We start from the raw sequence: 48,205 nt of genomic DNA on the forward strand, positions 1-48,205 counted from the left end.
TCATTTGACTTGTGTTTTTTTGTATTGTTAAAAAGAATGGGAAAGAAGTAATGGAAATACAAACACGTTGCCCAAGAGTTAATCATATTATATAAAAGATGGGTGTATATTTTTCTGTAAATTGTTAAGGATTAGAAGTATAAAATAGGTTCACTTAAATAGGGAGGGAAGATTATGACATTACAAAGTGAAGTTTGTATTGTTTGTGAGACAAAAAGAAAAGAAGGTATATATGTTTATAATAATTTAATATGCCATGAATGTGAAAAGGATATGGTGAATACAGAGACAGATGATCCGAAATATATATATTATTTAAAGCAGCTTCGAAAATTAGAAGTATCATATTTTTAAATAGGCATATGCCTATTATTTTTTTTGTTCTGTATAATAGATAGAGAATGAATAATAAGGAAGAGATGTAGATGAATCAAAATCGTATGCCTTTATATGAGGCGTTAATAGAGTTTAAAGAAAGAGGGCCGTTATCCTTTCATGTTCCTGGTCATAAGAATGGTTTAAACTTCCCTCAGGAGGCAATAAGAGAGTTTAAAGGTATTCTATCTATTGATGTAACTGAATTAGCAGGACTAGATGATTTGCATAGTCCGTTTGAATGTATAGATGAGGCACAACAATTATTGGCTGAAGTTTATAATACAAAGAGAAGTTATTTTTTAATTAATGGTTCAACAGTCGGGAACTTAGCAATGATTTTGTCTTGTTGCGGGGAACATGATATTGTTCTTGTACAAAGAAATTGTCATAAATCAATTATTAATGGTTTAAAACTTGCGGGAGCAAATCCCATTTTTTTAGATCCATGGATTGATGAAGCTTACAACGTACCAGTGGGAGTTCGTAATGAAATTATTAAGAACGCAATTAGAAAGTATCCAAATGCGAAAGCACTTATTTTAACGCATCCTAATTATTATGGTATGGGGATGGATTTAGAGGCAAGCATCGCTTTTGCACATGCACATAAAATCCCTGTTTTGGTAGATGAGGCACATGGGGCACATCTATGTTTGGGAGAACCATTTCCGAAGTCAGCATTAACATATGGTGCAGATATTGTAGTTCATTCTGCACATAAAACATTACCCGCAATGACAATGGGTTCCTATTTACATATAAATAGTCATTTAGTAGACGAAGATAAGGTTACTACTTATTTAAGTATGCTACAATCTAGTAGTCCATCGTATCCAATTATGGCTTCCTTGGATATAGCACGCTTTACAATGGCGCGTATAAAAGAAGAAGGTCACAGTGAAATTGTTGAGTTTTTACGAAGATTTAAGGAACAATTACGTTCTATTCCCCAAATCGCCATTTTAGAATATCCGTTGCAAGATGAGTTAAAGGTCACCGTACAAACTCGTTGTCAGTTATCAGGGTACGAATTACAGTCTGTATTTGAAAAGGTCGGTATATATACAGAGATGGCTGATCCGTACAATGTCCTATTTATTTTACCCTTACAAGTAAATGAGGGATATATGAAGGTTATAGAGATGATCCGAGTAGCATTGCAACATTATGAGGTGAAAGACAAGAGGGAATCTATTCGTTATACTTATAATGGTGAATTCTCTCTTTTACCGTATACGTATAAACAACTAGACGGATATGAAACAAAGATAGTATCTATAGAAGATGCTGTTGGAATGATAGCGGCGGAAATGGTGATTCCGTATCCACCTGGAATTCCATTAATTATGTATGGAGAGAGAATTACTTCAGAGCATAAAGAGCAAATTATGTATTTAGAAAGAGCAGGAGCTCGTTTTCAAGGTAATACGAAATATATGAAAGTGTATGATATAGAAAGTAGGTTTTAGGATGAAGGGATTATTTGTAACAATTGAGGGCCCAGAAGGTTCAGGTAAAACAACGTTAATTAAAAGCTTATTGCCATATTTTGAACAAAAAGCACAAAAGGTAATGGCGACAAGGGAACCAGGCGGTATTGCAATTTCTGAGGACATTAGGACGATTTTACATAAACAAGAATATACGATGATGGAAGCACGTACAGAAGCGCTTCTTTATGCTGCTGCGCGCAGACAACATTTAGTAGAAAAAGTTATGCCAGCACTTAATGAGAACTACCTCGTGTTATGTGATCGTTTTATAGATAGCTCTTTAGCATACCAAGGCTATGCAAGAGGATTGGGTATGGATAAGGTATTTGAAATAAATCGTTTCGCAACAGAGGACTGTATGCCTAGTTTAACAATTTATCTAGACATTGAGCCTGAGGTTGGTTTGGCTCGGATTGAAAAAGATGCAGGACGTGAAGTAAATCGACTAGATATGGAAGATATCTCTTTCCATAAACGTGTGCGCGAAGGGTATTTACAAGTTGTAGAACGTTTCTCGGATCGTATTGTATTGGTAAATGCTGATCAACCGATGGAAAAACTTATAGAAGAAGTTGTTCAGATTATAGAAGATAAATTGTTATAATAGAAGGAAAGAATGAAATAAGTGAGGTATGCATTATGACGAAGACGTGGGAGCAGCTTTCTGCTATACAACCCATCGGTGTAAAAATGTTGATGAATAGCATTGCAAAAGAGCGTATATCCCACGCTTACTTGTTAGAGGGAGGGAAAGGGACAGGAAAGTTTGCGACAGCAATTCAAATGGCAAAGAGTTTCCTCTGTTCTGAGCGGAATGGAGTAGAGCCCTGCCATGTATGTACAAACTGTAAGCGAATTGATTCAGGTAACCACCCTAACTTACATATTGTAAAACCAGACGGATTATCTATTAAGAAGCAGCAAATTCATGATTTACAAGAAGAGTTTTCCAAAACAGGATTAGAGGCAAATAAAAAAATATATATTATTGAGCACGCAGATCGTATGACAGCAAATGCGGCAAATACACTTTTGAAATTTTTAGAAGAACCAAGTAGTGATACAACTGCTATTTTACTTACTGAACAAAGTCATCAAATTTTAAATACGATTTTATCTCGCTGCCAAGTTGTTACGTTTAGACCGTTACCTACGGAATCTTTAATTAGAAGATTACAGGATGAAGGGATTACAGCATCTTTATCGACACTTGCTGCTCAACTTACAAATAGTTTTGATGAAGCTTTAGCTTTATGTAGTGATGAATGGTTTGCACAAGCACGAGCTTTAGTGATAAAATTATGTGAAGCGCTCGAAAAAGATAAAACCTCTATTTTTTTTGTACAAGAAAAATGGGGAAAACACTTTGGAGAGAAAGAACAATTACAGCAAGGTTTAGATATGTTACTCCTTATTTATAAGGATTTATTATATGTTCAACTTGGAGAAGAAGATCGTCTTGTTTTTCATGAGCAGAAAGAGATGTTTGAATCGTTTTCCTATGCTCAGAAGCGCATTGTATCAGCTCTCTTTAATATATTAGAGGCAAAAAATAGAATCAACGCTAATGTAAATGCGCAGCTTGTGTTCGAACAGTTAGTGTTGCGGTTGCAGGAGGGATGACCGTTTTGTATGATGTAGTAGGTGTTCGCTTTAAGAAGGCCGGAAAGGTATATTACTTTGATCCAAACCAGTTCGATATCTCTGAAAATGAGTTTGTCATTGTAGAAACGGTAAGAGGTATTGAATACGGAAAAGTAGTTATTACCAAAAAACAAGTTGATGAAAACGACGTTGTATTACCGCTAAAAAAGGTTATTCGTATTGCAAATGAAAATGATCGTACCATTGTTGAAGAGAACAAACATGCTGCCAAAGAAGCATATCAAGTTTGTCAACAAAAGGTAGTAGAGCATAATCTTGATATGAAACTTGTAGATGTAGAGTATACATTCGATCGTAATAAGATTATTTTCTATTTTACTGCGGATGGTCGGATCGATTTCCGCGAACTAGTGAAGGACTTAGCCGCAATTTTTAGAACAAGAATTGAACTAAGACAAATTGGTGTTCGTGATGAAGCGAAGATGCTAGGTGGTATTGGTCCATGTGGTCGTATGCTTTGTTGTTCTACTTTTTTAGGGGATTTTGAACCTGTATCCATTAAAATGGCAAAGGATCAAAATTTATCATTAAATCCTGCAAAAATCTCTGGTTTATGTGGTCGCTTAATGTGTTGCTTAAAATATGAGAATGATGAATATGAGGCAGCAAAGGAACAACTTCCTGATTTAGATCAACGTATACAAACCCCGCATGGTACTGGCCGTGTTATCGGATTAAATATTTTAGAAAGATTAATTCAAGTGGAACTAGTAGACAAGGAACGGATAGTAGAATATACGTTAGATGAGTTAGTGAATAAAGGGGTCGTTTCGAGTCAAACCACAGATTAATGAGGTGGGTGCTTGTGGAGAAAAAAGATATTTTTGAATCGGTTTCTAGTATGGAAGAGCAAATTGGACATTTATATAAACAGTTGGGAGAGTTAAAACAGCATCTTGCAGAGTTGTTGGAAGAAAACCAACATATAAAAATGGAAAATAACAATTTGCGACACCGTTTTGAAGAAGTGCAGAATAAAGAAAAACAAAAAACTCAAAAACGTAAAGAAGTGAAGCCGAAAACAGATATTGGTGAAGGCTATGACAATTTAGCGAGACTATATCAAGAAGGTTTTCATATTTGCAATCTACATTATGGAAGTGTACGTAAAGAGGGAGATTGTTTGTTCTGTCTTTCATTCTTAAATAAAAAGTGAAATTACCTTTCCAATTATAATTGGAAAGGTAATTTTTTATACATGAAATAGGGTAGGTTAAGGGTAAGAAAAGGAGCAGTATATGAATTTATATGAAGATGAACGTTTAGATTACTTATTAGCACAAGACATGAAGATTATACAAAGCCCATCAGTATTTAATTTTTCTTTAGATGCCGTTTTACTTGCAGATTTTGCATGGGTACCAATTCAAAAGGGGAATTTACTTGATTTGTGTACAGGTAACGCAGTTGTTCCCCTTCTATTAAGTACAAGAACAAAAGGAAATATTACTGGTGTGGAAATTCAAGAACGCTTATATGATATGGGAGTAAGAAGTGTTCAATACAATGGGTTGGAAGAAAGAATTCACCTCATACATGGAGATTTGAAAGATATGCCAGAGAAACTTGGGCGTCATCAATATGATGTTGTTACATGTAATCCACCATATTTTCAAACACCTCAAACTTCAGAGAAAAATATGAATGAACATTTAGCGATAGCTCGTCATGAAATTATGTGTACATTAGAAGATGTTGTATCTGCAAGTAGTCAGTTAGTAAAACAAGGTGGGAAAGTAGCGTTTGTACATCGTCCAGGGCGATTACTAGACATTGTCACATTAATGCGTAAATATAAAATTGAACCAAAGCGTGTGCAATTTGTTTATCCTAAGGTTGGAAAAGAAGCAAATACATTGTTAATTGAAGGAATTAAGGATGGAAATGCAGATTTGAAAATTTTACCGCCTCTCGTTGTATATGAGAACAATAACGAATATACAAAGGAGCTACGTTCAATTTTATATGGAGAAGAATAAGCACTTTTTTTATGTGGTAGAGTGCTCTGATGGAAGTTATTATGCTGGATATACAAACCATATAGAAAAGAGAATTCAGACTCATAATAGCGGCAAAGGGGCTAAGTATACACGCGTCAGGCTTCCTGTCGTTTTAAAATATGTAGAGACCCACGATGATAAGCGTACAGCTATGCAAGCGGAGTATTACTTTAAGCAATTAACGAGAAAACAAAAAGAGGCATATATGCAAAAAGGAGAACGCTATGTGGCAACAAAAAAGCTTTCAACAAAATGAAAAGGGAGTTTTATATTTAGTACCAACTCCTATTGGAAATCTAGAAGATATGACATTTCGTGCAATCCGAATTTTAAAAGAAGTTGATTTAATTGCTGCTGAAGATACGAGACAAACGAAAAAACTTTGTAATTATTTTGAAATTGAAACACCTGTCACGAGTTATCATGAGCACAATAAAGAAGTAAGTGGGAAGAAACTATTAGAGAAATTAGAGGATGGAAAGAATGTAGCACTTGTTAGTGACGCTGGTATGCCGTGTATTTCTGATCCAGGTTACGATATTGTCGTTGAGGCAGTAGCTGAGCAATATCATGTAATTCCGCTTCCTGGAGCAAATGCAGCCCTTACAGCATTAATTGCATCCGGTCTTGAAACAAAGCAGTTTTATTTCTATGGTTTCTTGCAGAGAAACAAAAAGGAACGGAAGATGGAGTTAGAAAAGCTTCGTTATGTACAAACTACAATGATGTTTTATGAAGCACCTCATCGTTTAGATGATACTTTAATTTCGATGCAGGAAGTGTTGGGAAATAGAGAGATTGTATTATGTCGAGAGTTAACGAAAAAATTTGAGGAATTTATTCGAGGAACAATCGAAGAAGCAATTGAGTGGACGAAGCAAAATGAAGTACGTGGTGAATTTTGTATTTTAGTAGCTGGTTCAACAGAAGAACCTGCTCCAGAAGAACAATGGTGGGAATCTCTTTCGGTATATGATCATATTGAATATTATATAAATGAAAAAAGTATGAATTCAAAAGAAGCGATTAAAACAGTCGCTAAAGATCGAGATTTGTCGAAAAGAGATGTATATCAAATCTATCATGTCGATAAAAAATAAGCTTCTCATAATTGAGAAGCTTATTTTGCTGTTTCGATATAATCTTGAAGTTCGTTTAAGATTTGCTCAGCGCCTTCTTTGCTTAAGATGATTTTACCTTCAGCTAAAGAAAGGTTACCGTCAGATACTTCACCAGTTACTTGGCAAGTCATGTTTGGTTTATATTTCTTTAAGATGATTTTTTCGTCATCAACATAGATTTCAAGAGCGTCCTTTTCTGCAATACCTAAAGTACGACGTAATTCGATTGGAATTACTACACGACCTAATTCATCAACTTTACGAACAATACCAGTAGATTTCATAATTTTTTTCCTCCTAAATAAATAGTTTATAAGTTTCGAGTCTATTTTTAGATTCGTCATTTTTCGACAAAATACCCTATGGACATATGATACCAATCATTTACATTTCCGTCAATTCTTAAATTCTATATTTTTTAAAAAGATTTATAGATTTCTTATTTCTTATATATAATAGATTGAGAGGAAATTCCACAATTATTTACATTATTTTCTGAAAAAATAATAAATTCAAAGTGGATATTGTATATTTTTTTGAAATATGAGCAATAGATGATAAAGATATCGAGCATTAAGACCTAAATTGAAAATTAGGTTGGCGTAAAGAAGATAAGTTAGATTTGGGCTGCTCGTAAAAGCCCAATTAACGTGGGCTAATAATTAGTGGGGAGGAACAAAAACCCTACTGATTAAAGTTTCACTTTATATATGAGTTTTTGATATACTGTTTATAAATACATATGAGGTTATTCGGGAGGTCCAAAACAATGACAGAGGAAAATAAGTCCTTTTATATTACTACCCCAATTTATTATCCAAGTGGAAAATTACACATTGGACATGCTTATACGACAGTAGCAGGAGATGCGATGGCACGATATAAGCGTATGCAAGGTTATAATGTGCATTATTTAACAGGAACTGATGAGCATGGACAGAAGATCCAAAAGAAAGCAGAAGAGTTAAATATTACGCCACAGGCATATGTTGATAACATTGTTGCAGGAATTAAAGAGCTTTGGGAGAAGATGGATATTTCTTATGATGATTTTATTCGTACAACTGAAGATCGTCATAAAGATGTTGTCGAAAAAATCTTTAAACAATTAGTAGATCAAGGTGACATTTATCTTGATGAATATGAAGGTTGGTATTCTGTACAAGATGAGACGTTCTATACAGAGCATCAATTAGTAGATCCAATTATGGAAGGCGACAAAGTAGTTGGAGGAAAAAGCCCAGATAGTGGTCATGATGTAGAACTTGTTCGTGAAGAATCTTATTTCTTTAGAATGGGTAAATATGTCGACAGACTATTAAAGTTCTATGAAGATAATCCACATTTCATTCAGCCGGAGTCTCGTAAAAATGAAATGATTAATAATTTTATTAAACCAGGATTAGAAGATTTAGCAGTTTCTCGTACTTCATTTGACTGGGGAGTTCGTGTTCCTGGTAACCCAAAACACGTTATTTATGTATGGGTTGACGCATTATCTAACTATATTACGGCGTTAGGTTATGGAACAGCAAATGAAGAGAAATATAAAAAATTCTGGCCTGCAGATGTGCATTTAGTTGGGAAAGAAATTGTTCGTTTCCATACAATTTATTGGCCGATAATTTTAATGGCATTAGATTTACCTCTTCCGAAGAAAGTCTTTGCTCATGGCTGGATTTTAATGAAGGATGGAAAGATGAGTAAGTCAAAAGGAAACGTAGTAGATCCAGTTACATTAATCGATCGTTACGGATTAGATGCATTACGTTATTACCTACTTCGTGAAGTTCCATTTGGATCTGATGGCGTATTTACACCAGAAGGATTTGTGGAGCGTATTAATTTCGACTTAGCAAATGACTTAGGTAATTTATTAAATCGTACAGTAGCTATGATTGATAAGTACTTTAACGGAGAAATCCCTGCATTTAAAGCAAATGTGACGGAATTTGATGAAACGTTAGTAGCGTTTGCACAAGATACTTTGAAAAAAGTAGAAGAAGCAATGGAGAATATGGAGTTCTCTGTAGCGTTAGGATCTATTTGGCAACTAGTTAGTCGTACGAATAAATATATTGATGAAACACAACCATGGGTATTAGCAAAAGATGAGAATGATCGTGAAAAGTTAGCCTCTGTAATGGCTCATTTAGCAGAAGTACTTCGTCAAACAGGTATTATGCTTATGCCATTCTTAACAGTAGCACCAAGCAAGATGTTTGCTCAGCTTGGCCTTACTGATGAAGCTCATAAATCTTGGGAAAGTCTCTCTACAATTGGCTGCATTCCAGCTGGAACAAAAGTAGAAAAAGGAAACCCAATTTTCCCTCGTTTAGAAATGGAAGTGGAAGTAGAGTACATTAAAGAACAAATGAAAAGCTCTGCTCCTAAAGTAGAAGAGAAAAAAGAAGAAGAACCGAAGGCAGAAGAAATTACAATTGATGATTTCTTTAAAGTAGAATTACGCGTAGCTGAAGTACTATCTGCTGAACCTGTGAAAAAAGCAGACAAGCTGTTAAAAATTCAACTAGACTTAGGTACAGAAAAGCGTCAAGTTGTTTCTGGAATTGCAAAATTCTATTCGCCGGAAGACTTAAAAGGTAAAAAGGTTATTTGTGTAACAAACTTAAAACCTGTAAAATTACGCGGTGAATTATCGCAAGGTATGATTTTAGCGGGTGAAGAGAATGGCGTATTGTCATTAGCATCAATTGACCAAAATCTACCAAATGGTACAAAAATCAAGTAATTAAGACAAGAAATGAGATGTTTCACGTGTAACATGTGTGAAGCGTCTTTTTTCTTTTTACACTCTCTATTTTTGCATTAAGATTGTAGTATTGTTATCGTTAAGTCATTAAAGAACTTATTTTTGTAGAATAAACTTGATTTCAATATAAAAGGAGTTATGTATTATGTTGTTTGATACACATTCACATTTGAATGCAGAGCAATTCGAAGGAGATTTGCAAGAGGTTATTGCCCGAATGAAAGAAGCGGGAGTTACTTATACAGTTGTTGTTGGTTTTGATGAAGTAACGATAAAAAAGGCGATGGAATTAGCTGAAGCCTATGATTTTATTTACGCTGCGGTTGGGTGGCACCCAGTTGATGCAATCGACATGACAGAAGAACATTTAGCTTGGTTAGAAGAACTTGCTTCTCATCCTAAAGTCGTTGCACTTGGAGAAATGGGCTTAGATTATCACTGGGATAAGTCTCCAAAAGAAATACAGAAAGAAGTATTCCGTAAACAAATTGCATTAGCGAAAAAAGTAAAATTGCCGATTATTATACATAACCGCGATGCAACTCAAGATATTGTTGATATTCTAGAAGAAGAGAATGCAGCTGAAGTAGGAGGCATTATGCATTGCTTTAGCGGCAGCGTAGAGGTAGCAGAGCGATGTGTTGATATGAACTTTTTAATTTCGTTAGGTGGACCAGTTACATTTAAAAACGCTAAGAAGCCGAAAGAGGTTGCTACGGAGATTCCATTAGAGAAATTGTTAATAGAGACGGATTGTCCGTATTTAACACCGCACCCATTTCGAGGGAAACGAAATGAACCGAGTTATGTAAAACTCGTAGCAGAAGAAATTGCGAATTTAAAAGGAATTTCTTATGAGGAAGTAGCAGAAATGACAACTAAAAATGCAAAAGTTTTATTTGGTGTTGAATAAAAAAGAATGGGGAAACCTGTTCTTTTTTATTTTGAGAAAAACTAGTAGAAGTGATGAAGAAAATAAATGTGAATGATGAAGTGTTACAATAAGGACAGAGAACAAAGATTTTTCTATTCTATTTTTTAAAATATAAGAATGGGGAAAATAATAATGGAAAAGTCGTCATTTTTTTGTTTTACTAAGTAGAGACGAAATGAGTGTGGAGGCAAGCATGAAAATAAAAGAGATTATCGTTGTAGAAGGTAAAGATGATACAGTTGCGATTAAGCGTGCTGTTGATGCGGATACAATTGAAACGAACGGTTCAGCAATCGGTGATCATGTTATTGAGCAAGTTAAATTAGCGCAGCAAAAAAGGGGAGTTATTATTTTCACAGATCCGGATTATCCTGGAGAGCGTATTCGAAAAATTATTTCTGACAAGGTTCCTGGCTGTAAGCATGCCTTTTTACCGAAGGAAGAAGCGCTTGCTAAAAGGAAAAAGGGTGTTGGAATCGAACACGCTTCTAATGAGTCGATTCGCCGCGCTCTAGAGAATATACATGAAGAAATGGAAGCTTACACAAGTGAAATTAGTTGGAGTGATTTAGTCGATGCAGGCTTAGTGGGCGGAGAAATGGCAAAGAGCCGCAGAGAAAGAATGGGTAAGCTATTAAAGATTGGTTATACAAATGCAAAACAGTTACATAAACGATTACAGATGTTTCAAGTTTCAAAGGAATCATTTGCAGAAGCTTATAAGCAAGTAATACAGGAGGAAAAAAGATGAAGGATATCGCAACGCCAAATCGTACAAAAGACATTGTTGAAAAGTATGGATTTTCATTCAAAAAAAGTTTAGGACAAAACTTTTTAATTGATACAAATGTATTAAATCGTATTGTCGATCATGCAGAAATTGGTTCAGAAAGTGGTGCAATTGAAATTGGACCAGGTATTGGTGCATTAACAGAGCAATTAGCAAAGCGTGCTAAAAAAGTAGTGGCTTTTGAAATTGATCAAAGACTATTACCAATTTTAGATGAGACGTTAGCGCCATATGGTAACGTTACAGTTATTAATAAAGACGTACTAAAAGCAGATGTACATGAAGTATTTAATGAGCAATTTGAAGAAGGGCAAGATGTAATGGTAGTAGCTAACTTACCATACTATATTACAACGCCAATTTTATTTAAATTGCTTGAAGAAAAGTTACCAGTTCGTGGATTTGTTGTTATGATGCAAAAAGAAGTTGGAGATCGTTTAGCTGCTAAACCTGGAACGAAAGAGTATGGTTCTTTATCGATTGCCATTCAGTATTATACAGAGGTTGAAACAGTTATGACTGTACCGCGCACAGTGTTTGTACCACAGCCAAACGTTGATTCTGCAATTATCCGCCTTCTAAAGCGTCCTAAACCGGTTGTAGAGGTGACAGATGAAACGTTCTTCTTTGAAGTAGTACGAGCAAGTTTCGCACAGCGCCGTAAAACTTTAATGAATAATTTATCAAATAATTTAAATGGTTTCCCGAAAGATAAGGAGTTATTGGATCGAATTTTAACAGAAGTAGGAATTGATCCAAAGCGAAGAGGCGAAACGCTATCTATTGAAGAGTTTGCAACATTAAGTAATGCATTAGTTCTTCATAAATTATCATAAGAATATGAAAGGGACAGTTCAACTTGAACTGTCCCTTTTGTCACCTTTCTCTCTCTAAATTCATACTTTAAAAACAGGTAAGATGGCCTAATGAGTTTGGAGGTAGGAGAATGGTTTTACATGTTGGAGAATTAGTGGAACGATATTCTCATAAGAGGGATATTCTTTTTCGTATTATAGAAATAAAAGGTGAGATAGCTATATTGTTTGGAGAGGAAATTAGACTGGTGGCGGATGCGCCACTTGAAGATTTAATTAGTATAGATCAAAGAGAACATAAAAAAAGGGTGAAGCGTGAGAAAGAAACAATGGAGCGCACGTATCGTTTGTTTCAACAAGATTATGTACTGATGAAACAAAGGCATGAACATACTTCAACTGGTGGATACACAAGTGAGGTGAATTATTTTCAAATGCCGGGACGTGTATTGCATATAGATGGAGACCCTTTATATTTGCGCAAGTGCTTAGACTTATATAACAAAATTGGCGTTCCTGTTCAAGGTATTCATTGTAAAGAAACGGAGATGCATGAAAAAGTAGTAGACTTAATAGATCACTTTCGCCCAGACATTCTCGTTATTACAGGGCATGATGCATATACAAAATCAAAAGGAGTGAAGGGAGATTTAGCGGCATATAGGCATTCAAGGCATTTTGTACAGGCTGTTCGTGAAGTGCGAAAAAAATATCCATCACTGGATCAACTTGTTATTTTTGCTGGGGCATGTCAATCACATTTTGAGGCACTAATTCGTGCAGGGGCCAATTTCGCTAGTTCACCATCTAGAATTAATATTCATGCACTAGATCCTGTATATGTAGTTGGTAAAATTAGTTTTACTTCATTTATGGAGAGAGTCAATGTATGGGATGTCGTACGTAATACAATTACTGGTGAAAAGGGACTAGGTGGAATTGAAACGAGAGGGATTTTACGAACGGGATTACCTTTTCAACATTACGAAGAGTAAGCAGGATACATATGTATCTTGCTTTTTTGTATGGAAGGATTTAAATGAATTTGGATAAAAAGAGGTAAGAACGTACAGACTACGTAATGAGACTTTTACAATATAGTATTTCTTCTATCTATTCAAACGCAGGATGATATTAGCTGTGAATCGCGGTTAATAATTAGGATAGATATATCGTGCTTTAAGTGTTCAATCTAAATTACAGCGAGGTGTAGCGAAGTATATGTCAAAACGTTTAGATGAAATTAAAAGCGAATTAGATCACCATCTTGGACAACGACTTATGTTAAAAGCAAATAGTGGAAGAAGAAAAACTGTGGAGCAATCAGGTGTACTAGCAGAAACATACCGTTCCGTTTTTGTTGTACAATTGGATCAACAAGAAGATGCGTTGCAACGTGTATCTTATAGTTATGCAGATGTTTTAACAGAGACAGTAGAGTTAACATTTTATGGAGACCCTCATAATGAGGTCATTTTATAATCTGTATATCATTACATATATTCCCATAAATGAAAAGCTATATTATTTTGCATACTAACTATACCGTAGCAAAATAAGGAGGGACTCTGCATTGAGTAGACGAAGAGGTGTCATGTCAAACCAATTTAAAGAAGAGCTAGCAAAAGAGCTTGGCTTTTATGATGTTGTTCAGAAAGAAGGATGGGGCGGAATTCGTGCGAAAGATGCTGGTAACATGGTGAAACGTGCTATAGAAATTGCAGAACAGCAATTAATGAAACGAAACCAGTAGTTGTAAGATACTTTCTATGCTACGGTAGCCGAGGAGACATTCCTCGGCTTTTTGTACTCTAAAAGGTGCCATCATTTTACATAAGTAGTTTCATTCTGAATGCTTTTCGTTATAATTAGGGAAGTGTCATCGTCTTACTATAAATTTATGGTAAAATAAACGATAAAAGATTGAGTACATAGAGTGGGTGAATAGATTGAAGCTACTAGTGAAAGCACCAGCAAAGATTAATCTGTCGTTAGATGTACTGGGAAAAAGACAAGACGGATATCATGAAGTGAAAATGATTATGACAACCATTGATTTAGCAGATCGTCTAGAACTAACGGAATTAGCAGAAGACCGTATTGAAATTTTATCCCATAATCGGTATGTCCCAGACGACCAACGAAATTTAGCTTATCAGGCAGCGAAATTATTAAAAGAGAAGTTTAATGTAAAAAAAGGTGTATCTATTACTATTGAAAAAACGATTCCAGTAGCAGCTGGATTAGCAGGTGGAAGTAGTGATGCAGCAGCGACATTACGTGGTCTTAATAAATTATGGAATTTAGGGCTTACAATTGATGAGTTAGCAGAGCTTGGCGCAGAAATTGGATCAGATGTATCGTTCTGTGTATACGGAGGCACAGCAATTGCCACTGGAAGAGGAGAGAAAATTGAGCATATAAAGACTCCGCCTTCTTGTTGGGTTATTTTAGCGAAACCACATATAGGTGTATCTACTGCTGATGTGTATGGAAATTTAAAGTTAAATCGAGTTACACATCCAAATGTAGATAAAATGGTTGATGTCATAAATTCTGGTGATTATAAAGGAATTTGTGATACTGTTGGTAACGTTTTAGAAGATGTAACATTTGGAATGCATCCTGAAGTTGCCCGTATTAAATCACAGATGAAGCGATTTGGAGCGGATGCTGTATTAATGAGTGGAAGTGGTCCAACTGTATTCGGACTTGTACACCATGATTCACGAATGCATCGCATTTATAACGGATTAAAAGGATTTTGTGAACAAGTCTATGCGGTACGTTTATTAGGAGAGCGAGAAACGCTTGAATAAAGACGTATAATACGTTATGATTTGTTTAGAATATTCGTGATTTGAGGTGAGAGTATGAAAATTAGAAGAAGTACAAGGTTAGTCGATATGACTTATTACTTGCTACAAAACCCTCGTCAGCTAGTATCTCTCACTTTTTTTGCTGAAAGGTATCAATCGGCTAAGTCTTCCATTAGTGAAGATTTAGTTATTATTAAGCAAACGTTTGAACAACAAGGGGTCGGCACATTGCAAACGATACCAGGAGCAGCAGGAGGAGTGAAATATATACCGTATATAAGTGAAGAAGAGGCAGATCTAATTATTGATGAGCTTTGTGGCTTATTTGAAAACCCAGATCGTATTTTGCCTGGCGGTTACTTATACATGACAGATTTATTGAGTAATCCTCGCCATATTAATGGCGCAGGTCGTTTGTTTGCTTCTGTTTTTGCTAGGCAACCAATTGATGCAGTTATGACGGTGGCAACGAAAGGGATTCCACTTGCTTATGCAGTGGCAAATTACTTAGATGTACCAGTTGTAATTGCAAGGAAAGATAATAAGGTAACAGAAGGTCCGACTGTTAGTATTAACTATGTGTCGGGTTCTTCTAAACGAATTCAAACAATGACGTTAGCAAAACGCAGTCTTCCAGAAGGGTCGAATGTTTTAATTATTGATGACTTCATGAAAGCTGGCGGAACAATTCAAGGTATGATGAGTATGTTAGAAGAGTTCAAGGCTAATGTTGTTGGTATTGGTGTATTAGTAGAATCCACAGATATTGAAGAACGACTAATTAATAATTTTGTATCATTAATTCGTCTATCGGAAGTTGATGTGAAAGAAAAAACGATTCAAGTGGAAAAAGGGAATTATTCTCTTGCGCCATTTGATGAAGGGCTTGTAGAGGCGGAATAAAAGATAGAGCAGATAGCTCTATCTTTTTTTATTTTATTTATAGATTATAAAATAGGTGGACAAACTGCCTTTCGTACACTATTTTTAAAGAGTAAAATAAATAATAAAAGGGTGAAAAGTATGAAAGTTGTTCAAACAAGCAAGGCACCACAAGCAATTGGACCTTATTCACAGGGGATTATTGTAAATAACATGTTCTATAGCTCAGGACAAATTCCATTGACGGCAAATGGGGAGCTTGTAACAGGAGATGTAACAGTACAAACAGAACAAGTATTTCAAAATTTACAAGCGGTATTAGAGGAAGCAGGTGCTTCATTTGATACAGTCGTAAAAACAACAGTATTTTTAAAGGACATGGATGATTTTAATGCTGTGAATGAAGTGTATAGCTCTTATTTCTCTACTCATAAACCAGCTCGATCTTGTGTGCAAGTAGCAAAATTACCGAAAGATGTTTCCGTTGAAATTGAAGTAATCGCCCTAGTTAAGTAACCTTTTGTAAGCGATAACCTCCACTAATCTCTATATTCAACTACTTTAAAAATTTTTATCTTAAAAATTTTTAAAAAATTAAAGGGAAAATAGAAAATTTGTGGAATTTATACAAATATATCGCTTATTTAGAAAAGGGTGGTGAACACAAGATGGAAGTGACTGACGTAAGATTACGCCGCGTAAACACAGAAGGCCGCATGAGAGCAATTGCCTCTATTACTCTAGACCATGAATTTGTTGTTCATGATATTCGTGTAATTGATGGTAATAATGGATTATTTGTAGCAATGCCAAGTAAACGTACTCCAGATGGAGAGTTCCGTGACATTGCACATCCAATTAATTCTGGTACACGCTCTAAAATTCAAGATGCGGTTTTAACAGAGTATCATCGTTTAGGCGAGTTAGAAGAGGTTGAGTTTGAAGAAGCAGGTGCTTCGTAAAATTCGAATGAAAAGGGCTTTTGACAAAAAGCCTTATAATTTTGTAGCAAACTCCTGTAAGCATTTACAGGAGTTTGTTTTTTTTTGCTTTATATTTGGAAACTGCATAATTTATTAACATAAAAAGAAGAAACTACTAATTTTTTCAAAATCATTTTAAATAGTATAGCTTATTTCTTAAAAAAGATACTAAAGAGTAAAACATCTTATAAGAATTATGGTAAAATTTAATAGTTAAAATGTGTTTCTTGAAATATATGATGATTTAGGATAATATCTTTAATGGATAAATAGGTTGCGATGGAGGGTCTATATGTCAAACAGATTTGCAGTGATTCTAGCTGCAGGTAAAGGCACACGTATGAAGTCTAAGCTATACAAAGTGCTGCATCCTGTATGTGGAAAACCTATGGTACAACACGTAGTCGATCAAGTATCTCAATTAGGATTGCAGAAACTTGTAACGGTTGTTGGACATGGTGCTGAAATGGTACAAGAACAGCTAGGGAACGTAAGTGAATTTGCATTACAAGCAGAACAACTTGGTACAGCACATGCTGTAGATCAAGCTGCAAGTGTACTTGCAAATGAAGAAGGAACAACTTTAGTTATTTGTGGTGATACGCCTCTAATAACTGCTGAAACAATGGAAGCATTACTTCAGCAACATAAAGAAGCAGGAGCAATGGCGACGGTGCTAACAGCATACATAGAAGAGCCTGCTGGATATGGCCGTATTGTTCGTAATGAGAATGGTCATGTTGAAAAGATTGTTGAGCATAAAGATGCAAATGAGAAAGAATTAGCTATTAAAGAAATCAATACAGGTACGTATTGTTTTGATAATAAGGCTTTATTTGCTTCACTTTCTAAAGTTTCAAATGATAACGTGCAAGGTGAATATTACCTTCCAGATGTTATTGAGATTTTAAAAAATGAAGGTCATATCGTATCAGCTTATCAAACAGAGCAGTTCGACGAAACGTTAGGTGTTAACGACAGAGTCGCTCTATCGCAAGCGGAAATTATTATGAAAAACCGTATCAACCGAAAGAACATGGTAAACGGTGTTACAATTATTGATCCAAGTAACACTTATATTTCTGCTGATGCAGTTATCGGTAGTGATACAGTTCTTCATCCAGGAACAATTATTGAGGGGAACACTGTAATTGGCTCTGATTGTGAAATTGGACCGCATACAGTAATTCGCGATAGTGAAATTGGAGATCGTACGACAATTCGACAATCTACTGTACATGATAGTAAGCTTGGTACAGAAGTATCGGTTGGTCCATTTGCACATATTCGCCCAGATTCAGTTATTGGAGACGAAGTACGCGTTGGAAACTTCGTGGAAATCAAAAAAACTGTCTTTGGTAATAGAAGTAAAGCTTCACACTTGAGTTATATCGGGGATGCACAAGTTGGAGAAGACGTGAATCTTGGTTGTGGTTCAATTACGGTGAACTATGACGGTAAGAATAAATTCAAAACTGTGATTGGTAATGGGGTATTTATTGGATGTAATTCAAACCTTGTTGCTCCAGTAACAGTTGAAGATGGTGCTTATGTGGCAGCAGGCTCTACAATTACAGAGAATGTTCCATCAAAAGCATTATCGGTAGCACGTGCACGTCAAGTTAACAAAGAAGACTATGTTGATCAATTGCTGAATAAGAAAAAATCATAATGTGGAGGGTTAATCTAGATGTCGACTCAATATCTAAATTCTAATTTGAAAGTATTCTCTTTAAACTCTAATAAGGAACTTGCTGAGCAGATTGCAAAGCATATTGGAGTAGGGCTAGGAAAATGTTCTGTTGATCGTTTTAGTGATGGAGAAGTTCAAATTAACATTGAAGAAAGTATCCGTGGTTGCGATGTATTCATTATTCAATCTACAAGCTTCCCAGTAAACGAACATATCATGGAATTACTTATTATGATTGATGCATTAAAACGTGCATCTGCGAAAACAATTAATATTGTTATTCCTTACTATGGTTATGCGCGTCAAGACCGTAAAGCGCGTTCTCGTGAACCAATTACATCGAAACTTGTAGCAAACTTGCTTGAAACAGCAGGTGCAACTCGTGTAATCACTCTAGATTTACATGCTCCACAAATTCAAGGGTTCTTTGATATCCCAATCGACCACTTAATGGGTGTACCGATTCTTTCAGATTACTTTGAAACAAAAGGTCTTAAAGATATCGTAATCGTGTCTCCTGACCATGGTGGTGTAACTCGTGCAAGAAAAATGGCAGATCGTCTAAAAGCGCCAATCGCTATTATTGATAAGCGTCGTCCTCGCCCGAATGTATCAGAGGTAATGAACATTATCGGTAATATTGAAGGTAAAACAGCGATTTTAATTGATGACATCATTGATACAGCTGGTACAATTACATTAGCAGCAAACGCTCTTGTTGAGAACGGTGCTTCTGAAGTATATGCTTGCTGTACACACCCAGTATTATCTGGTCCAGCAATTGAGCGTATTCAAAATTCAAATATTAAAGAGTTAGTTGTAACGAACTCTATCGTATTACCAGAAGAGAAGAAAATCGACAAAGTACATGAACTTTCAGTTGCTCCATTAATCGGAGAAGCAATCATTCGTGTATACGAAGAAGAATCTGTGAGTGTATTATTCAATTAATTGGATAGAATGAGACGTAACCAAAATTGGTTACGTCTTTTCGTATCGAAAAAAGAAAGTAGTGGTACAAGAATGAAATTGATAGTAGGACTTGGGAACCCAGGTAGAGAATATGAATTAACAAGGCATAATATTGGATTTATGGCCATTGATGAACTTGCGAAGCGTTGGAACATTTCTTTGAATGAACAAAAATTTAAAGGTGTATTTGGTGCAGGGTTTGTTAATGGAGAAAAGGTAATCTTATTAAAGCCGCTAACATACATGAACTTATCTGGGGAAAGTATTCGTCCACTCATGGATTATTATAAAATTGATGTTGAGGACTTCGTTGTTATGTACGACGATTTGGACATTCCTGTAGGTAAATTGCGTCTTCGCATGAAAGGTAGTGCTGGTGGACATAATGGTGTAAAGTCAACGATTTCGCACCTAGGAACACAAGAATTTCAACGTATCCGTATGGGAATCGATCGCCCGAAAAATGGAATGAAGGTAGTCGATTATGTATTAGGACGCTTTACATCTGAAGAGATTCCGGATGTTAACCATTCTATTGAAAAAGCAGCGGATGCATGTGAAGAGTGGCTAAATAAGCCTTTTCTCCAAATCATGAATACTTTCAATAGTTAAAAATGAGATTGGGAATATTTCTCTTTTGTTTTACCCATACTAGTAGTAATTGAATTTTTAGGAGGCTAGTATGGAAGGGTATTATTATTGCAGACACTGCGGAGGTAATGTAGGCTCCATTAACGCAGAAAAAGTATATAGCGACGTTTTATTTCAACTAACAGAGCAAGAAGTAGTAGAAATGATTCATTTTCATGAGAATGGAAATATATATATAAAAACGATTTGTGAATCGTGTCAAGAAACGCTCGCATCTTATCCTGAGTATTATGAGTATGAAAAATTTCTGCAATAAAATGTTGTCGCTTTGGCATGTCCAAAGCATTTTTCTGTTTTCCTTTTCCAAAATATTTGCATAAAATAGAATGACTTGCTCTTTATGTTGAGAGGAGTTTTAAAAATGATAGGTTTATTAGAGCAATTTTATAAAAATGAAGAGATACAATCGGTTATTAATGGATTAGAAGATGGGTTAAAAGAACAACTTATATCAGGGATGGCAACGTCTTCTCGTTCATTATTAATGGCGGCTTTATATAAAAAAACAAAAAAATCACAATTAATCGTGACGCATAACTTATACCAAGCACAAAAAGTACATGAAGATTTAGTGGCGTTACTTGGTGAAAAAGATGTGTGGTTATATCCAGTGAATGAACTGATAGCATCGGAAATTGGAGTTGCAAGTCCAGAATTGAAGGCGCAACGTATAGAAGTGTTAAATCGCTTGGCTGCGGGAGAGAATGGAATCATTGTAGCGCCAGTGGCAGGATTGCGTAGATTTTTACCAATAAAAGAATTGTGGAAGCAAAAGCAAGTTGAAATCAATCTAGGGCAAGAGATTGATTTAGATGCGCTCTTGCATACTTTACATCATATTGGCTATGAACGTAAGTCGATGGTAGAAGCTCCAGGGGAGTTCAGTTTGCGTGGGGGAATATTAGATATTTATCCTTTAACTGAAGAACTACCATTTCGTATTGAATTCTTTGATACAGAAGTCGATTCTATTCGATTATTTGATGTGGATGAACAGCGTTCTCAAGGTAAAAAAGAAAGCGTTAGGTTTGGTCCAGCAACAGAGTTTTTATTTTCACAGGAAGAATTAAAATCAGGAATTCAGCATCTTGAAGAAGGTTTGACTAAGACGATGCAAAAACTTTCTGATGATAAACTAAAGACTACAGTGCTTGAGACGGTAAGTCATGAAATTGAGATGTTGAAAAACGGGCAAAGTATAGAACAGATGTTTAAATACTTATCTATTTTCTATAAAGAACCTGCTAGTCTGATAGATTATTTACCAGAAGACGGTGTTGTAATTTTAGACGAGATTTCCCGTATTCAAGAAACAGCATCGCATCTTGAAACAGAAGAGGCGGAATGGTATATATCACTTCTTGGTGAAGGAACAATTATTCAAGATTTATCTTTCTCTCACCCATTCGAGGGGTTTCTTCATCATAAAAAAAGAAGTTTTGTATATTTAACGTTATTCTTGCGTCATATCGCACACACACATCCGCAAAATATTGTTAATGTAACATGTAAAACAATGCAAGATTTCCATGGACAGATGAATTTGTTAAAAACAGAAATTGATAGATGGAATGAAGGGCATTTTACGACTGTTGTACTTGGAACAGATGATGAACGTGTGAAAAAATTACAACATATTTTAAGTGATTATGATATTGAGGCAGATATTGTAGAAGGTACAGATATTTTATTGCCTGGAAGGTTACAAATTGCTGTAGGTGATTTACATGCAGGTTTTGAAATGCCGATGCAAAAGCTTGTTGTCATTACTGAAAAGGAGCTTTTTCATAAGAAAGTTAAAAAATCACAACGTAAACAAAAGTTATCGAATGCTGAACGTATTAAAAATTATTCGGAATTAAAAGTTGGAGATTATGTAGTTCATGTAAATCATGGTATAGGTAAATTTTTAGGTATTGAGACATTAGAGATTAATGGTGTTCATAAAGATTATTTAAATATTAAATATCAAGGTAATGATAAGCTATACGTTCCAATTGAACAAATTGATCAAGTTCAAAAATATGTAGGATCTGAAGGTAAGGATCCGAAAGTTTATAAATTAGGTGGTAATGATTGGAAGAAGGTTAAAACGAAAGTTGAAAAATCTGTACAAGACATTGCGGATGACCTAATTAAACTATATGCTGAGCGCGAAGCTTCAAAAGGCTATGCATATACGCCAGATACGGCAGAACAACAAGAGTTCGAATCATCTTTCCCGTATCAAGAGACAGAGGATCAGTTACGTTCTATTGACGAGATTAAAAAAAGATATGGAACGCGGACGCCCAATGGATAGGCTCCTTTGTGGTGACGTAGGATATGGAAAGACTGAAGTGGCTATTCGTGCGGCATTTAAAGCAATTATGGATGAAAAACAAGTTGCAATTTTAGTACCGACAACGATTCTTGCGCAGCAACACTATGAAACAATTCGAGAGCGTTTTCAAGATTATCCGATCAATATAGGCTTATTAAGTAGATTCCGTACGAGAAAACAACAAAATGAAACAATTAAGGGCTTAAAGGATGGAACAGTAGATATTGTAATCGGAACACATCGTATTTTATCTAAAGATGTTACGTATAAAGATTTAGGGCTTCTTATTATTGATGAAGAACAAAGATTTGGTGTAACACATAAAGAAAAAATTAAACAATTGAAGGCGAATGTTGACGTATTAACATTAACGGCAACTCCGATTCCGCGGACGCTTCATATGTCTATGCTTGGTGTGCGCGACTTATCTGTTATTGAGACACCACCAGAAAATCGTTTCCCAGTCCAAACGTATGTAGTAGAGTATAATCCAGCATTAATACGAGAGGCGATAGAGCGAGAGCTTGCAAGAGGTGGTCAAGTTTACTTCCTATATAACCGTGTAGAGGATATTGAAAGAAAAGCGGATGAAATTTCGATGTTAGTTCCAGATGCCCGCGTAACGTACGCACATGGGAAAATGAACGAAAGCGAATTAGAGTCTGTTATGCTATCATTTTTAGAAGGACAGCATGATGTTCTTGTAAGTACAACAATTATTGAGACGGGTGTAGATATTCCGAATGTAAATACGTTAATTGTATTTGATGCAGATCGTATGGGATTATCACAGTTGTATCAGCTTCGTGGGCGTGTTGGACGTTCTAATCGTGTTGCATATGCATACTTTGCATATAAACGTGACAAAGTGCTGTCAGAGGTTGCAGAGAAGCGTCTACAAGCAATTAAAGAGTTCACGGAACTTGGATCTGGTTTCAAAATTGCTATGAGAGATTTATCTATTCGTGGAGCAGGTAATTTGTTAGGGGCAGAACAGCATGGATTTATTGATTCTGTCGGATTTGATTTATATTCTCAAATGTTAAAAGATGCAATTGAACAGCGTAGAGGAACAGATGGGGCTGAAAATATAGTTAATGTTGAAATTGACTTAGAGGTAGATGCATATTTACCAGATGCTTATATTTCAGATAGTAAGCAAAAAATTATGATGTATAAACAATTTAGAGGTGTTTCTGCAATTGAGGATATTGAAGAATTGCAGGAAGAAATGATCGATAGATTTGGCGATTATCCACAAGAAGTTGGTTATTTATTACAAATTGCAAATATTAAAGTGTTGGCAATGAAAGAACAAATTGAATTAATTAAGCAGAATAAATTTGAAGTAACATTCCTGTTTTCTGAACAAGCAAGCCAAAATATTGATGGTGGAAAATTATTCATGCTCGGAAATAGTTTTGGACGTATGATCGGTTTAGGAATGGAAGGATCACAATTGAAAATTGTTATGAAAACAAATGGCTTAGAGACATCGAAGTGGTTAACAATTGCTGAAAATTTATTAAAAGGCTTACCAGATGTAAAAAAAGAAGTAATAAATGCCTAAAATAAGATAAAAAAATACAATTCGACGTGCATAGAAGAACTAATGTGTAAAATACTATGTCTAACAGTTGGTGATTTTTACATGAACAGGTAAATTCACCACTTTGATCATCAGTAGAAAGTGAGGCAGCATTAGAATGAAAGCAACTGGAATCGTACGTCGAATTGATGATTTAGGCAGGGTAGTAATCCCGAAGGAAATTCGTAGAACCTTACGTATTCGAGAAGGAGACCCACTAGAAATATTTGTTGATCGCGATGGAGAGGTAATTTTAAAGAAGTATTCTCCAATTAGTGAGCTAGGTGATTTTGCAAAAGAATATGCTGATGCTTTATATGACAGCTTAGGACATAATGTGCTTGTGTGTGATCGAGATTCTATCATCGCAGTATCAGGCGTATCGAAAAAAGAATACTTAAATAAAAGTGTTGGCGATCTAATTGAAAAAACGATGGAAGAACGAAAGTCTGTTATTATGACGGATGAAAGTGATATTTCCATTATTGATGGTGTAACAGAAAAGGTTCATTCTTATACAGTTGGACCGATTGTTGCAAACGGAGATCCGATTGGAGCCGTCATTATTTTCTCGAAAGAAGCCATTATAAGCGAGATCGAGCATAAAGCGGTTAATACTGCTGCCAGTTTCTTAGCGAAACAAATGGAACAGTAAGGGTATATTGATTTTAGAAGTAGCAATCTTTCCTAATTATGATCTTTCTTTTTGAGAAATCAATTATTTGGAGATATATGTATATTGAATGAAGGTAGCACTTTGCTACCTTTTTTCGTTGAATATTTTTAACATGTAGGAACTCATTATTACCCGTGTTGGTAAGGGAGTTTGTTCTTTTCTTTATGATATAATACGAGAGGTGAGAATAGAAAAAGGAGTTTTCTTGTATGGAAGCGAAGAAGTATCAAGCCTTTTGGCGTGGGGCTATTATATTAACGATTGCAAGTTTTGTTACAAAAGTATTAAGCGCTTTTTACCGTATTCCATATCAAAATATAGCGGGGGATATTGGGTTTTATATTTACCAACAAATTTACCCGTTTTATGGATTTTGTTTAATTTTAGCTACTTATGGATTTCCTGTTATCATTTCGAAAATGGTTGCAGAACGACTAGAGCGGGGAAAACAAAAAGAAGCAGAAGAAATTATTTGTGTATCTTTTTGGTTCTTATTAGGAATTGGTTTTATAGGCTTCTTTACATTGTTTTTTGGGGCCGAAACAATTGCGGCAGCTATGGGCGATATACACTTAGATAAGTTACTACGTGTTATTTCATTTTCATTCTTATTGATGCCATTTTTGTCTGTAGCAAGAGGGTATTTTCAAGGATTTAATAATATGATGCCAACGGCTGTTTCGCAAGTAATAGAACAAACAATTCGAGTTTCTATTATTGTGTTTTTATCGCTATTCCTAATTGCTCACGGATTTGATTTATATACAGTTGGTGCAGGGGCTATGTTAGGCTCAATTGCGGGTGGACTTATTGGGATTATTGTACTTATATTGTATATGCGTCAAGATTTTCGTTCTATATTCTTCAAAAGTGCAGCGAGAATTAAGGGTAAAAGGAAGATAGTTAAAATCCTTTTTTGGCAGGGGTTAGCGATTTGTGTTAGTAATTTAGTGCTTATTTTTATACAGATGGCTGATTCAGTGTCCTTTTACAGCTTACTTATTGGTGCGGGAGAACAGGCTGAAAATGCAAAGGTATTAAAGGGTGTTTATGATAGAAGTATTCCGCTAATGCAATTAGGTACTGTTGTGACGACTTCTTTCTCGTTGTCACTTATTCCGATTATTACAGCGGCGAAGGAAAGAGGAGATCTTTCCTTTATTCAAGAAAAGGTAAAGTTAGCAATGAAAATAACATTTGTTATTGGACTTGCAGCAGCTATTGGACTAACTTGTATTATTCAACCTACCAATATTATGTTGTTTGAAAACAGTGATGGATCAGATGTTTTATCTATTTTATCGTTATCTATTTTATTTAGTTCATTGTCAATTACGACAGCTTCTATTTTACAAGGATTAGGGCAAACGTTTAAGCCAGCATTATTTGTTGTATTTGGAGGTTGCTTAAAGTTAGCGTTAAATTATATATTCATGCCTTATTTTGGTGTGAAAGGTGCAGCTTTTGCGACTTTATGTGCGTTAATTATAATCTCTGGATTAAATAGTTTGTTGCTTACGAGAGCTGTATCAGGGTCACTTATCAATAAGCGAAATATGTTAGGGATAGTAATTAGTGGTATTTGTATGGGATTTGTATTAATGGTGTTCACACGTGTGTTACAGATGTCTGGATTAGTAATTAATACGGAACATAGAGGAAGCGCGACGCTTGAAGCGTTGTTAGGTGTAGCCATCGGCGGATTGACATATATGTTTTTTATTTTGAAATTACGTGTATTTACAAAAAAAGAATTAGGAACCGTTATGAAACAAGAGAAAAAAGAAGGTTCATTGAAGAAGAGTGGATAGAGGTGACTGGTTGTGAGTGGAATCATTACTATTTTAGGTTTAGGAGCTGGTGAATTAGATCAGCTAACGATGGGTGTATATCGAAAAATAAAAGAAGCAGACCATCTGTTTGTTAGAACGAAAGAACATCCAGTTATAGAAGAATTGGAGAAAGAAGGCGTACAATATACGTCTTTTGATGCTGTATATGAAGCACATGATACGTTTGAAATTGTATATGAAACAATTGCGAATAAATTGCTAGAACAAGCTGAAGGTACAGAAATTATCTATGCTGTTCCCGGGCATCCACTTGTAGCAGAAAGAACAGTTCAGCTGCTGTTAGAAAAAGGAGAAGTTTCAAATGTTGAAGTGCGAATTGAGGGTGGACAAAGTTTCCTTGATCCTATGTTTGCAAGTCTAAAGATTGATCCGATTGAAGGATTCCAATTACTTGATGCTACATCATTTGAAAGAGGGCAATTAGAACTGCGTCAACATTTAATCTTTTGCCAAGTATATGATGCATTCGTTGCATCTGATGTGAAATTAACATTAATGGAGATGTTACCAGATGATTATGAAGTGTATATCGTAACAGCTGCAGGAACTTCATTTGAACAAGTAAAGAAGGTACCGTTGTACATGTTAGATCATGAAACGGAATTGAATAATTTAACGAGTGTGTACGTGCCGCCAGTTCAGGAGCGTGCGTCCTTGTATCAACAGTTTGATGTTCTTAGAGAAATTATTGCGGAACTTCGTGGTCCAAATGGTTGTCCGTGGGATAAAAAGCAAACACATCAATCATTAAAGAAATATTTAATTGAGGAAGCTTATGAAGTGTTGGAAGCAATCGATGAAGAGGATGATGATCACTTAGTAGAAGAATTAGGTGATATATTATTACAAGTTATGCTTCATGCTCAAATCGGAGAAGATGAAGGTTGGTTCTCTATAGATGATATCATTCGAACTCTATCTGAGAAAATGGTTCGTCGCCATCCGCATGTGTTTGGAAATACGGATGTAAACAGCGCTGATGAAGTGATTGCAAATTGGGAAGAAATTAAAAAACAAGAAAAAGGATTCGTGAAAGAATCTGTTTTAAATGGCGTTCCCAAAAGTTTGCCACAGTTACTACGCGCCTATGAAATTCAGAAGAAAGCTGGTAAGGTTGGATTTGATTGGGTTGATGTGCAACCGATGATAGAGAAAGCTTTGGAAGAATGGCAAGAGTTCCAACAAGAGGTTACAAATATGGATGAGGAAAAGATGCTGGGTGAGTTTGGTGATTTACTATTTGCATTTGTTAATATAGCTCGTCATTACAAAATAGATCCAGAAGAGGCGTTACGTTCAACTAATGAGAAATTTACTGGTCGTTTTTTATACATGGAGGCAAAAGTAGCTGAAATGAATAAAGAGATGAAAGATTTATCATTAGAACAGTTAGATGTTTTATGGGAAGAAGCGAAACAAACAGAGCGTTAATAGGGGGATTTGATATGCGTCTAGATAAGTTTTTAAAAGTATCACGTTTAATTAAAAGAAGAACATTAGCGAAAGAAGTAGCTGATCAAGGAAGAATATCTATTAATGGTCAAGTGGCAAAAGCGAGTTCTGATGTGAAAGTAGCTGATGAATTAACAATTCGTTTTGGTCAAAAAATAGTGACTGTGAAAATAAATGAATTAAAAGAAACAACTAAAAAAGAAGATGCAGCAAATATGTATAGCTTAGTTCGTGAAGAAAAAGTAAAAGCGGAAGAAGGCTTGTTCTAAAATCATTTATCCCCTCATACATTACTATTAGCTAGTAAAAACCTATGGGGGGATTTACGTGAATAATGGTTACTCACCTACGTCTTCTAATCAACAAAATGTTTCTGTAGAGCATGACATTATTATGCGTGGCAGGCGTATAATTGATATTACCGGTGTGAAGCAGGTAGAGAGTTTTGATAGCGAAGAGTTTTTACTAGAGACCGTAATGGGTTTTTTAACGATTCGTGGTCAAAATTTACAAATGAAAAATTTAGATGTGGAAAAAGGTATTGTGTCGATTAAAGGGAAAGTTAATGAGATGCTGTATATTGATGAAAATCAAGGGGAAAAAACTAAAGGTTTCTTTAGTAAGTTGTTTAAATGAGCTTAACAATTCAGTTGTATACAATGCTTTCAATGATTGGAATGGGTGCTTGGATTGGAGCGTCTTTAGATACATATCAACGTTTTTTAAAGCGCCAAGAACGTAAACGTTGGCTTGTATTTATACATGATATATTATTTTGGATTGTCCAAGCATTATTCGTCTTTTATGTATTGCTTCTCGTAAATGAAGCTGAGCTACGTATATATGTGTTTTTGGCATTATTATGTGGTTTTGCGGCATATCAAAGCTTATTGAAGGCACTATACATGAAGCTGTTAAATTTTCTCATCTATATTTTTATGCAAACAACATATTTTTTTGTTCGAATTATACAGCTACTCATGATAAAACCTGTTATTATTATAGCGCAGCTATTTATTGCATTTATATTATTCTTATTTCGTATACTGCTTTCAATTGGACATGTGTTATGGAAAATGGTGATTTGGATATTACTTTTCATATGGAAAGTTTTTTTCTGGCCTGTTCGATTTATTGCTTCGCTCATATGGAAACTTCTCCCTAATCGTGTTAAACTTTTTATAGTGAAACATATAGGGTTCCTGCAATATATAGCAAAATTGAAGGGACATATCTTCCAACTATGGGAGCATATAAAAAAGAAGTTAGGGGGACCTCGGAAATGAGGGAACTGAGACAAAGAACAATCGAAAAACAGAGTCCAAATCCTGTTAAAGAGCATATAATACAAACGGATGAGAACAGGAAGCGACTTTATCGCCGTTTAGCGGTTTTTCTTGTCTTTACTTTTACAATTATTGCGAGTATTAGTGTAACGTTTTATCAACAAAACAGTTCCATTAAAGCAAAAGAAGCAAAAGTTAAGGACATGAAAAAAGAACTGGATTCATTAACGAATAAAGAAAAAAGTCTAAAAGACGAAGTTCAAAAGTTAAATGATGAAGAGTACGTATTAAAGATTGCTAGAAGGGATTATTTCTTCTCTGGTAAAGGGGAGATAATTTTTCCTGTTTCTAAGTAGAGTATGTCTTATTGACACTATATTTTAGGATTATATATAATAAAGTAAAATTTGACTTTTTAACCACTAAGGAGGAGCATTTTTTTTATGTCAATCGAGGTAGGCAGCAAGTTACAGGGTAAAGTAACAGGTATTACAAATTTTGGGGCTTTTGTGGAGCTGCCAGAGGGCTTAACGGGTCTTGTTCATATTAGTGAAGTTGCTGATAACTATGTAAAAGATATTAACGATCACTTAAAAGTGGGCGACCAAGTAGAAGTAAAAGTTATTAATGTTGAAAAAGATGGAAAGATTGGTTTATCTATCAAAAAAGCGAAAGAACGTGAAAAAACAGAAGGAGATCGTCCACGTGGTGAATACCAACGCGGTGGTGATCAACAACGTTCTGGACGTCCACAACGTAATAATCGCTCTTTCAACAGAGATAATCGCGGTGGCGGTAACGACCGAGCTCCGAAGGAAACATTTGAGCAAAAGATGGCACGCTTCTTAAAAGATAGCGAAGATCGTTTAACTTCTTTAAAGCGTAACACAGAGTCTAAACGTGGTGGCCGTGGCGCGCGTCGCGGATAATAAGGACGTTTAGTTTTTAACATATAGAGAGGTACCCAGAGTGATGGCTCAGGGTGCTTTTTTATATGTAAAAAATATTTTCAAAAAAGTTTTTGAGATGTGTTGACTTTAATCAGTATCTGATGTAAGATACTAATTGTCCGTTAAATAAGACGACATGGCGGTGTAGCTCAGCTGGCTAGAGCGTACGGTTCATACCCGTGAGGTCGGGGGTTCGATCCCCTCCGCCGCTATATTTAATTTAACGGCCCGTTGGTCAAGTGGTTAAGACACCGCCCTTTCACGGCGGTAACACGGGTTCGAATCCCGTACGGGTCATCTAAAAAGATCATGCAAATTTGCATGATCTTTTTTTGTTAAATAAATTAAGATATACAACACTTCTACAAAATCACCCTATATTTTCTGAATATTTAATTAAAATATCGAAAATAACTTACATACCCTGTATATCTGTAGAGTTATTTCGAATAAAAAGTCGAACGATTATAAAAGTGAAAACTGTTGTTTTGACAAAAAAACCAACAATCATCTTTTATAATGACAGTAATTAAACTATGCAGGTGGTGTTAAAAATATGCCTAAAGCAGGAAGGAATACTATGAATACAAGTGCATTGGCAATGAATGAGAGTCAGCTTGGTGGAATAAAGTGGACGAGTAAGTTGCGAATGAAATTTGAGCAAGTTTTCTTTAGATGGGGATTTATTATTGTTGTTATTGGTTTTCTTTTGGGACGAGCATATATATTAACAAATATTTTACCGTTTGCACTGCCATTTTTTGCTGCTGTTTATGTTATGAAGCGGGATAAGATGCCGCTAGCATTTTTAGCTCTAATGGGAGGAGCTCTTTCAGTATCGATAGATAATTTGTTTTTTACCTTTGCATCTATCTTTACCTTCTTCATTTATAATATCTTCTTTAGTCGATTTACACGTAAAACTGTTGGACTTGTTCCATTTCAAGTATTTATCTCCGCATTAACCGCACACTTAGTTGTTGTATATTTTGCGCAACAAACTGTCACCATGTACGATTTACTCGTTAGTACCATTGAGGCTGGACTTAGTTTTGTATTAACTATGATATTTTTACAAAGTGTCCCGCTTTTAGTGGAAAGGAAAGGAAAACAACAGGCATTAGAGACGGAAGAAATTGTTTGTTTGATTATATTACTAGCATCTGTTTTAACGGGTACAACAGATTGGTTTGTATATGATGCTTCTATTCAACATATTTTTACAAGGTATTTAGTGCTAGTATTTGCATTTATTGCGGGTGCTGCCACAGGGTCTACAGTGGGGGTTGTAACAGGACTAATATTAAGTTTAGCAAATGTGTCTAGCTTGTCTCAGCTTAGCCTTCTTGCTTTTTCTGGATTGCTTGGTGGATTGTTAAAAGAAGGAAAGCGTTTAGGTGTTAGTTTAGGTTTATTAATTGGGACAAGCTTAATTACATTATATGTAGACAAACAGACAAATATTGTAACAACTTTAATTGAGTCAGGTGTAGCGATTGTTATCTTCTTATTAACACCGAAGCTTGTTTTGGATCGTATTGCTAAATTTATGCCAGGTACACAAGAGCATTCGCAAGATCAACAACAATATTTAAGAAGGATGCGTGATGTTACAGCAAATAAAATCAACCAGTTTGCAAATGTATTTGCTGCTTTATCTAATAGCTTTTCTGTATATGGGTATGTAGAGGAAGAAGATAAAGAGACAGAAGCAGATTTGTTTTTGAGTACAATTACTGCGAAAACATGTCAAACATGCTTTAAAAAGGATCAATGCTGGGTAGTGAATTTTGATAAAACGTACGATTATATGAAACAAATAATGAATGAAACGGAAGAAGGAACCCTGCAACATAATCGTAAATTAGTTCGTGAGTGGGACAAGCATTGTGTGAGAGGGAAAAAAGTGACGGATTTAGTAGCCGGTGAATTAGATCACTTCTATGAGGGACAAAAATTACGAAAACAAATGAAGGAAAATCGTAGAATAGTAGCGGAGCAACTATTAGGTGTATCAAAGGTTATGGAGGATTTTGCTAAGGAGATACAACGAGAGCGTGAAAATCATCAAGTGCAGGAAGAACAGATTATGCAAGCGTTCCGAGATTTTGGTGTTGAAGTAGAGCATGTTGATATTTATTGTTTAGATAGAGGAAGTATTGATATTGAAATGTTAATTCCAGTTGCATCTAATGAACATGGTGAGTGTGAAAAGTTAGTTGCACCGATGCTTTCAGATATCCTTAAAGAAAATATTGTCGTTAAACATGAAGAAAAGTCGTCTTATCCAAATGGCCATAGTTTAATATCATTTGGTTCGGCGAAGACGTATTCTCTTGATACAGGATTGGCTACAGCTGCAAAAGGCGGTGGATTTGTTTCGGGTGACTCTTATGCGATGATGGATTTAAGTGTTGGTAAATATGCACTTGCGATTAGTGATGGTATGGGTAATGGGCAAAGAGCTCATATGGAAAGTAAGGAAACGGTGAAATTATTACAAAAAATACTCCAATCAGGCATTGATGAAGAAATAGCAATTAAGTCTATCAATTCAATTCTTTCTTTGAGAACGACAGAAGAAATGTTTACGACATTAGATTTAGCTATGGTAGATTTGCGGGATGCGAGTGCAAGGTTTTTAAAGATTGGATCGACGCCGAGTTTTGTTAAACGCGCAAATAATATTTTGAAAATTGAAGCAAGTAATTTGCCGATGGGAATCATCGAAGATGTTGAAGTTGATGTGGTGGGTGAACAATTAAAAACGGGCGATATTCTTATTATGATGAGCGATGGGATTTTTGAAGGAGCACAGCATGTGGAGAATCATGAATTGTGGATGAAACGAAAAATTAAAGAATTGCAAACCGAAGACCCGCAAGAAATTGCTGATATCATTATGGAAGAAGTGATTCGCTCTTGTGATGGTTATATAAATGATGATATGACTATTGTAGTGGCAAAAGTGAAGAAAAATATGCCGAAGTGGGCTACGATTCCGATTGTAGGAATGCAGGCGCAGTAAAATGTAAGTGGAATGTTTATCTATAATTTGATTTTAAAAACCTAGGTGAATACCTAGGTTTTTTTGTGGGAAAAGGTAATGTTATTAATTTTGTGAATATACACGGAGGATGTAAGATAAAAATGTAATTTTTGTATATCTTTTTTTTGCACAATGTTTGTAAAAGTTGTACCATTGTAGACAAGGTGACTAAGGTTGCTGTTCTTGTTTAATGAAAGGTGATTACGAAGTTGAAAGATACATTTGTTGAAAAAGTAGATGACTTTGTAAAGCAGCATGATGTATTAAAGAATGATTCAACAATTGTTGTGGGAGTTTCTGGTGGTCCTGACTCGTTAGCGCTTTTATATTATTTATTAGAAAAAAGAGCGGAAAAACAGTTGGAAATTGTAGTTGCTCATGTGGATCATATGTTTAGAGGTGATGAATCTTATGAGGATTTACAGTTTGTGCAGGGCCTTTGTGAAGAACTGGGAATTATTTGTGAAACGATAAGGATTAATGTATCACAATATCAACAGCAATACGGAATGAATGCACAGGTTGCTGCGAGAGAATGCAGATATGCATTTTTGGAAAGAATAATGAAGAAATATGATGCGAGATATGTTGCTCTTGGACATCATGGAGATGATCAAGTCGAGACAATTTTAATGCGTCTTGTAAGAGGGAGTACTCCGAAAGGATATGCAGGAATTGCAGTGAAGCGTCCTTTTCATAATGGATATTTAATTAGGCCGTTACTTGGCGTAACGAAGGAAGAAATTGTTGATTACTGTAATAAGCTAAATTTAATGCCACGTATAGATCCGAGTAATAAAAAGGAAGTATATACAAGGAATCGATTACGTAAATATGTCCTTCCTCATTTGAAAGAAGAAAATCCACAAATGCATGAGAAATTCCAAAAATTTAGCGTGCAGATGCAAGAGGATGAGGCTTATTTGCAGGAATTAGCTTTTGAGAAAATGAATAAAGTAATTACAAAAAAAAGTGATAAACAAATTAGCTTATCAATTCCTGCCTTTGAATCCATGTCTATGCCTTTACAAAGAAGAGGGATTCAACTAATATTAAACTATCTTTATGAATATAAGATTCCATCTTCTCTTTCTTCTATACATATTGACAAGTTGATTGAGTTTTTTAAGCGGACACAACCTTCAGGTTCACTTGATTTTCCGGGTGATTTGAAAATTGTTCGTTCATACGAGGAGTGTAGCTTTAGATTTAAACAAGAAATTGTCTCTCCTTTTTCACAAGATTTATTAGTACCCGGGACCATTACGCTATTGAACGGGGATGAATTTGTAACAGAGGTGAGCGAAGATATACCAAGTAACATGAATGAAACAGTATTTGTTGCTAAGTATAATGATATATCATATCCACTTCGTATTCGTTCTAGAGAAAATGGAGATCGCATGTCAATACAAGGTATGAATGGTACGAAAAAGATAAAAGCTATTTTTATCGAAGCGAAAGTACCGAAAGAAAAAAGAGAAGAATGGCCGGTCGTTTGTGATGCAAGTGGGACTATTATTTGGGTACCCTTGTTGAAACGATCTGCATTTGCAATTTCGAAAGAGATGGCAAAGAAGGATAAATATATGATTATTCACTACAAAAGCAAGGAGTCTTCCGGGAGGATAATGAAATGATGAATCAAGATATCGAAAAAGTATTAATTTCTGAAGAGCAAATACAAGAAAAGGTGCGCGAACTAGGTGCAATTATTGCAGAGGATTATAAAAACACAGTACCTCTTGCAATTGGTGTATTAAAAGGCGCAATGCCATTCATGGCAGATTTATTAAAGAGAACAGATACATATCTTGAAATGGATTTTATGGCTGTATCTAGTTACGGTCACTCTACAGTTTCAACAGGCGAAGTGAAAATTTTAAAAGATCTTGATACTTCTGTAGAAGGTCGCGATATTTTAATCGTCGAAGATATTATTGATAGTGGTCTTACACTAAGCTACTTAGTAGACTTATTCAAATATCGTAAAGCGAAGTCTGTAAAAATTGTTACATTATTAGATAAGCCAACAGGCCGTAAGGTTGATCTGAAAGCGGATTATGTTGGATTTACTGTTCCACATGAATTTGTAGTAGGATATGGATTAGATTATAAAGAGCAATACCGTAATCTTCCTTATGTAGGCGTATTAAAACCAAGCGTTTACTCAAATTAATTAAATATAGGCTTCACAATTGTATAGGAAAGTTTTTCTATGTTACGATTTACTATAGTGTTTATGCCGTGAGAGGAGGTTAGGAATGAATCGTATCTTCCGTAATACCATCTTTTATTTACTGATATTCTTAGTAGTAATTGGAATCGTGAGCTATTTTAATGGTTCGACACAAAAAACGACATCAGTTAGCTACGACAAATTCATTACTAAACTAGAAAGCGGTGAAGTGCGTAATGTGCAACTTCAACCGAAAAATGGTGTATTTGAGGTAAAAGGACAATTTAATAACTCTAGCCAAGGAGAACAATTTGTTACTTATGCACCAAATACTGAGGAATTACAAAAGAAAATTAATGATAAAGCGAAAGGTGCCGAAGTTAAGTATCAACCAGCAGAAGAAACAAGTGCTTGGGTAACATTCTTTACTTCAATCATTCCATTTGTCATCATCTTCATTTTATTCTTCTTCTTATTAAACCAAGCTCAAGGCGGCGGTAGCCGTGTTATGAACTTCGGGAAAAGTAAGGCGAAGTTATATAATGATGAAAAGAAAAAAGTTCGTTTCAGAGATGTTGCTGGTGCGGATGAAGAGAAACAAGAACTTGTTGAGGTAGTTGAATTCTTGAAAGACCCTCGTAAGTTCTCTGAAGTTGGTGCTCGTATTCCAAAGGGTGTCCTATTAGTTGGACCTCCAGGTACAGGTAAAACTTTATTAGCACGTGCTGTTGCAGGTGAGGCTGGCGTTCCATTCTTCTCTATCAGTGGTTCTGACTTCGTAGAGATGTTTGTCGGTGTCGGTGCCTCACGTGTACGTGATTTATTTGAAAATGCAAAGAAAAATGCTCCTTGTATCATTTTCATTGATGAAATTGATGCAGTAGGTCGTCAACGTGGCGCAGGTCTTGGTGGTGGTCATGATGAGCGTGAGCAAACATTGAACCAATTACTTGTTGAAATGGATGGATTCGGTGCAAACGAAGGTATTATTATCATTGCTGCGACAAACCGTCCAGACATTCTTGACCCAGCGTTATTACGTCCAGGTCGTTTTGACCGTCAAATTACAGTAGATCGTCCAGATGTAAATGGCCGTGAAGCTGTACTGAAAGTACATGCGCGTAATAAACCACTTGATGAGCATATTAATTTAAGAGCGATTGCGACTCGTACACCAGGATTCTCTGGTGCGGATCTTGAAAACTTATTAAACGAAGCTGCTTTAGTAGCTGCACGTCAAGATAAGAAGAAAATTGATATGAGTGATATCGATGAAGCGACGGATCGTGTTATTGCAGGTCCAGCTAAGAAAAGTCGTGTTATCTCTGAAAAAGAACGTAATATCGTTGCTTTCCATGAAGCAGGTCATACTGTAATTGGTGTTGTTCTCGATGAAGCAGATGTCGTTCATAAAGTAACAATTGTCCCTCGTGGTCAGGCTGGTGGATATGCGGTAATGCTTCCGAAAGAAGATCGTTACTTCATGACGAAACCAGAGTTACTTGATAAAATCACTGGTTTACTTGGTGGCCGAGTAGCTGAGGAGATTGTATTTGGTGAAGTGAGTACAGGTGCTCATAATGACTTCCAACGTGCGACTGGTATTGCAAGACGTATGGTTACGGAATTTGGTATGAGTGACAAACTTGGACCGATGCAATTTGGTAGCTCGCAAGGTGGTCAAGTGTTCTTAGGAAGAGACTTCCACTCAGAACAAAACTATAGTGATGCGATTGCACATGAAATCGATATGGAAATGCAATCAATTATGAAAGAATGTTATGCTCGTGCAAAACAAATTCTTACTGAAAACCGTGATAAACTAGATATTATCGCACAAACGTTACTTGAAGTAGAAACATTAGATGCAGAGCAAATCAATCATTTATGTGATTACGGCAGATTGCCAGAACGTCCAACATCTTCAGATGATGTGAAAGTAAACATCAACATGAAGAAAGACGATGAAGATAAAGAAGATAAGTAAGAAGTGAAGGAGTGACTATCGTCACTCCTTTTTTGTTTGTTAAAATCTTTGTTAATTACTATTGAGAACTTAGTGGATAAAGTAATTTAAGTAAAACTAGTATTAAAAATTGAAATAGAGAGCAATCTTTTTGTAAAATGATGAGGGTAGGAAAGCTGATTATATAAGTATGTGTGATATGATGTTTTTATAAGTTTTATACATACTGCACAAATATAGATTAAATAAGATAAGTGGTGAGAATATGATTTTTGTATTGGATGTAGGGAACACAAATGCTGTACTAGGTGTGTTTGAAGAGGGGGAACTTCGTCAGCATTGGCGCATGGAAACAGATCGTCATAAGACAGAAGATGAATATGGAATGCTTGTAAAGCAATTGCTTGAGCATGAGGGTCTTTCGTTTGAAGATGTGAAAGGTATTATTGTGTCTTCAGTCGTACCGCCAATTATGTTTGCTTTAGAGCGCATGTGTGAAAAATATTTTAAAATTAAACCGCTTGTAGTAGGGCCTGGGATAAAAACAGGACTAAATATTAAATATGAAAATCCGCGTGAAGTAGGCGCAGACCGAATTGTAAATGCAGTAGCAGGAATCCACTTATATGGAAGTCCGCTCATTATTGTTGATTTTGGTACGGCTACTACATATTGTTATATTAACGAAGAAAAACATTATATGGGTGGAGTTATTACGCCAGGAATTATGATTTCAGCAGAGGCTTTATATAGCAGAGCAGCAAAACTTCCTCGTATCGAAATTACAAAACCAAGCAGTGTTGTTGGGAAAAATACAGTAAGTGCGATGCAATCTGGTATTCTTTATGGTTATGTTGGACAAGTGGAAGGTATTGTTAAGCGTATGAAAGAAGAAGCTAGACAAGAACCTAAAGTTATTGCAACAGGTGGATTGGCAAAATTAATTTCCGAAGAATCGAATGTAATTGATATTGTAGATCCGTTTTTAACGTTAAAAGGTTTGTATATGTTATATGAACGTAATGCAAATTTACAGCATGAGAAAGGTGAATAAATACGTATGAAAGATTATTTAGTAAAAGCGTTAGCATTTGATGGAGAAGTGCGTGCGTATAGTGTGCGTACAACAAATACAGTAAGTGAGGCGCAAAGACGTCATGATACATGGAGAACAGCTTCAGCGGCACTAGGGCGTTCCTTGACTGCGGGTACAATGATGGGCGCAATGTTAAAGGGCGAGCAAAAGTTAACGATTAAGGTAGAAGGTAACGGTCCAATTGGCCCTATCTTAGTAGATGCTCATGCAAATGGAGATGTACGTGGTTATGTAACGAATCCGCATGTTGATTTTGAAGGAACAGAACAAGGGAAGTTACGTGTATATCAAGCGGTAGGTACAGAGGGGTTTGTAACTGTAATTAAAGATATTGGAATGCGTGAGCCGTTTATTGGTCAATCTCCAATCGTTTCAGGAGAATTAGGAGAAGACTTTACGTATTATTTTGCAGTTTCTGAACAAACGCCTTCTTCTGTAGGTGTTGGTGTTCTTGTAAATGGAGATGATAGCATATTAGCGGCAGGTGGATTCATCCTTCAAATTATGCCGGGTGCCCAAGATGAAACGATTTCATTTATTGAAGACCGTTTACAAAAGATTCCACCTGTATCAACGTTGATTGAACAAGGTCTTTCTCCGGAAGAGCTACTATATGCAGTTCTTGGAGAAGATAAAGTAAAAGTATTAGAAACAATGGATGTTCAATTTAATTGCACATGCTCACGCGAGCGTATTGAGAGTGTATTAATTAGTTTAGGTAAAACAGAGTTAGAGCAAGTTCGTGAAGAAGAGGAAGAGACAGAAGTTCACTGTCATTTCTGTAATGAACGATACAAGTTCTCTAAAGAAGATATTACAAATTTAATCGAGAATTTGTAATAAGGGAATTAAGAGGAGCAACCCTCCAAATGAATTGACAAACAGGGAATTTTCTGACAAAATCTAAATATAGATAAAACCAATAAAAATACTCGGTGTTAGGAGTGACAGGAATGCGAGTGGCACAATCAGTTTCAGAATTAATCGGGAAAACGCCGATCGTTAAGTTGAACCGCATCGTAGAATCAGACAGCGCAGATATATACTTAAAATTAGAATTTATGAATCCGGGGAGTAGTGTTAAAGATCGTATCGCATTAGCTATGATTGAAGATGCTGAAAAAAAGGGATTATTAAAAGAGGGCGATACAATCATTGAGCCGACAAGTGGTAACACAGGAATTGGTTTAGCGATGGTAGCGGCTGCTAAAGGATATAATGCAATCTTAGTAATGCCAGAAACAATGAGTATTGAGCGTCGTAATTTATTACGTGCTTACGGTGCGGAATTAGTATTGACTCCAGGGTCTGAAGGAATGGGTGGAGCAATTCGTAAAGCGACTGAATTAGCAAAAGAACATGGCTACTTTATACCACAACAGTTCAAAAACCAATCGAATCCAGAAATTCACCGTTTAACAACAGGTCCAGAAATTATTGAACAAATGGGCGACCAATTAGATGCGTTTATTGCAGGTATTGGTACAGGTGGAACGATTACTGGTGCTGGTGAAGTACTGAAGGAAGCGTATAAAGATATTAAAATTTATGCAGTAGAACCTGCAGATTCACCAGTATTATCTGGTGGGAAGCCAGGTCCACATAAAATCCAAGGAATTGGGGCGGGATTTGTTCCGGAGACGTTGGATGTAGAAGTATATGATGAAATTATTCAAGTGAAAACAGAGCAAGCATTTGAATATGCGAGAAGAGTGGCTAAAGAGGAAGGTATTTTAGTTGGTATCTCTTCAGGCGCAGTTATTTATGCAGCAACAGAAGTTGCGAAAAAGTTAGGTAAAGGGAAAAAGGTACTTGTTATTATCCCAAGTAACGGTGAACGTTATTTAAGTACACCACTTTATCAATTTGAATCCTAATTAAACGCGATTGAAAAAGCATCCTTGAAAAAGGGTGCTTTTTCTTTTGGGATTGGAAATAGGAAAAGAGTGAATGACTAGAAAACTTCATGTAAAATAAGAGGTAGTATAATTAAATTATTTTCACTAGCCTTCGAGTATAATCAATCTCTATATAAATAACTTATGTAGTTTGAGCTGGTTTATCTAAGAGGGTGGGATAAAAGAAGACGGGGTGTTGATATGCAACGAAGAAAATCTTTAGCGCTTTCTATTCCATATCAGTTAGATTTCTTTAAGCAATATAAATTTCTTTCTCAGGGTAAATCGCAACATATTTTGTTAGAAAGCGGCCGTGGCGGTCGTTATAACATTGTAGGGCTGAACCCAGTAGCGGTAATTCGAGGGAAGGATGAAACGTTACATATAAGTGAAAGTGGTAAGGAAACAATAAAACGAGGGAATCCGTTAGATTTAATGCAAGAATATATGGAACAATGGAAGACGGACTATAACCCAGAGTATCCGCCTTTTCAAGGTGGTGCAATTGGCTATTTCAGTTATGACTGTATCCGTTATATTGAAAAGCTGCCTTCTCTTGCGGAAGATGATATTAATATACCTGACATCTTCTTTTTATTATTTGATGACGTATTTGTCTATGATCAAAAAGAACAAGTGTTATGGGTTATTACGCATTATGTAGATAAATATGAAGAGGCGAATGAACGGCTAAATGAGTGGAAGAGTCTTTGGATGACAGAAGCGCCTGAAGTGACCGTGCCTTTTGAAAGTCCTGAAAAGAAAAGTGAAGCAGTTGCTTTTACTGAAGCCAGCTTTATGAAGGCAGTTGAATGTATTCAAGAATATATTGGGGCGGGTGATGTGTTCCAAGTAAACTTGTCGACGAGACAAGAAAGAACGTTACAGACACACCCACTAGAAATTTATACAAGTCTTCGTGAGATTAATCCATCTCCATATATGGGTTACCTGGAGCTTGGGGATTTTCAAATTGTTAGTGGATCGCCAGAGTTGTTAATTAAGAAACAAGGAACTGAAGTAAGTACAAGACCGATTGCTGGAACGAGATCTAGAGGCGCGGATGAGCAAGAGGATGAAGAATTAGCAAGAGAATTAATTGAGAACGAAAAAGAAAGAGCAGAGCATGTAATGCTTGTGGATTTAGAAAGAAATGATTTAGGACGTGTTTGTAAATATGGAACTGTAGAAGTAGATGAATTTATGGTAATTGAGAAATACTCACATGTTATGCATATTGTTTCTAATGTGCGTGGTGAGGTGGAAGAAGATAAGGATGCTTTTGATTTAGTGAAGGCTGTATTCCCTGGGGGAACAATTACTGGTGCCCCAAAAATACGTACGATGGAAATTATTGAGGAATTAGAACCTGTTCGAAGAGGGATTTATACAGGTTCAATCGGTTGGATTGGTTATTCTGGAGATACAGAATTGAATATTGTAATTAGAACACTTCTTGCTAAAGATGGAAAAGCTCATGTACAAGCAGGGGCGGGAATTGTAATTGATTCAAATCCGGAAAATGAATATAAAGAGTCGTTAAAAAAGGCGATTGCTTTATGGCGTGCAAAAGAACGTAGCGAAGAAACGGTTAGGTGAGAGAAATGATATTAATGATTGATAATTATGATTCTTTTACATTTAATTTAGTGCAGTTTCTTGGAGAACTTGGACAAGAGCTCGTTGTTAAACGTAACGATGAAGTGACCATTTCAGATATTGAGAATATGAAACCAGATTTTCTAATGATTTCTCCAGGCCCATGTAGTCCTAATGAAGCTGGGATTAGTATGGAAGCTATTAAATACTTTGCTGGAAAGACTCCGATTTTTGGTGTTTGTCTAGGGCATCAATCTATTGCACAAGTGTTTGGGGGAGAGGTTGTCCGTGCAGAGCGATTAATGCATGGAAAAACCTCGCTTATGCATCATGATGGAAAGACGATTTTTTCGGATATTCCTAATCCGTTTACTGCGACGCGCTATCATTCCCTTATTGTTAAGAAAGAGACGTTACCCGATTGCTTAGAGGTAACATCTTGGACAGAGGAAGGGGAAATTATGGCACTTCGTCATAAGACATTGCCGATAGAGGGTGTGCAATTCCATCCAGAATCTATTATGACTTCTCATGGGAAAGAGCTGTTGCAGAATTTCATTCGTAAATACAGTCCAAGTGCGACATTATGTTAATTTACGTAAATGGTCAGTATGTAGAAGCAAGTGAAGCGAGAATTTCTCCTTATGATCATGGTTATTTATATGGTCTTGGAGTTTTTGAAACGTTTCGTATTTATAATGGTCATCCTTTCTTATTGGATGATCATTATAACCGTTTAATAGAGGCGCTGGATACATTGCAAATTAAATGGACAATGACAAAAAATGATGTGATGCTTATTTTGAAAGATTTACTCGCTAAGAATGAATTGAAGCATGCATATGTACGTTTTAATGTATCAGCGGGTATAGATGAAATAGGATTAAAAACGGAAATGTATGAAGAGCCTTCTGTTATTGTTTTTATAAAACCTTTAACAGCTCCAGGGGATGTAGTGGAAAAAGAAGGTGTTATTCTAAAACAAGTGCGAAATACACCGGAAGGGACATTTCGCCTGAAGTCTCATCACTATTTAAATAATATTTTAGGGAAGCGTGAAATTGGAAATGTTGTGAGTAAGGAAGGTATTTTCCTCACTGAAGCAGGTTATGTTGCAGAGGGCATTGTTTCGAATCTATTTTTTGTGAAAGGTGATGTTTTATATACACCTTCGTTAGAGACAGGGATTTTAAATGGTATCACTCGTGCGTTTATTATAAAGAGTGCTGAAGAATTAAATATAGAAGTAAAGGAAGGTTTCTTTACAAAAGATGAGCTACTTTCAGCGGATGAAGTCTTCGTAACAAACTCCATTCAAGAAATTGTTCCGCTTTATCGTATAGAAGCGCAGGATTTCCCGGGTAAAGTAGGAGTGGTTACAAAAAGTTTAATGTACCTTTATGGAATGCAAAGAGAGAAATTATGGAGCAGAAATGAATTACGAAGAGGAGATGTGTAGTTTGAAGTGGGATTATGATTTGCGCTGCGGCGAATATACATTGAATTTAAATGAAAAAACATTAATTATGGGGATTTTAAATGTAACACCAGATTCGTTTTCTGATGGTGGGAGTTACAACGAGGTAGATGCTGCGGTACGTCACGCAAAAGAAATGCAAGGTCAAGGTGCTCATATTATTGATATTGGTGGCGAATCTACTCGCCCAGGTTTTGCTAAAGTATCAGTAGAAGAAGAAATAAAGCGAGTTGTCCCGATGATTCAAGCAGTTTCAAAAGAAGTAAAATTGCCTATATCTATCGATACATATAAAGCTGAAGTTGCAAAGCAAGCAATTGAGGCTGGTGCTCATATTATTAATGATATTTGGGGAGCGAAGGCGGAGCCAAAAATTGCTGAAGTCGCAGCTCATTATGATGTACCCATCATTTTAATGCATAACCGCGATAATATGAATTATCGTAATTTAATGGCGGATATGATTGCTGATTTGTATGACAGTATTAAAATTGCTAAAAATGCTGGTGTGCCAGATGAGAATATTATTTTAGATCCAGGTATCGGTTTTGCTAAAACACCTGAGCAGAACTTAGAGGCGATGCGTAATTTAGAACAGTTAAATGTGCTAGGTTATCCGGTTCTCTTAGGTACTTCGAGAAAGTCCTTTATTGGGCACGTATTAGATTTGCCAGTGGAGGAACGTCTTGAGGGAACAGGAGCTACCGTTTGTCTTGGTATTGAAAAGGGCTGTGAGTTTGTTCGTGTCCATGATGTGAAAGAAATGGCGCGTATGGCTAAAATGATGGATGCGATGATTGGTAAGGGGGTAAGGTAATTGGATAAAATTTATATCCATGATATGGAGTTTTATGGTTATCATGGTGTGTTTCCAGAGGAGAATAAATTAGGTCAGAGATTTAAAGTTGACTTAACGGTGGAGTTGGATTTAAAGCGTGCAGGGGAAAGTGATGACTTAGAGCATTCGGTCAATTATGGAGAGCTTTTCGAATTATGTAGAAAAGTTGTTGAGGATAGAAAGTATAAGCTTGTGGAGAGTATCGCTGAAAATATTGCTGCAGATATATTAAAACAATATGAAAGTATTTCACGCTGTACAATTAAGGTAATTAAGCCGGATCCACCGATACCGGGTCATTATCGTGCTGTAGCAGTAGAAATTACGAGAGAACGTCCATGAACAATATAGCTTACATTGCATTAGGGTCAAATATTGGAGAGCGTTATACGTATCTAACTGAAGCGATTCAGTTTTTAAATAAAAATCCTTATATTCAGGTTGATGATATTTCATCTGTATATGAAACTGAGCCAGTTGGCTATACTGACCAAAGTTGCTTTTTAAATTTAGTTATAAAAATTTCTACCAATTTATCACCACAAGAGTTATTGAAAGTAACACAAAAAGTAGAAAATGACCTAGGAAGAAAAAGGGAAATTAGGTGGGGGCCGAGGACTATCGACCTTGACATTTTACTTTATAATCAAGAGAATATTGAAGCAGAGAATCTTATTGTTCCGCATCCGCGGATGTTTGAAAGAGCTTTTGTTATCGTTCCGTTGTTAGAGATTAATCAAGACATAAAACAAAACATTTCACGTTCACAAGTAGAAGAAATGAAAAGGCGAGAGGGAGTAACGGTATGGAAGCAGAAAAATGGGGAAGACGCATTCGTGCTTTTCGAAAGCTAAAAGGCTATACACAAGAAGGTTTTGCTAAAGAACTAGGGGTATCTGTATCTGTTTTAGGTGAGGTTGAGAGAGGGAATAGATCGCCTTCTCAAGATTTTGTAGTAGAAGTTGCTAAGGCATTAAATGTTTCGATAGAGGAATTAATGCCAAAGTGATTGTACAGGAAGGAGTAGGTTGATTGTTAAAGATTGCAAATATCGAGATGAAAAATCCGGTTGTACTAGCACCGATGGCGGGAGTGTGTAACTCTGCATTCCGTTTAACAGTAAAAGAATTTGGTGCCGGCTTAGTTTGTGCTGAAATGGTAAGTGATAAGGCAATATTACTTAATAATAAAAGAACATTAGATATGTTATATATCGACGAGAGAGAAAAGCCATTAAGTTTACAAATTTTTGGTGGAGAGAAAGAAACTCTTGTAGATGCTGCGAAATATGTAGATAAATATACGACAGCAGACATAATTGATATTAATATGGGTTGTCCAGTGCCGAAAATCGTTAAATGTGATGCGGGGGCAAGGTGGCTTTTAGATCCGAATAAAATATATGAAATGGTAGCAGCGGTTGTAGATGCTGTTGAAAAGCCGGTTACAGTTAAAATGCGTATCGGTTGGGATGAAGAACATATTTTCGCAATAGAAAATGCTAGGGCTGTTGAGCGTGCTGGTGGCCAAGCTGTGGCGGTTCACGGACGTACACGATTGCAAATGTATGAAGGAAAAGCGGATTGGGATATTATTAAACAAGTAAAACAATCTGTAAATATCCCGGTTATCGGAAATGGTGATGTCGCAACGCCGCAAGATGCAAAGCGTATGCTTGATGAAATTGGTGTAGATGGTGTTATGATTGGTCGTGCGGCTCTTGGAGATCCGTGGATGATTTATCGTACGGTAAAGTATTTGGAGACGGGTGAATTAATGCCGGAACCAACAGTGCGCGAGAAAATTGATGTATGTATGTTACATCTAGATCGTCTTATTGACTTAAAGAACGAAAGTGTCGCTGTAAGAGAGATGAGAAAACATGCAGCTTGGTATTTAAAAGGTGTTCGTGGTAATGCGAGTGTACGTAATGGTATTAATGCTTGTAACACACGGGAAGACCTTGCGAATGTGTTAGGTACATTTGTAGAAGAAGTGGAAGCGAAACAACAAACAATTTACGTTGGTTAATAATGGACATAGGAGATTGACATTCTTCTATACACTTCCTATAATTACGTGAAAGAAAGAAGAGCTGCCAGTTAGTTGCTGGCAGTTTTTCTAGTTGAGTAGAAAATGCTATACTGTATATATTGTAAAATTAAATAGAGCTGGAGTGATATCAATATCATGGATAACATGAACCACGAAGAATTAAACGACCAATTGATTGTTCGTCGTGAAAAGCTACATAATTTACGTGAACAAGGAATTGACCCGTTCGGTAAAAGATTTGAACGCACAAATTCAACAACTGATTTAGTGAGTCTATATGGAGAGTTCTCTAAGGAAGAATTAGAGGAGAAGGAAATCGCTGTTTCTATCGCTGGTCGTATTATGACAAAACGCGGAAAAGGGAAAGCTGGATTTGCACACGTTCAAGATTTACATGGACAAGTTCAAATTTATGTTCGTAAAGATGCTGTTGGAGATGACGAGTACGAATTATTTAAAACAGCAGATTTAGGTGATTTAGTAGGTATTGAAGGTAAAGTGTTCAAAACAAACGTTGGAGAACTTTCAGTAAAAGCAACAGGCTTTACGCTATTAACGAAATCTCTTCGTCCATTACCAGATAAATACCATGGATTAAAAGATGTTGAACAACGCTACCGTCAACGTTACTTAGACTTAATTACAAGTATGGAAAGTCGTGAAACGTTCGTTACTCGTAGTAAAATCATTCGTGAGATGAGAAGATACCTAGATGACAACGGTTATCTTGAAGTGGAAACACCTATGATGCATGCAATTGCAGGTGGAGCTTCTGCGCGTCCTTTCACTACACATCATAATGCGTTAGATATGGAATTATATATGCGTATCGCAATTGAGCTACATTTAAAGCGTCTTATTGTAGGTGGTTTGGAAAAAGTATATGAGATCGGCCGTGTATTCCGTAATGAGGGTGTATCAACTCGTCATAACCCTGAGTTTACGATGATTGAATTATATGAAGCATACGCTGATTATAAAGATATTATGAAGTTAACAGAAGATATGGTTGCTCATATCGCGAAAAAAGTACTGGGTACAACAACAATCCAGTATGGTGATTATGAAATTAATCTAGAACCAGAATGGACACGTCTTCATATGGTAGATGCGATTAAGCAATACTCTGGAGCTGATTTCTGGAATCCGATGAGTGTAGAAGAAGCACGTGAGCTTGCAAAAGAACATAATGTAGAAATTAAAGATACAATGGAAGTTGGTCATATTATAAATGAATTCTTCGAACAAAAAGTAGAAGATAAATTAATCCAACCAACATTTATTTACGGTCATCCGGTAGAAATCTCGCCGCTTGCGAAAAAGAATGATGAAGATCCAAGATTTACAGATCGTTTCGAATTATTTATCGTTGCGCGTGAACATGCAAATGCCTTCACTGAGTTAAATGATCCAATCGATCAAAAAGAACGTTTTGAAGCGCAATTAAAAGAGCGCGAACAAGGTAATGATGAAGCTCATATGATGGATGACGATTATATTGAAGCTCTTGAGTACGGTATGCCTCCTACGGGTGGATTAGGAATCGGTATTGATCGTCTAGTTATGTTATTAACAAATGCACCATCTATTCGTGATGTATTATTATTCCCTGCTATGCGCCATAAACAAGACTAAGCTTTGGAGATTTCTCCAAAGCTTTTTTTATTTGAGCATGAGTTGCGTGGGTATAGTAAATCTTGATAGTGCGAGAAATTATATTTATATAGAAGAAATGTGCTGTTTTTATACTTTTTTACTAAGTTAAAAATTTTATTAGAAAAACTATTGCATTTTAATAATCAAACTGGTATATTTATATTCGTTGCCACGAAAGGTAACAAACAAAACAAACAAAAAACAACTTATTGAAAAAAGTTGTTGACGAAAATATAACGAAATGTTATATTGATAAAGTCGCTTCTGAGCGACGAAGTAGTTCTTTGAAAACTGA

49 protein-coding genes, 2 tRNA genes and 1 pseudogene are annotated in these 48,205 nt (G+C 35.9%); 51 read left to right on the forward strand and 1 reads right to left on the reverse strand.

All coding sequences use genetic code 11. The features are described from left to right. The first annotated feature begins 174 nt into the window (after positions 1 to 174). From DN404_RS23240 to rsmI, 9 genes are all read left to right on the forward strand, one after another. Complete coding sequence (locus DN404_RS23240) at positions 175 to 354, forward strand: sigma factor G inhibitor Gin (protein WP_000175076.1); 180 nt, start codon at positions 175 to 177, stop codon at positions 352 to 354. A 71-nt stretch (positions 355 to 425) separates the two neighbouring features. Continuing rightward, positions 426 to 1,847 (forward strand): aminotransferase class I/II-fold pyridoxal phosphate-dependent enzyme, encoded by a 1,422-nt coding sequence (locus DN404_RS23245; protein WP_006920522.1) that lies wholly within the window; start codon positions 426 to 428, stop codon positions 1,845 to 1,847. 1 nt (position 1,848) lies between these two features. Then, the gene (tmk, locus tag DN404_RS23250; protein ID WP_000677218.1) at positions 1,849 to 2,475 is read left to right on the forward strand and encodes a dTMP kinase; all 627 of its coding nucleotides are present in this window, start codon (positions 1,849 to 1,851) and stop codon (positions 2,473 to 2,475) included. Between the two features lie 35 nt (positions 2,476 to 2,510). Beyond that, positions 2,511 to 3,494, forward strand: coding sequence for a DNA polymerase III subunit delta' (gene holB / locus DN404_RS23255; protein ID WP_000169561.1), 984 nt, complete (start codon positions 2,511 to 2,513; stop codon positions 3,492 to 3,494). Between the two features lie 5 nt (positions 3,495 to 3,499). After that, positions 3,500 to 4,327: a PSP1 domain-containing protein gene (locus DN404_RS23260; protein ID WP_000272429.1), complete on the forward strand. Its 828-nt coding sequence runs from the start codon at positions 3,500 to 3,502 to the stop codon at positions 4,325 to 4,327. Positions 4,328 to 4,341: 14 nt separating this feature from the next. Next, positions 4,342 to 4,692, forward strand: coding sequence for a DNA replication initiation control protein YabA (yabA, locus tag DN404_RS23265; RefSeq protein ID WP_000412063.1), 351 nt, complete (start codon positions 4,342 to 4,344; stop codon positions 4,690 to 4,692). Between the two features lie 82 nt (positions 4,693 to 4,774). Further along, positions 4,775 to 5,515 carry a tRNA1(Val) (adenine(37)-N6)-methyltransferase gene (locus DN404_RS23270; RefSeq protein ID WP_001055366.1) on the forward strand — a complete coding sequence of 247 codons (741 nt, stop codon included), beginning with the start codon at positions 4,775 to 4,777 and terminating at the stop codon, positions 5,513 to 5,515. Further along, positions 5,502 to 5,792: a GIY-YIG nuclease family protein gene (locus DN404_RS23275; protein WP_000414350.1), complete on the forward strand. Its 291-nt coding sequence runs from the start codon at positions 5,502 to 5,504 to the stop codon at positions 5,790 to 5,792. Before DN404_RS23270 ends, DN404_RS23275 begins: the two co-directional genes overlap by 14 nt. Next, positions 5,761 to 6,636 carry a 16S rRNA (cytidine(1402)-2'-O)-methyltransferase gene (rsmI, locus tag DN404_RS23280; protein WP_000267821.1) on the forward strand — a complete coding sequence of 292 codons (876 nt, stop codon included), beginning with the start codon at positions 5,761 to 5,763 and terminating at the stop codon, positions 6,634 to 6,636. Before DN404_RS23275 ends, rsmI begins: the two co-directional genes overlap by 32 nt. 20 nt (positions 6,637 to 6,656) lie before the next feature. Here rsmI and DN404_RS23285 read toward each other — a convergent pair whose 3' ends face one another. Beyond that, a complete protein-coding gene (locus DN404_RS23285) occupies positions 6,657 to 6,941 on the reverse strand; it encodes an AbrB/MazE/SpoVT family DNA-binding domain-containing protein (protein ID WP_000843036.1) in 285 nt (94 codons plus the stop codon). 485 nt (positions 6,942 to 7,426) lie between these two features. On the opposite strand from DN404_RS23285, the gene metG reads away from it, so the two are divergent. The 42 genes and pseudogenes from metG (at position 7,427) to lysS (ending at position 47,889) form a co-directional block, all read left to right on the forward strand. Beyond that, complete coding sequence (gene metG / locus DN404_RS23290; RefSeq protein WP_000134132.1) at positions 7,427 to 9,409, forward strand: methionine--tRNA ligase; 1,983 nt, start codon at positions 7,427 to 7,429, stop codon at positions 9,407 to 9,409. 166 nt (positions 9,410 to 9,575) lie between these two features. Continuing rightward, positions 9,576 to 10,343, forward strand: coding sequence for a TatD family hydrolase (locus DN404_RS23295; RefSeq protein WP_000895851.1), 768 nt, complete (start codon positions 9,576 to 9,578; stop codon positions 10,341 to 10,343). A gap of 214 nt (positions 10,344 to 10,557) precedes the next feature. Continuing rightward, positions 10,558 to 11,115 carry a ribonuclease M5 gene (gene rnmV / locus DN404_RS23300; RefSeq protein WP_000692836.1) on the forward strand — a complete coding sequence of 186 codons (558 nt, stop codon included), beginning with the start codon at positions 10,558 to 10,560 and terminating at the stop codon, positions 11,113 to 11,115. Next, the gene (gene rsmA / locus DN404_RS23305; protein WP_000651548.1) at positions 11,112 to 11,990 is read left to right on the forward strand and encodes a 16S rRNA (adenine(1518)-N(6)/adenine(1519)-N(6))-dimethyltransferase RsmA; all 879 of its coding nucleotides are present in this window, start codon (positions 11,112 to 11,114) and stop codon (positions 11,988 to 11,990) included. The genes rnmV and rsmA overlap by 4 nt, the downstream gene beginning before the upstream one ends. A gap of 110 nt (positions 11,991 to 12,100) precedes the next feature. Continuing rightward, on the forward strand, positions 12,101 to 12,964 hold the full coding sequence (yabG, locus tag DN404_RS23310; RefSeq protein WP_000242868.1) for a sporulation peptidase YabG: 864 nt from the start codon (positions 12,101 to 12,103) through the stop codon (positions 12,962 to 12,964). 226 nt (positions 12,965 to 13,190) lie between these two features. After that, positions 13,191 to 13,451, forward strand: coding sequence for a biofilm formation stimulator Veg (veg, locus tag DN404_RS23315; protein WP_000044347.1), 261 nt, complete (start codon positions 13,191 to 13,193; stop codon positions 13,449 to 13,451). 91 nt (positions 13,452 to 13,542) lie between these two features. After that, positions 13,543 to 13,722 (forward strand): acid-soluble spore protein SspF, encoded by a 180-nt coding sequence (sspF, locus tag DN404_RS23320; RefSeq protein WP_002094215.1) that lies wholly within the window; start codon positions 13,543 to 13,545, stop codon positions 13,720 to 13,722. A gap of 196 nt (positions 13,723 to 13,918) precedes the next feature. Beyond that, positions 13,919 to 14,788 carry a 4-(cytidine 5'-diphospho)-2-C-methyl-D-erythritol kinase gene (ispE, locus tag DN404_RS23325; protein WP_000772104.1) on the forward strand — a complete coding sequence of 290 codons (870 nt, stop codon included), beginning with the start codon at positions 13,919 to 13,921 and terminating at the stop codon, positions 14,786 to 14,788. Positions 14,789 to 14,842: 54 nt separating this feature from the next. Continuing rightward, entirely contained in the window at positions 14,843 to 15,691 is an 849-nt protein-coding gene (gene purR, locus DN404_RS23330) for a pur operon repressor (protein ID WP_000702466.1), read from the forward strand. 120 nt (positions 15,692 to 15,811) lie between these two features. Further along, the gene (locus DN404_RS23335; protein WP_000869815.1) at positions 15,812 to 16,186 is read left to right on the forward strand and encodes a RidA family protein; all 375 of its coding nucleotides are present in this window, start codon (positions 15,812 to 15,814) and stop codon (positions 16,184 to 16,186) included. 152 nt (positions 16,187 to 16,338) lie between these two features. Beyond that, positions 16,339 to 16,632 (forward strand): septation regulator SpoVG, encoded by a 294-nt coding sequence (gene spoVG, locus DN404_RS23340; protein ID WP_000454041.1) that lies wholly within the window; start codon positions 16,339 to 16,341, stop codon positions 16,630 to 16,632. Between the two features lie 313 nt (positions 16,633 to 16,945). Beyond that, entirely contained in the window at positions 16,946 to 18,325 is a 1,380-nt protein-coding gene (gene glmU / locus DN404_RS23345; protein ID WP_000071041.1) for a bifunctional UDP-N-acetylglucosamine diphosphorylase/glucosamine-1-phosphate N-acetyltransferase GlmU, read from the forward strand. A gap of 18 nt (positions 18,326 to 18,343) precedes the next feature. Continuing rightward, complete coding sequence (locus DN404_RS23350; protein WP_000107420.1) at positions 18,344 to 19,297, forward strand: ribose-phosphate diphosphokinase; 954 nt, start codon at positions 18,344 to 18,346, stop codon at positions 19,295 to 19,297. 72 nt (positions 19,298 to 19,369) lie between these two features. Then, positions 19,370 to 19,930 (forward strand): aminoacyl-tRNA hydrolase, encoded by a 561-nt coding sequence (gene pth, locus DN404_RS23355; RefSeq protein WP_000767702.1) that lies wholly within the window; start codon positions 19,370 to 19,372, stop codon positions 19,928 to 19,930. A 70-nt stretch (positions 19,931 to 20,000) separates the two neighbouring features. Continuing rightward, positions 20,001 to 20,225: an anti-sigma-F factor Fin family protein gene (locus tag DN404_RS23360; protein WP_000399438.1), complete on the forward strand. Its 225-nt coding sequence runs from the start codon at positions 20,001 to 20,003 to the stop codon at positions 20,223 to 20,225. A gap of 105 nt (positions 20,226 to 20,330) precedes the next feature. Next, a pseudogene (gene mfd, locus DN404_RS23365) lies at positions 20,331 to 23,862 on the forward strand (transcription-repair coupling factor). Positions 23,863 to 23,998: 136 nt separating this feature from the next. Beyond that, positions 23,999 to 24,535, forward strand: coding sequence for a stage V sporulation protein T (gene spoVT / locus DN404_RS23370; RefSeq protein ID WP_000648302.1), 537 nt, complete (start codon positions 23,999 to 24,001; stop codon positions 24,533 to 24,535). A gap of 230 nt (positions 24,536 to 24,765) precedes the next feature. After that, positions 24,766 to 26,367 (forward strand): putative polysaccharide biosynthesis protein, encoded by a 1,602-nt coding sequence (locus DN404_RS23375; protein ID WP_000387579.1) that lies wholly within the window; start codon positions 24,766 to 24,768, stop codon positions 26,365 to 26,367. 12 nt (positions 26,368 to 26,379) lie between these two features. Next, positions 26,380 to 27,840 (forward strand): bifunctional methyltransferase/pyrophosphohydrolase YabN, encoded by a 1,461-nt coding sequence (gene yabN, locus DN404_RS23380; RefSeq protein WP_000014239.1) that lies wholly within the window; start codon positions 26,380 to 26,382, stop codon positions 27,838 to 27,840. 14 nt (positions 27,841 to 27,854) lie between these two features. Further along, positions 27,855 to 28,130: an RNA-binding S4 domain-containing protein gene (locus DN404_RS23385; protein WP_001234876.1), complete on the forward strand. Its 276-nt coding sequence runs from the start codon at positions 27,855 to 27,857 to the stop codon at positions 28,128 to 28,130. Between the two features lie 58 nt (positions 28,131 to 28,188). Continuing rightward, entirely contained in the window at positions 28,189 to 28,497 is a 309-nt protein-coding gene (gene yabP / locus DN404_RS23390) for a sporulation protein YabP (RefSeq protein WP_001059104.1), read from the forward strand. Further along, positions 28,494 to 29,147, forward strand: a complete 654-nt coding sequence (gene yabQ / locus DN404_RS23395; RefSeq protein WP_000059772.1) for a spore cortex biosynthesis protein YabQ — start codon at positions 28,494 to 28,496, stop codon at positions 29,145 to 29,147. The genes yabP and yabQ overlap by 4 nt, the downstream gene beginning before the upstream one ends. Next, positions 29,144 to 29,503, forward strand: a complete 360-nt coding sequence (gene divIC / locus DN404_RS23400; RefSeq protein WP_001208739.1) for a cell division protein DivIC — start codon at positions 29,144 to 29,146, stop codon at positions 29,501 to 29,503. Before yabQ ends, divIC begins: the two co-directional genes overlap by 4 nt. A gap of 87 nt (positions 29,504 to 29,590) precedes the next feature. Continuing rightward, complete coding sequence (locus DN404_RS23405) at positions 29,591 to 30,076, forward strand: S1 domain-containing RNA-binding protein (RefSeq protein WP_000021451.1); 486 nt, start codon at positions 29,591 to 29,593, stop codon at positions 30,074 to 30,076. 159 nt (positions 30,077 to 30,235) lie between these two features. Next, a tRNA-Met gene (locus DN404_RS23410) sits at positions 30,236 to 30,309 on the forward strand. 13 nt (positions 30,310 to 30,322) lie between these two features. After that, positions 30,323 to 30,394 (forward strand) — tRNA-Glu (locus DN404_RS23415). Positions 30,395 to 30,653: 259 nt separating this feature from the next. Further along, on the forward strand, positions 30,654 to 33,125 hold the full coding sequence (gene spoIIE / locus DN404_RS23420) for a stage II sporulation protein E (protein ID WP_001123552.1): 2,472 nt from the start codon (positions 30,654 to 30,656) through the stop codon (positions 33,123 to 33,125). A gap of 230 nt (positions 33,126 to 33,355) precedes the next feature. Further along, complete coding sequence (gene tilS / locus DN404_RS23425; protein WP_000655463.1) at positions 33,356 to 34,786, forward strand: tRNA lysidine(34) synthetase TilS; 1,431 nt, start codon at positions 33,356 to 33,358, stop codon at positions 34,784 to 34,786. Further along, the gene (hpt, locus tag DN404_RS23430) at positions 34,783 to 35,325 is read left to right on the forward strand and encodes a hypoxanthine phosphoribosyltransferase (protein ID WP_000981842.1); all 543 of its coding nucleotides are present in this window, start codon (positions 34,783 to 34,785) and stop codon (positions 35,323 to 35,325) included. The genes tilS and hpt overlap by 4 nt, the downstream gene beginning before the upstream one ends. An 85-nt stretch (positions 35,326 to 35,410) precedes the next feature. Then, positions 35,411 to 37,312 carry an ATP-dependent zinc metalloprotease FtsH gene (gene ftsH, locus DN404_RS23435; protein WP_001079667.1) on the forward strand — a complete coding sequence of 634 codons (1,902 nt, stop codon included), beginning with the start codon at positions 35,411 to 35,413 and terminating at the stop codon, positions 37,310 to 37,312. A 244-nt stretch (positions 37,313 to 37,556) separates the two neighbouring features. Further along, positions 37,557 to 38,345: a type III pantothenate kinase gene (locus DN404_RS23440; protein ID WP_000578368.1), complete on the forward strand. Its 789-nt coding sequence runs from the start codon at positions 37,557 to 37,559 to the stop codon at positions 38,343 to 38,345. Positions 38,346 to 38,351: 6 nt separating this feature from the next. Then, positions 38,352 to 39,227: a redox-regulated molecular chaperone HslO gene (gene hslO, locus DN404_RS23445; protein ID WP_000656372.1), complete on the forward strand. Its 876-nt coding sequence runs from the start codon at positions 38,352 to 38,354 to the stop codon at positions 39,225 to 39,227. 113 nt (positions 39,228 to 39,340) lie between these two features. Beyond that, complete coding sequence (cysK, locus tag DN404_RS23450) at positions 39,341 to 40,264, forward strand: cysteine synthase A (RefSeq protein WP_149215515.1); 924 nt, start codon at positions 39,341 to 39,343, stop codon at positions 40,262 to 40,264. A 222-nt stretch (positions 40,265 to 40,486) separates the two neighbouring features. Further along, a complete protein-coding gene (pabB, locus tag DN404_RS23455; RefSeq protein ID WP_001189722.1) occupies positions 40,487 to 41,884 on the forward strand; it encodes an aminodeoxychorismate synthase component I in 1,398 nt (465 codons plus the stop codon). A gap of 5 nt (positions 41,885 to 41,889) precedes the next feature. Continuing rightward, a complete protein-coding gene (pabA, locus tag DN404_RS23460) occupies positions 41,890 to 42,477 on the forward strand; it encodes an aminodeoxychorismate/anthranilate synthase component II (RefSeq protein ID WP_000602290.1) in 588 nt (195 codons plus the stop codon). Beyond that, positions 42,471 to 43,343 (forward strand): aminodeoxychorismate lyase, encoded by an 873-nt coding sequence (gene pabC, locus DN404_RS23465; RefSeq protein WP_149215516.1) that lies wholly within the window; start codon positions 42,471 to 42,473, stop codon positions 43,341 to 43,343. Before pabA ends, pabC begins: the two co-directional genes overlap by 7 nt. Beyond that, positions 43,318 to 44,178 carry a dihydropteroate synthase gene (gene folP, locus DN404_RS23470; protein WP_002164656.1) on the forward strand — a complete coding sequence of 287 codons (861 nt, stop codon included), beginning with the start codon at positions 43,318 to 43,320 and terminating at the stop codon, positions 44,176 to 44,178. The genes pabC and folP overlap by 26 nt, the downstream gene beginning before the upstream one ends. Further along, the gene (folB, locus tag DN404_RS23475) at positions 44,179 to 44,541 is read left to right on the forward strand and encodes a dihydroneopterin aldolase (RefSeq protein WP_000358062.1); all 363 of its coding nucleotides are present in this window, start codon (positions 44,179 to 44,181) and stop codon (positions 44,539 to 44,541) included. It abuts the gene before it with no gap. Next, complete coding sequence (folK, locus tag DN404_RS23480; RefSeq protein ID WP_001059450.1) at positions 44,538 to 45,053, forward strand: 2-amino-4-hydroxy-6-hydroxymethyldihydropteridine diphosphokinase; 516 nt, start codon at positions 44,538 to 44,540, stop codon at positions 45,051 to 45,053. Before folB ends, folK begins: the two co-directional genes overlap by 4 nt. Then, on the forward strand, positions 45,005 to 45,208 hold the full coding sequence (locus DN404_RS23485; RefSeq protein ID WP_000387031.1) for a helix-turn-helix domain-containing protein: 204 nt from the start codon (positions 45,005 to 45,007) through the stop codon (positions 45,206 to 45,208). Before folK ends, DN404_RS23485 begins: the two co-directional genes overlap by 49 nt. Positions 45,209 to 45,231: 23 nt before the next feature. After that, a complete protein-coding gene (gene dusB, locus DN404_RS23490) occupies positions 45,232 to 46,230 on the forward strand; it encodes a tRNA dihydrouridine synthase DusB (protein WP_149215517.1) in 999 nt (332 codons plus the stop codon). A 159-nt stretch (positions 46,231 to 46,389) separates the two neighbouring features. Beyond that, positions 46,390 to 47,889, forward strand: a complete 1,500-nt coding sequence (lysS, locus tag DN404_RS23495) for a lysine--tRNA ligase (protein WP_000369668.1) — start codon at positions 46,390 to 46,392, stop codon at positions 47,887 to 47,889. Positions 47,890 to 48,205: the final 316 nt, after the last annotated feature.

The organism is Bacillus sp. TE8-1 (genome assembly GCF_008368855.1).
GTDB classification, from domain to species: Bacteria; Bacillota; Bacilli; order Bacillales; family Bacillaceae_G; genus Bacillus_A; species Bacillus_A cereus.

Bases quoted from the DNA above. Each gene is read 5' to 3' on its own strand.
- DN404_RS23240 (WP_000175076.1), top strand. From the start codon at position 175: ATGACATTACAAAGTGAAGTTTGTATTGTTTGTGAGACAAAAAGAAAA.
- DN404_RS23245 (WP_006920522.1), top strand. From the start codon at position 426: ATGAATCAAAATCGTATGCCTTTATATGAGGCGTTAATAGAGTTTAAA.
- tmk (WP_000677218.1), top strand. From the start codon at position 1,849: ATGAAGGGATTATTTGTAACAATTGAGGGCCCAGAAGGTTCAGGTAAA.
- holB (WP_000169561.1), top strand. From the start codon at position 2,511: ATGACGAAGACGTGGGAGCAGCTTTCTGCTATACAACCCATCGGTGTA.
- DN404_RS23270 (WP_001055366.1), top strand. From the start codon at position 4,775: ATGAATTTATATGAAGATGAACGTTTAGATTACTTATTAGCACAAGAC.
- DN404_RS23275 (WP_000414350.1), top strand. From the start codon at position 5,502: ATGGAGAAGAATAAGCACTTTTTTTATGTGGTAGAGTGCTCTGATGGA.
- rsmI (WP_000267821.1), top strand. From the start codon at position 5,761: ATGTGGCAACAAAAAAGCTTTCAACAAAATGAAAAGGGAGTTTTATAT.
- DN404_RS23285 (WP_000843036.1), bottom strand. From the start codon at position 6,941: ATGAAATCTACTGGTATTGTTCGTAAAGTTGATGAATTAGGTCGTGTA.
- metG (WP_000134132.1), top strand. From the start codon at position 7,427: ATGACAGAGGAAAATAAGTCCTTTTATATTACTACCCCAATTTATTAT.
- DN404_RS23295 (WP_000895851.1), top strand. From the start codon at position 9,576: ATGTTGTTTGATACACATTCACATTTGAATGCAGAGCAATTCGAAGGA.
- rnmV (WP_000692836.1), top strand. From the start codon at position 10,558: ATGAAAATAAAAGAGATTATCGTTGTAGAAGGTAAAGATGATACAGTT.
- rsmA (WP_000651548.1), top strand. From the start codon at position 11,112: ATGAAGGATATCGCAACGCCAAATCGTACAAAAGACATTGTTGAAAAG.
- yabG (WP_000242868.1), top strand. From the start codon at position 12,101: ATGGTTTTACATGTTGGAGAATTAGTGGAACGATATTCTCATAAGAGG.
- veg (WP_000044347.1), top strand. From the start codon at position 13,191: ATGTCAAAACGTTTAGATGAAATTAAAAGCGAATTAGATCACCATCTT.
- purR (WP_000702466.1), top strand. From the start codon at position 14,843: ATGAAAATTAGAAGAAGTACAAGGTTAGTCGATATGACTTATTACTTG.
- DN404_RS23335 (WP_000869815.1), top strand. From the start codon at position 15,812: ATGAAAGTTGTTCAAACAAGCAAGGCACCACAAGCAATTGGACCTTAT.
- spoVG (WP_000454041.1), top strand. From the start codon at position 16,339: ATGGAAGTGACTGACGTAAGATTACGCCGCGTAAACACAGAAGGCCGC.
- glmU (WP_000071041.1), top strand. From the start codon at position 16,946: ATGTCAAACAGATTTGCAGTGATTCTAGCTGCAGGTAAAGGCACACGT.
- DN404_RS23350 (WP_000107420.1), top strand. From the start codon at position 18,344: ATGTCGACTCAATATCTAAATTCTAATTTGAAAGTATTCTCTTTAAAC.
- pth (WP_000767702.1), top strand. From the start codon at position 19,370: ATGAAATTGATAGTAGGACTTGGGAACCCAGGTAGAGAATATGAATTA.
- DN404_RS23360 (WP_000399438.1), top strand. From the start codon at position 20,001: ATGGAAGGGTATTATTATTGCAGACACTGCGGAGGTAATGTAGGCTCC.
- spoVT (WP_000648302.1), top strand. From the start codon at position 23,999: ATGAAAGCAACTGGAATCGTACGTCGAATTGATGATTTAGGCAGGGTA.
- DN404_RS23375 (WP_000387579.1), top strand. From the start codon at position 24,766: ATGGAAGCGAAGAAGTATCAAGCCTTTTGGCGTGGGGCTATTATATTA.
- DN404_RS23385 (WP_001234876.1), top strand. From the start codon at position 27,855: ATGCGTCTAGATAAGTTTTTAAAAGTATCACGTTTAATTAAAAGAAGA.
- yabQ (WP_000059772.1), top strand. From the start codon at position 28,494: ATGAGCTTAACAATTCAGTTGTATACAATGCTTTCAATGATTGGAATG.
- divIC (WP_001208739.1), top strand. From the start codon at position 29,144: ATGAGGGAACTGAGACAAAGAACAATCGAAAAACAGAGTCCAAATCCT.
- DN404_RS23405 (WP_000021451.1), top strand. From the start codon at position 29,591: ATGTCAATCGAGGTAGGCAGCAAGTTACAGGGTAAAGTAACAGGTATT.
- spoIIE (WP_001123552.1), top strand. From the start codon at position 30,654: ATGCCTAAAGCAGGAAGGAATACTATGAATACAAGTGCATTGGCAATG.
- hpt (WP_000981842.1), top strand. From the start codon at position 34,783: ATGATGAATCAAGATATCGAAAAAGTATTAATTTCTGAAGAGCAAATA.
- ftsH (WP_001079667.1), top strand. From the start codon at position 35,411: ATGAATCGTATCTTCCGTAATACCATCTTTTATTTACTGATATTCTTA.
- DN404_RS23440 (WP_000578368.1), top strand. From the start codon at position 37,557: ATGATTTTTGTATTGGATGTAGGGAACACAAATGCTGTACTAGGTGTG.
- hslO (WP_000656372.1), top strand. From the start codon at position 38,352: ATGAAAGATTATTTAGTAAAAGCGTTAGCATTTGATGGAGAAGTGCGT.
- cysK (WP_149215515.1), top strand. From the start codon at position 39,341: ATGCGAGTGGCACAATCAGTTTCAGAATTAATCGGGAAAACGCCGATC.
- pabB (WP_001189722.1), top strand. From the start codon at position 40,487: ATGCAACGAAGAAAATCTTTAGCGCTTTCTATTCCATATCAGTTAGAT.
- pabA (WP_000602290.1), top strand. From the start codon at position 41,890: ATGATATTAATGATTGATAATTATGATTCTTTTACATTTAATTTAGTG.
- pabC (WP_149215516.1), top strand. From the start codon at position 42,471: ATGTTAATTTACGTAAATGGTCAGTATGTAGAAGCAAGTGAAGCGAGA.
- folP (WP_002164656.1), top strand. From the start codon at position 43,318: ATGAATTACGAAGAGGAGATGTGTAGTTTGAAGTGGGATTATGATTTG.
- folK (WP_001059450.1), top strand. From the start codon at position 44,538: ATGAACAATATAGCTTACATTGCATTAGGGTCAAATATTGGAGAGCGT.
- DN404_RS23485 (WP_000387031.1), top strand. From the start codon at position 45,005: ATGGAAGCAGAAAAATGGGGAAGACGCATTCGTGCTTTTCGAAAGCTA.
- lysS (WP_000369668.1), top strand. From the start codon at position 46,390: ATGGATAACATGAACCACGAAGAATTAAACGACCAATTGATTGTTCGT.